The sequence below is a fragment of the Legionella micdadei genome (genome assembly GCF_000953635.1).
Lineage (GTDB): Bacteria > Pseudomonadota > Gammaproteobacteria > Legionellales > Legionellaceae > Tatlockia > Tatlockia micdadei.
This window is the reverse complement of record NZ_LN614830.1, coordinates 1,232,400-1,290,070: the sequence shown is the minus strand read 5'-3', so window position 1 is coordinate 1,290,070 and position 57,671 is coordinate 1,232,400. Positions and strand designations below refer to the sequence as shown.

Here is a 57,671-nt window from a genome sequence, read left to right as displayed (position 1 = left end):
TACCGCATCCGAACACTGTTTCGAATCATTAAATTCATATCTAAAAAAACAAATTTCTGTCCATGAATGGCATGAATTTACTAATTTTGTTTCTGATGAATGCAAATTACTGAATAAGGAATTTACAAATAATTACCCCATTACGTCTATCATGATGCCTTTAGTAGCAAAACCTTGTGAAACTGCTGGCTATGCACTAGGATGGGTTTTTGGTAACTGGCTTGGCAAATCAGCAGCACTCCTTTCTACTCACACGGCTATAACCGTTACCCTCGGCAGTGGGCTAATTTTGCTTTTGGGCCCCTCAGCGACCCTTGGGGCCCTGCTTATCACACCAACCCTAGCTGGACAAATTCTTGAGACTTATTGTGGCATTTCACTGGCCTTTATTATGGGTAAATCCATGAACTTAGTCGGGAATAGCGTTGGTTTCACTGTGGGTATGTCTTTGGATCTCAGTATGCAACTGTTATGGAAAATCTGCTCTGTCATTGCTAATCATTTTCAAGATCAATCGCCTTATTCGAAATTAACCGGAATCGACTTAACGGATGGGATTGCTGTTATAAGTGGTATCCCCCTTGAATTTGGTCATGTAGAACTGTCAGAAAAACAAAAGGAACTCCAATCCATTCCCGTTGTTGTTGCTCTAGACAATAATGAATTATTAGTTCGTTTTGCAGGGACCACTAAGCGCATTCCACTTTCATCTGATATTTGCGAGACATTAAATGATCTAAAAAAATTAGAAATGCAGAAATTACCTTATGAATTGACAAGAAAAACTGAGACAGAAACATATTCACTGGGTTAATTTTGGGGTTTTCCTAATATATCTTAACCTCGATGTGGGCGTTAAACATCTGGAACGATTTTTTTGTTGATAGGATGGTGAATCAAAAATCAGCATAAATAGATATGGGTGGGTTATCCGATAATTGACTAGATAGGATTGGAGCTGTCGATAAATAAATGATCAATCCCAAATTTGTAAGCTAGATGATTACCTAATGCTTGAATGCCATATCGTTCAGTCGCATGATGGCCACAGGCAAAATAATGAACGCCTAATTCTTTTGCCTGATAATAAGTTCGTTCGGATACTTCACCACTCAGATATGCATCGACTCCAAGTGCGTGGGCGTCTTCTATAAAATCCTGGGCCGCACCGCTACACCAAGCCAAATGCCGAATTGTTTTTTTACCACCTGGAATGTAAAGGGGTTTTCTTTGTAACTTATCTTGAATTAGATTTTGAAATTCATCTGCAGTCAAAGGATTTTCTAATGCCCCTGACCACAACAAATTAGCTGTTTTACCGACCTTGTGCATTTTAATCGATTTAATATTGAATAATGTGGCGAGGCAAGCGTTATTGCCAAACTCGGGGTGACAATCAAGGGGTAGGTGATATGCAAATAATGTCATGCCGTGGTTAATTAGTTTGCCTATGCGTTCTCGTTTCATCCCCCTTATGACAGGCGTTTCTCCTCGCCAAAAATAACCATGATGAACCAGCAAAGCTTCAGCCCGGAACGAGATGGCTTTCTCAATAGCGTCTAGTGAAGCAGTTACAGCTGTACAAATTCGGTGAATTTGGCCTGTACCTTCAACTTGTATACCATTAGGCGCATAATCATCAAAGGCAGCGCAGGCCAATAACTCGTGTAAATATGAGGTTAATTCATCGCGTGTGATCACCGTGCCGAAGCCCTCTTAATGTCAGCCCCTAACATTGAGAGTTTTTCTTCAATCCGCTCATAACCACGATCAACATGATACACACGCTCAACTACTGTCTCTCCTTCAGCTGCAAGACCAGCTAAAATTAAACTTGCTGAAGCGCGTAAATCAGTTGCCATAACCGGAGCCCCAGTTAATTTCTCAACACCAGTGACCATGGCTGTATTACCATTTAAATGAATTTGAGCCCCCATGCGCTGCAACTCTTGAACATGCATGAAACGATTCTCAAAGATATTTTCAATCACAGAAGAAGTACCGTCAGCAATTGCATTGAGTGCCATGAACTGCGCCTGCATGTCTGTTGGAAATGCTGGATAAGGTGCTGTGGATATATTGACAGCTTGCGGACGCATCCCATGCATATTTAAAGTAACCCAATCTTCACCTATCGCCAACTCAGCACCCGCTTCTTCAAATTTGCAGAGCATAGACAATAAATTGTCAGGTTTTACGCGCCGTACGGTCACTTTACCACGGGTTATAGCCCCTGCTGTGAGATAAGTGCCTGCCTCTATGCGATCCGGCATCACCGAATAACTTCCACCCGCTAATGCTTCAACACCAGTTACCTCAATGGTAGGTGTCCCCGCACCCGAAATTTTAGCACCCATTTGGATTAAAAAATTTGCCAGATCGACGACCTCAGGCTCACGAGCCGCATTCTTAATAATTGTCTTTCCCTCTGCAAGTACTGCAGCCATCAACACGTTTTCAGTCCCTGTTACTGTGACCGTATCGAAAACTAAAGGTTTGCCTTGCAACCGCCCTTTTTTGCAACGCGCTTTAATGTAGCCGTTTTTTACAGTAATCTCCGCACCCATGTTTTTCAAAGCCTTAAGATGCAAATCGACAGGGCGTGTACCTATTGCGCAGCCGCCAGGCAAAGAAACATCAGCTTGACCAAATCGAGTGAGTAAAGGACCAAGAACCAAAATGGATGCACGCATGGTTTTAACCAATTCATACGGAGCCAAATACTCATTAATGTGGGAGGCGTCCACTTGAACATTCATTTTTTCATCAACAGTCAGTTGTGCACCTAATTGCCCAAGAAGCTCCATCATCGTGGTAACATCTCGAAGATGTGGGACATTAGCGATAGTCACATTATCTGTAGCAAGAATTGTGGCTGCCATAATTGGTAAAGCTGAATTTTTCGCACCTGAGATGGTAACCTCTCCGCTCAGCATCTTGCCACCGCTTATAATTAACTTATCCATGATTTTTCTCCCACTCTTCTTTTGTCAAAGTTTGCATACTTACTGCATGCAAACTTCCGCTTGTAATATAATCCCTTAACTTTGCATAAACCCATTGTTGTCTTGCAACTTTAGATTTCCCTTGAAACGCGTTTGAAACGACAGTGAGCTGATAGTGATAGCCATCCCCATCAACCTTAACAAAATCGATTTCTCCTGTTTCAACAAGACAACGTTCTAACTCTTCATTACTAATCATATTACTGCCTTAGCATATTTGCATACTCTAACATCTTCGCTTGTAATAGATCAGCCCAGATACTGCCATTTTGCCATGATTTCTTGCAATCCACACCAAAACCTGACCGCTTGTACAAAATCCAACATGGGGAATCTGAACTATTACCATGGCTTTCGACATCTTGTTTCAAAAATGAGCTGCTTAATCAGCTGAAATTTCTAACATTGCGTCTACGCCACAAAATTCCGCTAAAGCTTGAACGGCTTTAGGCATTCCATCAATTTTGCAAGTTTTATTTTGCGCTTTGCAGAGTCGTCTTGCTTCGATTAACAAAGCAAGACCTGCGCTATCGCAATGGAGAACTTCGCTTAAATCGAGATGCAACACAGCTTCTTTACTCTCATGACAAAACTTAAACAAACGCCGGCAGTCGTCTTGTACTGTTGCAAAAGTCATTTCAGGAGAAGGTTTGAAAGATTGTGGTTGCACGTTAAGCTGCCTTTTTACTTTGTTGCTGCATTTGTTTGACTAGGTCTTGCATGCTTGAATTTTGCAAGGCTTCAGCAAACTGTGAACGGAAACTTTGTAGAAGGCTCACCCCTTCAACACTTAAATCATAAATCTTCCATTTGCCATTTTTGGAGATGAGACTATAGCTTAAAGGAATATTCTTACCGTTAGACCGAACAATAATACTATTCACACGGATGAATCGGCTTTCCAGAGAACCTCTGATGGGAAGGAACTTGATCGTTTCATCTGTGTATTCGGCTAAAGGTGTTGCGTAAGTCCGAATCACTAACTGGGTAAATGCCTTAGAAAATTGTTCTTTATCTCCGGTAGAAGCTTGCATCCAAGCCTTACGGCCAAGCACTGAGCGCGACATGCCGCTTACATCAACATTGGGTAGTAAATACCGTTCGACAGCCTGATAGATAACATGCGTATTATTTTTTAAATTTGTTTTATTTTGCTTCAAAGCAGCAATAATTTGGTTTGCCGTGCTTTCAAGCATTGGAATCGGAGATGAAGCCGCCCATACTAACGATGTAAATGACAATGTAACTAACAACAAAATTGATCTTATTCCCTTCATAACTCACCTATTTTTTAATATTAAACAAAAGCTGACCAATCAAGTTCTCAAGAATAATAGCTTCTTGTGTTTTAGGAATCACATCACCCTCCCGCAAATAAGGATGATCCTTGCTCTCTTCATCCTCAAACCCAGGAACAATGCTGATATAATTTGAACCAATCAAGCCTTCAGTCAGAATACGTGCAGAGGCATCTTCATAAGGAATTGGCTTGTCTTTACGCAACAACATTGTCACTTTAGCGTTTAATTCACCAGGTTGTAACTCGATTCGGGTCACTTCCCCGATTTTTACACCAGCAACAGTAACAGGTGCCCTTACCCTAAGACCGCCAATATCAGTAAACTCAGCGGTTACATGGTAGCCTTTAGGTGAAACCAGATTAGAAACTCCACTGACTTTCATCACCATAACTAGCAAGGCAAGCAAGCCTAACAACATAAATAGACCTACGCTTATATCGACACTTCGCTGCCTATGATTCATCTACCAACCTCCAATCATCACTGCTGTCAAGAGAAAATCGAGTCCAAGGACTGCCAGCGATGAATATACTACTGTTCGCGTTGTCGCTTGGCTGATGCCTTCAGCTGTAGCAATACAATTAAACCCCTGAAAAACTGCTATCCATACTACTACGAAAGCAAACACAATACTTTTAATGATGCCGCTTAAAACATCGACACGAAAGTTAACAGCGGCCTGCATATTTGACCAAAAGCTACCTGCATCGACACCTAACCATTGCACCCCCACAAAATAGCCCCCGTAAACAGCGACAGCAGAGAATATAAGCGCGAGTATCGGCAAAGAAATAAGACCGGCTAGAAAGCGCGGATAAATGACGCGTCCTAAGGGATCCACACCCATCATATCCATGCTTGCCAATTGCTCGGTCGCTTTCATCAAACCAATTTCAGCAGTTAATGCAGAACCGGCACGCCCTGCAAAGAGTAATGCACTGATTACTGGACCTAATTCTCTAGCCACACTTAAGGCTAAAAGTTGACCTAACTGACTGGTTGCCCCAAATTTTTGTAAGGTGTTATAACCTTGCAATCCAATAACCATGCCAATAAACATGGCTGAAACAACAATAATCAAACAAGACAATACACCGATAAAATACAATTGAGTACGCAAAGCAGGCCATAGGCGAGGTAAATCGGGATTTCTGGAAAAAATACCCAATAAGAAAACACCGGAACTCCCCATAACCTGCAAAGAATTCAGGCCACGTTGGCCTAAGCGCGCAAGCATCTCAAGCATTTAGCAACTCCTCTGTGTAAGGGCGTGCCGGATAATGGAAAGGCACAGCGCCATCCGCTTCACCATGCATAAATTGTTTTACTTGAGGATGGGTTGATTCTTTTAGCTCATTAGGAGTTCCTTCTCCAATTAAACGGCCACCTGCAATCAAATAGATATAATCTGCAATTGAACAAGTTTCTTCAACATCATGTGAGACAATGATTGTAGTCGTTTCCAATAATTGGTTTAACCGCTTAATTAGCCGAACTAAAACTCCCATAGAGATAGGATCTTGTCCTGTAAAAGGCTCATCATACATCATGAGCTCCGGGTCAAGCGCAATAGTTCTTGCTAAAGCAACACGTCTTGCCATACCCCCCGAAAGTTCTTCAGGCATTAATTGGGCTGCCCCTCTTAAGCCTACAGCTTCCAGTTTCATTAAGACGATATCGCGCAGCATCGCTTCGTTTAAGCTAGTATGCTCCCGCAGCGGAAAGGCAACATTATCAAAAACCGATAAATGGGTGAATAAGGCCGAACTTTGGAAAAGTAGCCCCATTTTACGTCTGGCTAAATATAAATCTTTTCGCGATAGCTGGTGAATATTAACACCATTCACCAAAATTTCACCCGCTTCTGGTTCCAGTTGGGCACCAATTAAGCGCAAAAGTGTTGTTTTACCACTTCCACTTGGCCCCATGATCGCTGTAATTTTTCCTCGCTTCACCACCATATTGATGCCGTCAAAAATATGGCGCCCATTTCTTGAGAAGGTGAGGTTGGTGATTTGCACCAAATTTGCCCACATTTAGTTTGTTCCGACGCTCGCTTTAATAAATGATTATACCTGAATATAAATTTTCGCCTACAAAAATTTAGCTGGTTAACAACCGTGCTTGGACGCACATTTACGGAGCATCTGCGTTACCCCTTGAGGGCTTTTCATACCTTTTCAAGCATGTGCCGGGCGAGCACGTTTCAAGCTTTAGGAGAAATTTAGATGCGGTTACCCATTGGAACCTGTATAGTGCCTACAAAGTAAAATATTACTATGCTAGAATTCCAAACCTGCTTAAATAAGAAAAGATAAGGCTTACGGGTACAGCATATGAATTTTTGCAAATTAGGCCTTGCGGTGATTGAAACCGAAGCACAAGCAGTATTTGAGCTAACGCAACGTATTGATGAGAATTTTGAAAAAGCCTGCAAACTTTTACTCGACTGTAAAGGCCGCGTGGTTGTCACAGGAATGGGCAAATCAGGCCATATTGGGCATAAAATTGCGGCCACATTTTCAAGCACAGGGACTCCCGCTTTTTTCATGCACCCTGGCGAAGCAAGCCATGGTGATTTAGGCATGATTACTCGACAAGACACAGTACTTGCCATTTCCAACTCAGGGTTTACCAATGAAATTGTGACATTATTGCCCCTTTTAAAACGATTGGAAGTCCCACTGATCACCCTAACAGGCAATAGTGAATCTACTTTGGCAAAGGCAGCGAATGTTAACCTTGACATTTCTATTCGACAAGAAGCATGCCCATTAGGACTAGCGCCAACAACCAGTACTACAGTATCATTGGTTATGGGAGATGCTTTGGCGATCGCCTTATTGCAAGCAAGAGGCTTCAGTGCGGAAGATTTTGCCTTATCCCATCCAGGAGGCACTCTTGGCAGGCGTCTTTTGCTTCGTATTGACGAGCTATGCCATCATGGTGATGAATTACCTTTAATTCAGGAAAACGCAACAATTCGGGAGGCTTTGATCGAAGTCACTGCAAAAAAATTAGGCATGACTTGTGTTGTAAATGCTCATGGTTATCTCGCCGGGGTATACACCGATGGAGATGTTAGAAGAACACTTAATCAAAATCTTGATATCAATACCACACCCATTAGCACCGTGATGAGCAGAAACTGTAAAACAATTAAAAAAGGTTTACTCGCAGCAGAAGCTTTGGCCATTATGCAAAAATACAGCATAACTTCCCTGGTTGTGATTGACGAAGAAAATAGACCAGTTGCCGTTGTCCACTTACATGATCTACTGCGTGCGGGTGTTTTCTAAATTAATGAGAAATTGAAAGAATGAACGAATTATTAGAAAAAGCAAAAAATATAAAATGTCTTATCTGTGATGTGGATGGTGTTTTAACGGATGGCCAACTTTACATCGATAATTATGGAAATGAATTAAAGACATTTTGTGTTCAAGATGGAATGGGATTAAAGTTATTAATGGCAGCAGGTATCCACGTTGCAGTTATCACCACTTCACAAAACGCTGTGATTGATCACCGCATGAAACAACTTGGCATTCAGCACTATTTTAAAGGCCAAGTTGATAAAAATAACGCGTTTAACCAACTTAAGCTTCGTTTAGGTTTTAGCAATGAGGATTTTGCATACATAGGCGATGATCTCCCTGATTTAGCGATTATTCGGCAAGTTGGCTTTGGTGTCGCTGTAGCAAATGCTGTCGACCAAGTAAAAGAATTTGCCGCCTGGCAAACAGAACAATCGGGGGGACGCGGGGCTGTCCGAGAGGTTTGTGATCTTATTCTTAATGCTAAGCAGATGCAGGATATAGCTCTAGCGAGGTATTTAGCATCATGAACGCAGCTAAGCAAGCGGCCTGGCTCTTCTGCCTCCTCGTCGCATTAGCAGGTTCTGGTTGGTATTATGCCAGCTCCAAATCAGTTACTCGGCTGGACGAACAAACACTTTCTAATTCAGCAGATATGATGATTACCCATCTCTCTGTGAAACAATTCGACTATGCCGGAAAAATTATAAATTATTTAATAGCCCCCGAAGTACGACATGTTCCAAACAATAATATGCATTTTTTCACTTCGCCACGCTTAGCCCTTTCTGAAGCCAACCAACCAGCCTGGGAAATTAAGTCAAAAAATGCGCAAGCTATTAATGGCGGGGAAAAAATCATTTTTACTAACGATGTAGTGATTCATCAGAATAAAGGTGAACACAATCAGGAAAGCACGCTTAAAACGCAAGAAATCACCTATCTTCCCAAAGATAAAATAGCCACATCCCAGGCCACTGTTCATTTTGAACAGCCAGGTCGAATTGTGCGTTCGGAAGGGATAAAGATTCATCTTGCTGATAAACGGGTGCAATTACTGAGTCAAGCACGAGCAACCTTTGAACCGAAGAGAGATGATGCTTAAAACCATACCGCTAAAATTGGCAGTGATACTCCTATTGATCTTAACAAAAGAGATATGTTTTGCGCTACCCGATGATCGCGAAAAACCGCTTGAGTTGTCAGCTGATTCAGCTGATTTGAATCAACAAACCCATCGCGGGGAGTTTATTGGGCACGTACAACTGGATCAAGGCTCCTCTCATCTGCGGGCAGCAAATGCAATCACTGAAGGGAGCGCCCAAAATAAGCTCGTTCTAGCTGTAGCAAATGGTGATCAAAAAGAGCAAGCCCATTTTTGGACAGTTACTGAACATGGCAAACCACCCTTACATGCTTATGCTGATATGATCCGTTATCATCCTGACCAGCATCTTATTGAATTGATCGGGAATGCCCGTGTAGTGCAAGGTGAAAATTCTTTCTCCGCACCTAAGATCAGTTATGATACACTTAAACAACATGTGGTCTCTAAAAGTGATGGAAAAACGCGGACAACCATTATCTTCCATCCTGGAAAATAACTATGAGTGAGCTGTTAGCACGCCATCTTAAAAAATCATTTAAAACACGCACTGTGGTCAATGATATTAGCATCCACATTCGCAGCGGTGAATGTGTGGGTTTGCTTGGACCCAATGGCGCAGGCAAAACAACCTGTTTCTATATGATTGTCGGGTTGCAATCTTGTGACGAAGGCCAAATTATTCTTGACAACAAAGACCTTACTAAGGCCCCAATGCATCAACGCGCCCGCATGGGTATTGGGTACTTACCTCAAGAAGCTTCTGTTTTTCGCAAGTTATCAGTAGCCGATAATATCTTGTCTATTCTGCAATTACGCGAAGATTTAGACAATAAAGCGCGCAAAGACAAATTAGAACAGCTGCTCAATGAATTCCATATTTCTCACTTGTACAATAATTTAGGAATGAGCCTATCAGGTGGAGAACGGCGGCGAGTGGAAATTGCACGTGCATTAGCCATTGAGCCTACTTTTATTTTATTAGATGAGCCCTTCGCTGGGGTCGACCCGATTTCAGTTCTGGATATCAAACGAATCATTTCGCATTTATGTGATAAGAATATTGGTGTACTAATCACCGATCATAATGTGAGGGAGACTCTGGATATCTGTGAAAGAGCATACATCGTCAGCCAGGGTAAGATACTTTGTGAAGGAACACCTAAGGCGATTCTTGATAATCAGCAAGTTCGGGCGGTTTATTTGGGCGAAGAGTTTTCTTTATAATTCCTTCTGAAGAAAGCGTGTCATCCGGAGCAGAGTAAGGATCCCGACTGTTGGCCATAACTTTATTCAAAGATACTCATTTATGCTAATTCTTATCGATAATTATGACTCCTTTACTTATAACCTTGTACAGTACTTTCAATCCCTGGGGCAAACGGTTCGTGTTTTTGCAAATGATCAAGTTTCCATTGAAGAAATCGAACACTTAGCACCCGAATACCTGGTTATTTCGCCTGGCCCCAAAGGCCCGGAGAACGCTGGTATTTCATTGGCTGCAATTAAGCATTTTTATCAACGTATCCCTATCCTGGGCGTTTGCCTAGGCCACCAATGCATCGCCTACTCTTTCGGTGCTTCAATTATCCAGGCTCCGGAAATCATTCACGGGAAAACCTCGCTAATCAGCCATCATAAACAAGGACTTTTTCGCAATCTTCCCAATCCTTTTAAAGCAACACGTTATCATTCGCTCGCTGTGGATATAAGCACCCTGCCCCCATGCTTCGCTATTGACGCTTGGGCTCAACAAACAATTATGGCAATATCTCATCGTCAATATCCGCTTTATGGTCTACAATTTCATCCTGAATCGATTTTAACCGAATATGGCATGACGCTCTTAGGTCAGTTTTTACACCATGAAGATAAATAATCTCTTAGAACAACTTATTGCTAGTGAACATTTAACCGTTTCACAAATGCATGAATTGATGCGCGCTTGTATGAATGGGGAGTTAACTGATGCACAACTCGCTGCTTTCTTGGTTTTAATGCGTAGGAAAGGCGAAACTGTCGAAGAACTCACGGCAGCAGCTCAAGTGATGATGGAATTTGCCCACTGTATCGATTTAGGCGGGGATCTCATTGATATCGTCGGGACAGGCGGGGATGGGAAAAACACGTTTAATATTTCAACCATCAGCAGCTTTGTTGCAGCAGCAGCTGGAGCGCGTGTTGCAAAACATGGCGGTCGTTCTGTATCAGGACGCAGCGGCAGCGCCGATTTGTTATTGCAAGCAGGATTTGAGCTTCATCTAACCGACGAACAATTAACTCAATGCATGCAGCAATGTGGGATTAGCTTTTTATTCGCCCCTCATTTTCATCAAGCAATGCAATATGCAAGAAATGTCAGACAACAGCTTGGAATACGGACTCTGTTTAATATCCTGGGCCCTTTAGTCAATCCTGCACGGGTTAAAAAACAAGTGATGGGTGTTTTTGCGCAACATTGGCTAGAACCACTCGCTAAGGTGCTTGCTAACCTAGGTAGAGAACGAGTTTTTGTAATCCATTCTCGTGACGGTATGGATGAAGTGAGTATTGCTAGCATTACCGATGTTGTTGAATATCACCAAGGCCAATTCAAAAATTGGTCTATCGATCCCAAAGAATACGGCTGCTTTCATGCTACTCTGGATGAAATTATTGTTAAATCACCTAATGAAAGCCTTGCCCTTGTAGAGGAAGTACTTAGTGGTCAACAAGGTCCGGCGCGTGATATTGTTTTGCTGAACGCAGCGGCCGCGCTCCATTGTGCTGAGCTTGCTGAAAGTTACGCTCAAGCTGTAGAAAAAGCGAGAATAGCAATCGACAGTGGTGAAGCAGCACGGCGGTTTACTGGATTAAAAGAATTAACTCGAACGCTAACAGGCAAATCATGAATAGTATTTTAAATCGCATTGCTGAGCACAAAAAACAGGAAGTGGAATTTGCAAAGCAAAAAACCCCTTTAAACAGTTTAATTGATCGTGAATCGCTACCTATTCGGGATTTTATTGGCGGTTTACAGCGAAGAATTCCTGCCATCATTGCTGAAATTAAAAAAGCATCACCGAGTAAGGGATTAATTAGGGCAGATTTTGATGTCGCATCCATTGCAGAAATTTACGAGGAAAACGGGGCAAGCTGTCTTTCAGTCCTCACTGATATTCACTTTTTTCAAGGCTCTCCTGCGTATTTAGCCGAGGCTAAAACACACTCTTCATTGCCCATTCTACGTAAAGATTTTATTATTGACCCTTACCAGATTTACGAAAGTCGTGTATTGGGTGCTGATTGTATTTTATTGATTGTGGCCATGCTTGATGACAAGCAGCTTCACGATTATTGTCAATTGGCACAAGAGCTTAAAATGGCAGTCTTAGTGGAAAGCCATACTCTCGGTGAGTTTGAACGCGCACTTAAATTGCCAACACCTTTGATGGGTGTTAATAACCGCAGTTTACACAGTTTTGTTACTGACATTAAGACAAGTATTGAATTAGTTCAGTATCTTCCCTCCGATAAAATTTTAATTACTGAAAGCGGTATTAATAGTCGCGACGATATCAAACTCATGCAAGAACATGGGATAAATGCCTTTCTAATTGGAGAGAGCCTAATGCGGGAACCCGATATTGGCGCAAAACTTACGGAATTAATGAGTTAGGCCTAGCCAACCCTTTTAACGTGAACATTTGCAATGAAATTCAGGCAGATAACCTGCACCTCCGTCCATTAAAAGTATGACGTCTTTCGAGCGTAGCCAGGAATCTCCTGCAAGATAACGCGTCACACCTTTAATAGAACAGCCGTGAGATAACCTGCCTATATATTTGTTTTAGTGTGCTAAATTTAGCATAATTACGTCCTTCTTGTTACATTGCTGAGAATTTATGGCACAACACAAAGTAAACCTTGATCTTCTTAAACATTTAGTGAAAAAAGCGGAAGAGAGCCAAGCGGGGGACACAGCTAATTATATTCCGGAGTTGGCGAATGTTAATAAAAATTTAACTGCCGTAGCGATTAACCCCCTTAATGAAGAGATAGTTTCATATAGCAATATGCCTCCGCCACCCATCACGCTCCAAAGCACAGGAAAACTTATTCCCCTCATCGGCCTTTTAGAAGAACACGGTGCTGAACAGCTTTTCGAATGGGTTAAGGTTGAGCCCTCAGGAGACGATTTTGCCTCCATTACCCGTCTTGAGCAATTTGGTCCTAAGCCTTCTAACCCTATGTTAAACGCAGGAGCAATTACGCTTTGCTCCCATATTCCAGGAGTTGGTGAAGAGAAATTTGCCTGGCTGGAGTTCTGGGTACAAAAATTATTCAATCAGCGCCTCAGCATTAATCCTCTGGTATTTGCTTCTGAAAAAAGAACGGGAGATCGCAACCGCTCCCTTGCTTATCTACTTAAAAGCCGAAAAAATTTAAATGCTCCTGTCAACGAAACCTTGGATTTGTATTTTACCTTGTGCTCTTATGAGGCAGTGCTGGAGCAAATGCTTTACTTACCTACCCTTCTTGCTAATCTCGGTAAAGATCCTGTCAGTGGTGAGCAAATTATTTCCCCAGAAACCTGCAAAATCACGCTCGCGATTATGGCTACTTGCGGCTTATACGACGAGACGGGTACACACATGGTCAAAACGGGTATGCCAGCAAAAAGTGGGGTTTCGGGCTATACCATTGCAGTAGTTCCGCGCAAAGCCGGGATTGTCGTGTTAAGTCCAAGGGTTAATCCAAAAGGAAATAGTATTCGTGGTGAGATAATGTTGGAAGAATTGTCAAAAATAATGAATTGGCATTTCGCTGTACCTTAACTGCTCGCTTTTGGAACAAGTGAAAGCTACAAAGTGTTGTTATCAGGTATATAATTTAGTTGAAGGTAGCCAACTGGGAGCAACATAACAATGACCGAGCATAAAGACATGATCTCTAGTGAAGAAGCAAGACTTATGCTTTTAGACCAGAAGAATGCTGATTTTCATCAAACCTTATTGAGAATTGAGAAAAGGTTAGATAATCTAGAGTCCCATATGGACAATCGTTTTTCTGAGATTGGTTCACGATTTGATAAACTGGATTCCCGAATCGATTCCAATTTTAAGTGGATTCTCGCTTTTATTCTTCCAGGCATTTTAGGTATTATTGGTTTTATTATATACCGATGGTTTTAGGTTGATATCAGGCTCGGGTGTTTTTGCTGGTTCAGGCTCAGGGTTTTCACTAGGCTCAGGCTCAGGGTTTTCACTGGGATTGGGCTCTAATGGTTCAGGCAGTGGCGGATCATTCATGGGGGGTATAGGTATTTCTTCGGACATTTCTGCAGAAAATAATCCCTTAATCATATCAACCTCCGAAAATTAACCCTACTTTTAAAACTATAGACCCTTTTATGCAACCAGATCAAAACGCACTCACAGTCACCCAACTTAATCGCCAAATTCGCTCATGGCTAGAAATGGAATTAGGCCAAGTTGCCGTGATTGGTGAAATATCCAATTTATCTAAACCGACTTCGGGTCATCTCTATTTTACTTTAAAGGATCCAACCGCCCAATTGCGCTGCGTTTACTTTCGTAATTACCATATTTCAACGAGCAACGGTTTCAAAGACGGCCAACAAGTTATCGCGACAGGCAAATTAAGTTTATACGAAGCAAGAGGGGATTATCAGCTTATTGTCCACTCATTAAGTGAGGCAGGCTTAGGAGAACTGTATCGTCAGTTTGAGCAATTAAAGTTAAAGCTGCAAACACAAGGTTTATTTGATCAAGCTCACAAAAAGAGCTTACCTTTCTTCCCTTCTGTCATTGGTGTAATAACTTCTCCCTCAGGGGCTGCCTTACGGGACATTTTAACAACATTAAATCGACGCTTCCCACTCGCTCAAGTTAAGGTTTATGGCAGCGAAGTACAAGGGAAAGAAGCGCCTGCGCAATTAATTAGAGCCGTACAAAAAGCTAATCAGGAGAAATTGGCCGAAGTATTAATCCTTGCACGCGGAGGGGGTAGCATTGAAGATTTATGGGCTTTTAATGATGAACAGCTTGCTTTGGCAATCAGTAATAGTGCTATTCCCATTGTCACCGGGGTAGGCCATGAGACCGATTTTACCATCGCTGATTTCGTTGCTGATCTGCGAGCGCCAACCCCTACTGCTGCTGCAGAAGCGGTAACCCCTAACCAGATTGATTTAATAAACACCCTTTTTTCGTTTGAAAAACGCATGCTAAGAGCAATAAAACAATTCACTAAACATAAACATCTTGTATTAGCTCACCAAGTTGCCAAATTTTTATCACCAGCGCAATTGATTGCAAAGCACTGGCAAACAATTGATTCACTGGAACAGCAACTTAATCACAGTATGCAAGGTATTCTGCATCAACAAGATAAAAAACTACACTTTATGCAAAGCCGCCTTCATACTAAAAATCCAATGGCAATACTGCAACAATCAAAAACCGAGATACAATTTTTTGAACAACAACTCATTCAAAGCATGCATAGCAAGTTCAATCGGATGAAGCAAGAATTGACGAAGCAAATGGCAACCTTGCATGCTGTCAGTCCCTTGGCTACACTGGACAGAGGATATGCTCTTGCAACTTACAAAAATTCGGTTCTTTTTGATAGTAAACAAGTCAATCTTGGTGATGCTATCAACGTGCGTTTAGCCAAAGGTAGCCTGCTGTGTCAAGTTGTAGAGAAAGATGAAGCTTTACTTGAAACCGAATATTCTTTCTTGCGACCAGAAATCATAGATGTTTAAATACTGTTTTATGGATACTTAAAGAATGATGCTCGACCAATTAACTTCCAGCCTAGATCAGATAATTAATCAGACTCAGGCTAATTGGCACACTCTATTCATTATCTTACTTATACCCTGGCTTGTTTTTATTTTGAATGCCCTGCTAGGTAAACGTTTGCTTATTTTAGGAATTATCCCTCGCCATATCCTTGGCCTTCCTGGCATCCTATTCGCTCCTTTACTCCATGCGAACTTCAATCATCTTTTTTTTAACTCCATTCCTTTGCTGGTTTTGAGTAATTTTATTTTGGTCAATGGGCTAACGTATTTTTTATGGGTGACGGCGATAATTACCCTGATCAGTGGCGTTTTAATATGGCTTTTTGCAAAACCGGGGATCCATGTTGGCGCCAGCTCTGTCATTACTGGCTATTGGGGGTTGCTGGTCAGTGATATTGTGCAACAGGGCACACTCACAGCAATTATTCTTGGTATCATTAGTTTGTATTATTTCGCGGGTATTTTCTTTGGTATTTTTCCCAGTAAAAAAGGGGTTTCCTGGGAGGGCCATTTATTTGGATTGCTAGCAGGTTTAGCGACGAGCTATCTCATGGGTTATTTGGTGCCATAATTTTATAAGGGCGCTCATTTTACATAAGCGCCCCTAGTTAGAAATTAGACGATTTTATAGTATACTTTTGCGCCCTAATTAACGGCGACAGACAAGCATTGTATGGCAACATTGATACTCAAACATCCTCCTATTGATCATCGACAAACCTGGGGACAACTGTACGGCTGTAGTCTTCCTTTAGCCATTGCGGAGTTTTGCCAAGAAAAAGCCGGAATAAAATTACTTATCACTCCCGATAACTTGACGGCTGGCCAACTCTTAGAAGAATTGCGATTTTTCCTAGGCGAAAACGACAAACATGAATTATTACTTTTTCCTGATTGGGAAACGCTTCCTTATGATCAATTTTCGCCCCATCAAGACATTATTTCCGAACGCCTGTCGACCTTAAGCCGTCTGCAACAAAGTACAAATGCCATCGTGATCAGTTCGGTCAGTACGTTAATGCACAGACTGTGCCCCCCTCAGTTTTTACACCATCATGCATTAGCATTGAAAGAAGGCCAGACTTTAAACTTGGACCATTTTCGTCATCAACTCACACAAGCAGGCTATCACAGTGTCAACAAGGTGCTTGAACACGGGGAATTTGCAATCCGAGGCGCGATCATTGATGTTTATCCCATGGGAAGTTCAATGCCATTTCGCATTGAACTGTTCGATGAGGAAATAGAAAGTTTGCGCCAATTTGATACAGAAACACAGCGAACAGTCAGCAAAATTTCTGAAATTCAAGTGCTTCCTGCCCGTGAATTTCCTTTAAATGAGCAGAGCATTACCTTATTTCGCCGTGCCTTTAGGGAACGTTTTTCAGGTAACCCAAGCCAGTGCCCGATATATGAAGCCGTCAGTGACGCCCAGTTCCCATCTGGCATTGAATACTATCTACCTTTATTTTTTGAAACTACCGCCACTTTTTTTGATTATTTACCTGCTGATGCCTCAGTCTGTTTAATTGACGAAATTTCTGAACAAGCAGAAGAATTTTGGCATGAATTGTCAGCTCGTTATGAACAGCGAAATTATGATGTTTCTCGCCCCATACTGCCGCCAAACACTTGCTTTTTAACTCCCACAGAACTATTAACAGTGGCGAAACAATATCAACAAGTACGCCTTTATCACCAACCAAAAGAGAAAAAAGGCGCTCTATTTAATTTTAATATCGGTAAGTCGCCCTCTCTTCCTATAGAGCGTCAAAGCACTCAACCCCTTAATAAACTATGCGCTTATATGGCAGATACGAAAAAGCGCTCTTTGCTTGTGGTGGAAAGTGCTGGCCGGCGAGAAGTCCTGTTGGATCTGCTTAAGCAAAGTGAGATAACCCCGAAAATCCAAAACACTTGGAAAGATTTTCTCAGCGATTCTTCGCCGATTAATATCATCACCGGCCCCCTCATTGATGGCGCAGAGCTTATCGAACAAGGCATAGCCATTATTGTTGAAGCTCAATTATTTGGCGAGCAAGCAATCCCCCAACGAAGGAGTATCCAAAAAACTGTTGATCCTGACTTGATTATTCGTGATCTTGCAGAACTAAGAATCGGTGCGCCTGTTGTTCATTTACAATTTGGTGTAGGCCGCTATCAAGGGCTTAAAACCATTGAAAGTAATAATACAGCTAATGAATTTTTAGTATTAGCCTATGCAGGTGACGATAAAATTTATGTGCCAGTCACTTCGCTCCATTTTATCAGCCGCTATACCGGTATGGATAGTGAACACGCCCCCTTGCATAAGCTGGGGAGCGATCAATGGCAAAAAGAAAAGAGAAAAGCAGCAGAAAAAATTCATGATGTAGCCATTGAATTGCTAGAAATTTACGCCAAACGGGAAGCCAAACCAGGATTTATTTACGAGTTCAATGCGGCTGAATACCAGCGCTTTGCTAGCGACTTCCCTTTTTCCGAAACCCCTGACCAGGTGCGCGCAGTCGAGCAAATTGTTGTTGATCTGCAATCACCTCGTCCTATGGATCGGCTAATCTGCGGTGATGTCGGTTTTGGCAAGACGGAAGTTGCCATGCGCGCCGCTTTTTTAGCGGTACAAAATGGCAAACAAGTCTGTGTTTTAGTCCCCACTACTCTCTTGGCAGCCCAACATTTTGAAACTTTTCGCGATCGTTTTGCCCAATTCCCAATCAATATTGAACTATTATCACGATTCCGCAGCGGGAAAGAGTCAGAAAAAGTGATTGAATCCTTAAAGAACGGACGCGTTGATATTGTCATCGGGACTCATAAACTCTTCTCCAAAGATATCGAGTTTAAAAATTTAGGACTGCTCATTATCGATGAAGAGCATCGTTTTGGCGTTAAACAAAAAGAACACATCAAAGCCTTGCGTACTCATGTGGATATCTTATCCATGACAGCAACGCCTATTCCACGCACCCTTAATATGGCAATGGCAGGGATTCGTGATATTTCCTTAATCGCCACTCCACCAGCAAAGCGATTAGCCATTAAAACCTTCTGGCAAGAAAAAAATGATTCCATGTTACGGGAAGCGATTTTGCGGGAAATTTTACGCGGCGGACAAGTTTATTTCCTTCACAACAATGTACAAACAATTGAACGAGTATGCCAAGACTTACAGTTTCTTGTTCCTGAAGCCAAAGTCCGTAGTGCCCATGGACAAATGCGTGAGAGGGAACTAGAACGAATTATGTCTGATTTTTATCATCATCGTTTTAATGTTTTAGTATGCACGACCATCATTGAAACAGGTATCGATATTCCAACAGCAAATACCATTATTATTGACCGCGCAGACAAGTTTGGCCTGGCGCAGCTTCATCAATTACGAGGCCGAGTTGGTCGCTCCCACCATCAGGCTTATGCTTATTTGCTCACGCCTAATAAGAAATTACTCACTGCCGACGCGGTCAAACGCTTGGAAGCAATCGTCTCTTTAGAAGATTTAGGTGCCGGTTTTACTTTGGCAACACATGATTTGGAAATACGTGGCGCTGGCGAACTATTGGGTGAAGATCAAAGCGGTAATATGCAAGCGATAGGCTTTAATTTATTCATGGAAATGCTGGATAAGGCAGTGAATGATTTAAAATCGGGTAAAACCCCTGAACTAGCAACGCCAATCCATCAGGGGCCTGAAATTGATCTTCGTCTTAGCGCTATCCTCCCTGAAGATTATATAGCCGATGTGCACACGCGCCTTATTATGTATAAGCGTATCGCAAACGCCAAAAACAAAGAGGAACTGCGCGATCTACAAATTGAAATGATCGACCGCTTTGGGTTATTGCCTCAACCGGCTAAAAACTTACTTCTAGTCACTGAGCTTAAGTTACTCGCTGCAAAATTAGGGGTTAACAAAATAAACGCAGCCCAGCAAAATGGAAAAATTGAATTTAGTGAAAAACCTGAGATTGATCCAGGTATTTTAATCAATCTTATACAGCTCCAACCCAAACGTTATCAGTTGGAAGGCCCTACTCGCTTGCGCTTTAATTTAGATAGCACCACCCACGAAGAACGTATTCATGAAATTAAGATGCTGTTAGTCAAGCTGGCGAATAAGGAAATGGTAGATTAGTAATTTTGCCAACCAGGTTGGCTTGAAGCACACCAACCTGGACATCATTCGGTTAAGTAAGACTCGGCAATCTAAACCACACGCGTGGGCAAACCGGATACAAGTGCGCCTGTTCTTATTCAACTCCCACAAAGTTGCGGCTCGGATGTTCTCGGCTACATTCCAAGGTTACTTGCTAGACGTTCCACCAATGGTCAACGCATCGATTTTTAAAGTAGGCTGGCCCACGCCAACGGGAACCGATTGACCGTCTTTGCCACACACGCCTATCCCTTTATCAAGGGACAAATCATTCCCTATCATGGAAATTTTTTTCATAACTTCAGGCCCATTACCGATCAAAGTAGCTCCTTTTACCGGTTTAGTGATCTTACCGTCTTCAATGAGATAAGCTTCACTAGCAGAGAACACAAATTGGCCGGAGGTTATGTCCACTTGGCCACCACCAAAATTGGCTGCATATAAACCGCGCTTCACAGAACGAATAATTTCTTCGGGTGAATGAGGGCCTGCTAGCATGTAGGTGTTGGTCATACGGGGCATCGGTAAATGGGCGTAGGATTCACGCCGACAATTGCCAGTTGGTTTCATATTCATTAACTTAGCATTAAGTTTATCCTGCATGTAATTCACTAGTACCCCGTCGTCAATCAAGGTTGTGCACTGGGAAGGTGTGCCCTCGTCATCGATTGTGAGGGATCCCCGTCTATCTTTTAAGGTGCCATCATCAACAACGGTCACACCTTTTGCAGCAACCTGCTGACCCAATCGGCCAGAAAATGCGGATAAACCCTTGCGATTAAAATCTCCTTCTAAGCCATGTCCCACTGCCTCATGCAACAATACGCCGGGCCAACCTGGTCCTAAGATTACAGGCATTGTTCCAGCAGGAGCCTCTTCTGCCTCTAAATTGACCAATGCTTCTCGCACCGCTTCGCGCGCATATTCAAGCGCAATTTCTTTTTCCGTGAAGTAGGAATAAGCTACGCGTCCACCCCCACCACAACGACCTGATTCTCGACGGCCGTTTTTATCTTCAACAATCACGCTTACGTTGATACTGACTAGCGGCCTAATATCAGCAATCATTTCTCCTTGCATGCCTGCTACAATAACCACCTCATAACAACCACTTAACGAGGCATTCACTTGAATCACACGGGGATCAATGCGCCTGGCCTCTCGATCAATCGCTTCAAGCAAGGCAATTTTTTCAGGTTTAGTCATCCCTTCAAGAGGATTTAAGGCCTCATAGCGAGTGATCGGTGCACTGGCAATTTGAATGGATTGAGCGGGTTTGTTGCTTGTAAAAGCAATCGATTTTGCAGCATCCGCTGCGCGCTGCATTGCAGGGAGTAAAATATCATCGCAATAAGCGTAACCAGTCTTATCACCGCTAACCGCACGAATTCCTACGCCGCGATCCAGCGAATAGCTGCCACTTTTAACTTCAGAATCCTCCAAATACCAAGATTCATAACTACTGCTTTGAAAATAGAGATCGGCATCATCGATATGCCGGGTTATCATCGAACGAATCAGTTTTTCTAGAGTCGATTCATCTAATGAAGCAGGTTTTAATAATAAATCTTTCGCTAAAGCCAGTGCTTGAGTCATAACTATTACCTTTAAAAAACGTCATTTGTCCAAGAGCACATGATGCTCATTACTAGGGAACTGCCGGCGAAGTTGCTGTAAGCGTTGCAAATCGATATCAACAATTATCATACCTTCACCTGTTTGTTGCTGAGTCAGGACTTTACCCCAAGGTTCAACAACCATAGTGTGACCATAAGTTTGTCTTCCGTTATCATGTTGTCCACCTTGATTGGCGGCAATCACATAAGACAAGTTCTCGATGGCACGCGCTCTTAATAAAACTTCCCAATGGGCGCTACCTGTTACTGCGGTGAACGCAGATGGGACAGTAAATAGTTCTGCCCCCCTTTGTAATAATTGTTGATACAATTCAGGAAAACGCAAATCATAACAAACCGTTAACCCAATACGCCCTACTGGCGTATCGACAACCACCAATTCATCACCTCTTTCGACAGTTAGGGATTCTTGATGGGCTTCTTGTTCCGAAACACGAACATCAAACAGATGAATCTTGTCGTAGCGGGCGACGCAAAATCCGCTATTATCGAAGACTAAACAACTTGCCCTCACTTTCTGATTCAAGCCTTTTAAGGGAATAGTCCCTGCAATCACCCAAAGATCATATTGCTTGGCTAATTGACTGATATTATTTTGAATTTCCCCTTCACCGTATTTTTCAGCAATTTTCAGCTTATCGGTTTCTTTCATACCCATAAACGCGAAATTTTCTGGCAATACCAGTAAATCAGCTTGTTCTTTTCTTGCTTGATTGAAAAATTGTTCGACCTGCTTGAGATTTTGTTTTACCGAGGCAGACGAAATCATTTGTACTGCAGCAACTTTGGGCATAAATTAATCCGTAAAAATTCTTCAACCTTTCAATTATTAGTGATTAGCTTGCAATCTTTCAACATGTATAGAAACAATTATAGATCCCTTGCGAGTATTAAAGCATCATTATAAACTTGAAAAACCAACAAATCGCCCTCAGATATGCTAAACTGAACATAACCAATCTGGAGTTATCGCATGAACAGAAATGACATCACCCTCTTAAATCAACGAAGTGAGTCAGTACTTGCCACCAACAAAGTGCTGAGAAATACCTATTTACTTCTCAGTATGACCTTCATCTTTAGTGCGCTCACTGCTTACGCATCTTTTGCTTTTGCAGTTAAGCCCTTAAACCCATTGATAATGATTGTCGGTGTTTATGGTTTAATGTTCATGACACAGGCGCTTAGAAATAGCCCACTCGGCCTTTTAGCTGTTTTCGCCTTTACCGGATTTCTAGGCTATTCGCTAGGTCCGATCCTTAATTTATACGTTGCCAATTTCTCTAATGGGCCTCAGCTTATCGGCGCAGCTTTCGGAGGTACTGGTATCATTTTCTTCGGTCTTTCCGGTTATGCATTAACCACACGTAAGGATTTCAGCTACTTAGGCGGATTTCTCTTTGTGGGTGTCATGGTTGCAATGCTAGCGATGATTGCTGGAATTTTCTTCCACATGCCCGCTTTACAACTTGCAATCTCTGGCGCATTCGTCTTGATTTCTTCCGGACTTATCCTGTTCCAAACCAGTGAAATTATTCATGGCGGAGAAACCAATTACATTTCAGCAACTGTGGCCTTATTTGTTTCTATTTATAATTTATTCGTCAGCCTGCTTAATTTGCTCAGTGCTTTTTCAGGCCGTGATTAAAACTCTCCTCAACCTAAATCCCGGTGAACGTTGCCGGGATTTTTTTATCTTCAATTAGCCTTAATTTTCGACAACGGATTTGGTATCATCCCCCCAATCTAAAAATTGGGGGTATTTTATGCATTTTTCTCTTAGTGAAATTATTAGATACAGTGACAGTGTAGAGCGTCAATGTGGCCGACAAGGTGTTCCAGCAATATTATTTTTTAACGAAAAATGGGAAGATAATGAAAAACGGATAACAATATGCTATAGCAACCTCATGAGGGAAAAAAACCAGAAAAATCTGGAGTGCTATGCTCAAGCTATTCATACTGCTGGTAAATTTTTGCGCGCAAAGGAACTAATTTCAGTCAAGAAATTAGAATTCCTCAGTGAGCATTTATGTACATTAGATCAAGAGGCAAGATCGCTTTTACCGCAGGCAACTCTTACTTTTCCTAAACCCGTTAATTCGAGCAACGAATCTCAGATTGCCCAACAGTTTGAAAAACTGAAAGAACATTTCCTTTCAAAGTTAAAGGGCTTAACTGAGCAAACCGAAGAAGAATTAGCCCCAACTCCGTCAACCCAGGCTTTTTTGAGAAGCGAAGAATTTCTGGCATTAAAAAATTATCGCGACAATGTGCTTAAAAATGATAGGCGTGATCACACCTTTTTCGGAATTGATTTTACGGTACAAAAGAAATACGATGCATTGAATCTGGTGATTGAGGCTTTTGAACAGCAAAAAACGATGGCAGGAATTGAAAATGTGATGCGTAGCTTTTATAACACAAAGAATATGAGTACCGCATCAGCAAAGTCCATCTATGATTACCTAAATACTGGACAAAATCTATTCACCTGGTTTTTTGGTTTTCTTGGCCTCAAACAAACAACAACAGTAAACTTAATTGATGCTTTAAACGTACGTATGGAACTTATTCAAAATCAGAATGAACATGAATTGAGTGGTCTAGTTGTTTGATGATACTGCATTGAACCAATAAGTTAATCACTATTCTTCACTATGAAGAAATTTGTTGCTGATGAGGAGCCTATAAATGCCGCGAACAAGCCGCGGCATTTAGGCGGTTAAGAGGAATTGCCAATACTACCCTAGAATAACTAGAGTAATCATACTAAGTGCTGTTAGAATAATAAAATCAGTATTTACCTCAAGAAATTTTTATAGTTAAAAAAATAACGGGAATTTTGGAAGCCTGGAATCTACTTTGCAAGATGTTGCCTCAATGAAGCACAGAGCCTATTAACTAAGTTCTCATCGAGTTTGTAGCATAGCGGAAAAACCACCACGAGCTAGTGTAAGGAAATAGAATGAATCAAAACGTTTTCGTTAATCGCATACTAAACATGAAAAAAATTAAATTCATTGGTTTAGATATGGATCATACCCTGATTCGTTACAATTCAAAAAACTTTGAAGCCTTAGTCTACAAACTTGTTGTTGAGCAACTTATAGACAAAAAGCATTATCCGCAAGAAATCAAACAATTTAGGTTTAATTTTAACGATGCTATTCGCGGACTCATTATTGATAGCAAAAATGGAAATATTTTAAAGCTCAGCCGATATGGCGCGATTCGCCACAGTTATCATGGAACTCGATTAATCAATTTTTCTGAACAAAAAAGAATCTATCGTAGTACCTACGTCGATCTAAACGATCCGAATTATTTCGCTATTGACACCGCCTTTTCCATTGCATTTTGTGTTCTTTATAGTCAATTAGTGGATTTAAAAGACGAATCCCCAAACGATCTGCCAAGCTATTCAGCCATTGCGTTGGATGTCTTAAACACTGTCGACAAAATTCATTCTGACGGGAGTTTAAAAGCCTGTATTTGCCAGAATTTAAGCGATTATGTTTTAAAAGAAAAAGAAGTAGTCGAAGGGTTACAGCGATACATTAGACTAGGCAAGAAAATTTTTATTCTCACTAACTCTGAATTTTTTTATACCAAACTTCTTTTGGAATATGCCATTGATCCCTTTTTAGAAGAGGGTAAAACATGGAAAGACTTATTTGAATACGTTATCACTTTAGCGAATAAACCCCGCTTTTTCTATGACAATCTCCGGTTCTTATCCATTAATCCCGAAAACGGGACAATGACCAATACACAAGGCAAAATTCTTCCAGGAGTATATCAAGGGGGCTGTGCCCGCAAATTAGCTGAGGATTTAGGTGTCAATGGGGATGAAATTTTGTACATTGGCGATCACATCTATGGTGACATCGTTAGATTGAAAAAAGATTGCAACTGGCGAACTGCGCTTGTGGTTGAGGAACTAGGGCAAGAAATTCATTCACAAAAAAATGCTTTGCCTGTGGAAAGGAAAATTGTCGCTTCGATGGAAATCAAAAAGCATTTGGAAGAAAAGTACATCGAACTCCATACCCAAGATATTGAAGAACACTCACAAGCCCATGCCCATGAAGTCAGTGAATTACAGAAACAAATCACTGCCATCGATATGGAAATATCCAAACTTTTACAAGAAGAGCAGACTTTCTATAATCCAAAATGGGGCCGGGTCTTTCGAGCTGGCGCAGAAGAAAGTTATTTTGCTTATCAAGTGGAGCGCTTTGCTTGTGTGTATATGGAAAAACTTGCCGACCTGCTTGAACAGTCACCTTTGACTTATTTTCGCGCTCATAGACGATTATTAGCTCACGACATTGTGATTCAGTCTTGAGTACTTACGGTAATGTTTGACCGTTTTCCGATAATGGCTTGTTTATTACAATAATCCGAGCCGTAACTCGGATTATCGTCAGTGCGGCTTTTTTTGCCTCCCCCGGACTTCTCTTTAAAAAGTTTTTGGGGGATTAAGATCATTATTATCTTTCTGCTCTAATTTCTCAAAAGGTTTATAAGTACGCATATCAATAGAAAACATGCCATATGAGGAAGCATTGTATCCATACCAGCTCGGCTTTATAACCCGAGCTATCCCTACTTCACGATCTGCCGCCCGACATAGCTTTAAATAATCCGCTGCACTTAGCGCTTTCCCCTCTTTGGTAAAAGTGACCAACAAGTCGGTATATATCATTCCTGGAGATAATTCTGATCGGATCGAATTAAATTCGAAATTAATATCAATCCCTAAGTAGGATTTAAAAAAGCATTTAATTTTTTCACGACTTGCTGCATTACCAAAAACGGTCATTTCTGTGTTATTTTCAGTCGAAGTCATTGCCGAAAATTTACCACCTGGCTTAAGTAAAATGGCAGCATAAATTAAGCAGTGCAAAGGATTATTGGCATAAGTTGCAGGACCATAAGTATCAAATACTTTATCTACGGTACCCTGTCTTTTTTCTAACAACTCGATTACTGAAGAATCATGAGGTAACTTACCCTTAACAATATGAATACCAGCATAAGAGTAAACACATTTTTTGACTTCATTGGGCGATGCACTTACACCAATCAAAACACATTTTTTTTTCAGCTCAGCCGCCAGATCAATTAAAAATTGGCCATTACCCATACCTAAATCAACAATGACAGGTTGGGGAGGCAATTCAGAGAGAATATCGAGCTTATTGGTTTTTGCTTCGTCTCTTAAAGTTTCTCCCGAATTTAACGCATGCAATGTAGCCACTTTTAATTTACTGCGACTATTTGGCCATAATTTGCGTATTGACCAATCATCCGTTTTTGCTTGTGCCGCAATTCTAAATTTTGCGGTAGCATCATCAAGCATTGCCTGACCGTCATTGAGCAATTTTTTTCTATATTGTTCTAATGCTTCTACGTAAGCAGCATCTTTTTTGAAAAAATCTATTTCAATCTTCGAAAAAACATTCTTTCCAGATTTCTCACATTTACCTTTCATACTTGTTCCCATTTTATCTAAAGTCTGGGCGTATCTTACTGTTCAAAAATCAAAAGTGGCTACGGCGTAATTCGGACACAATTTTAAATATCACCTCTACAAATAAAATAAACTTAAATCTATATGTATTTATTTTGCACTTATTGTATGTTATTATTGCACGGTGTGAGAATTAAATGGTTGTAAAGAGTTATGAATAAGCAACATAGAATCAATGAAAATCCAAGTTTGACACATCATCAACTCTTAAATGCAGTTTGCACCCCATTAAAAACGCTTGGTATCAATTTCTTCGGGTATACAGCAGTCGATTTGGAGGGGAATGCATTCTGTTTAGGATCTAAACCCGATTATGCCGCGGAATACCTTCGACGCGATCATGCACGTAATGATGTCCATTGCCATTCTGAAAAGGCTAATAAGCAATTTCGTTACGATTTTTGGGATTATCTGGAGATGACTAAAAACAACAAAGCGCTTTATCAAATGGCTGCCGCCTTTAATCAAGGGCATACTTTAACCATTACTAAACATGATGACGATATGACCCACTGCTACCATTTTAGCGGCAAGCTAACTGATTCTGAAATTAATCAACGCTATCTTGAGAAAATGGACTCTCTTCATGCCTTTATTCATTATTTCAATGACTGCATGAAAAATATACCGGAACTCGCTGCTGTGTACCAACTTCCGGTTAATATTGATGAAACGGCGAAGCAACAGAAAAAAATCAACATTGTTTCTGACGATCCTCGAGAAATTGATCTTGATACAGAAGCCAAGAGCAGATTATATTTTAAACATGAAACTCGCTATTACTTAACTCAAAAGGAACGCGAGTGCCTTCAATGGCTTCGTTTAGGGAAGTCTGCTGCACTCATCGCGGAAATTAACAAAGTTTCGCGCAAAACCATTGAGCGCTATGTCGAATCAATCAAAGCAAAGTACAACTGCTATACCATGTTTCAATTGGGCGAAAGAATAGCAACGAGTGGGCTAAGTACTTTTTTAAATCTTCAAGACTCAAGAACCGCTTAATTCAATAAGTTAAGGGGTTCCGAGCCATGACACCAACGAGGGAGCGGGTAAGAAGTAAATGCTCCTATGTCCGCTTGCCCAAGTGTACGACTCCGATCTTAGTTTAATTCTTTTTGAGTTTAAGGTTTTTCACTTTGCTGCCAGCTTGCTCTAGTACGAAAGAGTGAAGGTAAATCCTCAATTGTTTTCTTGACTGGTCTATTCAAAGTAAATATTTCACGCTGTTTTTGAAAATAAATCCCTAATGGGACGGGAAACTCCGGAAAATTGAGGCGGGCTAAGCGCATCGCGGCGATAAAGTTATTCGGATCATGGCGATAATCGATATCCCCTTGGCTGCGCACTTGCTGGAATGTTTCCCCTTGCAAAGTCAAAACCCACTCTTTTTCTGCACCAAACAGCAATGGTTCGCCCTCTTCCAACACAATTGTCTTATCTGCACGGTTTGTTTTCACTGCAAAGGCATCGAAAGCACCGTGGTTAAAGATATTGCAATCTTGATAAATTTCTACAAAAGAGCAGCCTTGATGTTCGTATGCCTTCCTAAGAATTGATCCTAAATGTGTAGGATCTTTATCCACAGCTCGAGCAACAAAACTAGCTCCAGAGGCAAGTGCAATCATTAAAGGATTAATTGGTTCATTCGTTACCCCTTGCGGTGAAGTTTTGGTGACTTGCCCTTTTTGCGATGTCGGTGAAAACTGTCCTTTTGTTAATCCGTAAACTTGATTGTTGAAAAGCAAAATATTGATATTCACATTCCGTCGTAAACAGTGAATAAGATGATTACCACCGATACTTAAAGCATCCCCATCACCCGTAATTAGCCAGACAGTAAGATCATCCCGCATCGCCTTAAGACCCGTCGCTACAGCTGGAGCCCTACCGTGAATAGTATGGAAGCCATAGGTGTTCATGTAATAAGGTAATCTTCCAGCACAACCAATTCCCGACACGAAAACATGTTTTTCCGGTGGTAAACCTAATTCAGGCAATAAACGTTGCAAAGCCGATAAAATAGCATAATCCCCGCAACCGGGGCACCATTTTACCTCTGTTGCATTAGCAAAATCTTCGCGCTTATAGCTGTTCTTGTTCATAGTTAATTTCCATTTTTATGGCTTTAACAAGTTGACTTACTGCAAACGGCTGGCCATTACATTGACTGATTGATTTCGCATCGACCAAATATTTAGCGCGCAATAATTGACATAACTGGCCAGAATTTAATTCAGCAACCAAAATTTTACTAAACCCTGCAAATACCTTATCCAATCCTTCAGGAAAAGGATTTAAGTGGCGTAAATGAAGTAAAGCAATGGGTAACCCTTCAGCATGGCATTCATTAACAGCAGATTTTAAACTGCCGTAAGTGGAGCCCCACCCGACCAATAAAATGTTCGAGTTAGTGTCTCCTTCAATGACCAAATCAGCATATTCACGGGAAACTCCAGCAATCTTTGCCGCGCGTAAATTAACCATATTCTGATGATTTTCGGCATCATAACTCACTCGGCCTGCATCCCCTTGTTTTTCCAACCCGCCAATTTGGTGAATGAAGCCAGGAGTGCCAGGAATATTCCAGCTGCGCGCCAAAACGTCATCACGCTGATAGGGTTTGGGGAAACGGTTAAAATCAATTTTAGGAATTTTGATGGATTCAACCGCCGGGATCTTCCAAGGCTCAGCAGCATTAGCTAGATAAGCATCAAGCAGAACAATAACAGGCGTCATATATTTGGTGGCTATCGAGAACGCCTCAATAATTGTCTCAAAGCAATCGGATGAGGATTTAGCTGCTAAAACAGGTACAGGCGCTTCTCCATGGCGACCATAGAGTGCTTGACGCAAATCACTTTGTCCCGTTTTTGTCGGCAATCCTGTGGATGCGCCTGCCCGTTGAACATCGACAAGGACGAGAGGAAGTTCTGCCATAGCGGCCAGCCCTAAACTTTCACTTTTTAGGTCAAGTCCAGGTCCTGATGTACAACTTAACGCTAAACAGCCTCCATAAGCTGCACCAATACAAGAACAGAGGGCGGCAATTTCATCTTCAGCCTGCAATAATTGGACACCGTAGTCGGATAATTTGACACATTCATGCAAAATAGCAGAAGCGGGAGTAATAGGATAACCTGATACAAAAACAGGGATTTTGGTGGTCGCTGCCAGGGTCGCTAGCGCAAGGCCAACCGCCTCAACGCCGGTTATCTGTCTGTACTCTCCACTATCGCGGTTCACTTGACCTAACATGAATTGCCGACGGCTCAATTCCAAAGTCAACGCGTAATTATAACCTGCTAAAAGGGTCAATTCGTTCGCTTTAGCGATTTGCGATTGATTTTTAAATTTTTTAGCGATGAACGCCAAACAATTTTCAGTTGGCAAATCGAAAAGCCAAAGTACTAAACCAAGTACATAAAAGTTTTTCGATTTTTTAGCCTGGGCATGATTAATCCCAAGAGACTCAACAGCTTGTAACGTTTGGGTAATTAAAGGTAAAGACACTAACTGATAATGTTCAGCAGCTTTGTCTAGAAGATCACTTGTTAGCCCTGCTTTTTGCCAATCCTTATCGGTAAAGCTATCTTCGTTGATAATTAATAGTCCGCCTGGGCTTAAATATTCAAGGGAAGTCTTTAAAGCTGCGGGATTTAATGCAACCAAAACATCCAAAGTTTCCCCTGCTGTAAAAATGGCTTGTTCAGCCATTGCTAACTGAAAGCCAGAGACACCAGCGACAGTACCGGCAGGTGCTCTAATTTCAGCAGGAAAATCAGGTAGAGTACGCACATCTCGCCCGCTTAGTGCGGCTGTGATGGTTAATTGCTCCCCTACCAGCTGTACTCCATCCCCGGAATCACCGGTCAAACGGATAACAATCGAGTCAGTGTTTGCCATAATGTCTTGCTTCCAGCATAAGTTGGCGCATATCCCTCACTGCATTTTTTAAACCACAAAATAAAGCACGTGCAATGATTGCATGGCCAATGTTTAGTTCATGAAATTCTTTTATCGCTGCAATGGCTTGTACATTGTGATAATGTAACCCGTGTCCTGCATTGACGATTAAGTTACGGCTTGCCGCATATTCGGCTGCTTCTTTAATCCGCAGCAATTCACGCTCTTGCTCAAACGCATTCGGTGCATCTGCATAACAACCCGTGTGAATTTCAATGACGGGTGCACCAACCTCAACCGCGGCGTCGATTTGCTTTTTATCGGGATCAATGAACAAAGACACTTCACTGCCCATTTGCGTTAAACGTTTAACCGCATTTGCTACTGCATCATAATGACTGATAACGTCTAAACCGCCTTCCGTGGTTAATTCTTCGCGTTTTTCAGGTACCAAACAGGCATGTTCGGGTTTAATCTCCTCAGCAAAATCCAGCATTGATTCCGTGACAGCCATTTCCAGGTTCATGCGAGTTTGCAATACCGCCTTAATAAGCCTGACATCCCGCGCTTGAATATGGCGCAAATCTTCGCGCATATGCAGCGTGATCCCATCTGCTCCAGCCTCTTCTGCATCGATTGCTGCTTGCACAGGATCAGGGTAACGTGTACCTCGAGCTTGGCGAATTGTTGCAATATGATCGATGTTAACACCAAGTAGAATTTCTTTAGACATCATTTTCACCATTTGTTAAAACAATTGCTGCAAATTATGACGCTAAATGGGGCTGTTTATCTATACTTGTTTGAATTTCGTAAGCGATTTATGTGCCAAGTTCTTTTCTTGGGTATAACTTTCGTGATTTTAATTCCCTACCCCCTAAAAGATGGTCTACTGCTTGGCGCATAATAAATTTAGCTGCTTTTAAAACATCCAGTTGATTTAATTGGCCTTGCGCCAAAGCAAGGATATATTCACCCAAAATCCCTGTACCTGCCAGCACGAATCCCTCGCCAGGAACAAACTGATAAAATTGATGTGCATTAATTGGGGTAACTGAATGAGCTTCCTGGGTAAACGATACGCCATACCCACAAGCAAATAATAAGGCCCATTCGAAACGCCTTAATAAAACTTCTATTGCGACTCTGTCATGGAGAACCGCTAAACCTTGAAGGGTATCCTGGTACACCTTGAAAAGCTCCGGACAAGACTCCATGGGTCTAAGCGCGTAGAACACTAATTCATTGACGTAGAGACCAGCAAAAAGTGAGTTACCTGCCAGTGCGATTATTTCTCGTTGGATCTCAACCTTATGAACAAAATGATAGTCTTTTTTGTAATCAACAGATAACCATAAGGGTATAAAAGGCTGCAAAAACGCTTGTTTCTTAGGCGTCCGGCCTCCTTTATACAGGCAATTTATAATCCCTTTTTCGCGAGTAAAAAAGCTGACTCGCGCGCTGCTATCTCCAGAAGGGGTTTTATGTAAAAGCCAAGCATCAAGTGCTTCAATCATAGCCTAATTGCTTTAGTAAACGTTCGTCATCAGCCCAGCCTGACTTGACCTTGCACCAGCACTGTAAAAAGACTTTTTTGCCAAGTAATTGCTCCATATCCAGTCGTGCGCTTGTGGCCATTTCTTTTAATTTTTTCCCCTTGTCGCCAATGATGATCCGTTTGTGATTTTCTTTCTCCACTAAGATTAATGCATGAATACGAACTAGATTTCCTTCATCTTTATAAGATTCAATATCAACCGTTGTTGAGTACGGCAATTCCTGCCCACATAAGCGAAAAATCTTTTCACGTAACAATTCTGCACACAAAAACCGCACGGGGCGATCAGTAAATTGATCTTCAGCAAATAAATGGGGACCTTCCGGTAAAAAAACTTTTAATTGCTGCTCTAAATGATCTACCTGTAACCCTGTTTTAGCCGATACTGGAATAATCGCGGCAAAATCATGACGGTGACTCATTTCTTCTAACCAAGGTAATAACTGACCTTTATCAGCAATCTTATCAACCTTATTCACTGCCAAAATACAAGGAACCTTCGCTTCTTTAATTAAGCGTAAGATATATTCATCTTCATCATTCCAATGAGTTCCATCCACAATAAAAACAATCACATCAACATCGCGCAATACAGCAATAGCTGTCTTGTTCATTAGACGATTCATAGCTTTTTTAGAACCTTGGTGAATACCTGGTGTATCAACATACACGTATTGATACTCATCAATCGTTTGTATACCCAGAATGCTATGTCGTGTCGTTTGGGGTTTACGAGAGGTAATGCTCAATTTTTGCTGTAAAATGCAATTTAAAAGCGTCGATTTACCAACGTTGGGTCGCCCGATTAAAGCAATATAGCCACAATAACTTGTCATTAACTTGATGTCCTGTCTATTTTCAGCACATCTTACCAGCCCCTCTTAAGGATTGCCAGCAGATGAAAAAGGTTATTTTGATGATTTTATAATCAAATTTAACACATTTTGCTTGCCTTAAAAACATAAAAAATTATACTGTCGAGGTAATTCCAACTCTTTTATTTTTGCCCATGGTCGCTACCAAGTTTATTGAAGGTCGCTTACATACTGTTATTCCTTTATCAGTGAGGCCAAACCGTTTTTATTCAAGCTTCACTGTGACTGCAACGACAACAAGCAGACATGCAGGAACTGTAATCTATGGCTCTTTCAAAGCACAATTCTTACTTCCTAACGGCGATTGTTTGCTTCTGTTCGCCAATCATAATAATAACACCACGCAACTACTGCTGATCACTCATGATGCCGAAAAATTACGTTACCTGCCCGGGAAGCGCAACACTTCAATCGTGGCTGATGCAATCAGCCAGCTCAATCGATACCGTATTCGTTCGGACAACTATAGCAAGCCACGCACTGATGCGCAGGTTGCAAAATACCAGCTCACAAACTTAGCAATCAATCAGCTTGAAGAGTTATTAGATAAAGAAAGGGAACTAACTCCTGGGGATTGGGAAGGGCAGGAAGAATTACGTCGAGAAGTACTGGCAATCCTAGGGAAATGCAATGAAGGAAATCTCCTGTTAGCAACCAATCCTGTGGTCTCAAGCGGAGAGTTAGGTCGCATTTTATATGAGGCTTATCAATCAGCCCAACATTACCAATTTAATCGAGTCCACCCAGTTTGTCGTATTGATCAGCTCGATTTCACAGAAGAGCATGGTCGATTCACTGATAAACCTGCCTCTTATGTTTGGGACAGTGAATTACATATCGGTAATGATGAAGCCGCTCTACAAGATACACTTAGGGTTATTTGCCAATTATATGGATTAAGATTGGGTTCCAAATTAACCAATATACCTGCAAACCGTTTTGCTCGCTTAGGATTGTTTTTACGCAACCTTTGGACAAATAGTCGCGAATTGATTAACTACTTAGCATCCCCGCTCAAGCCGACCCAACCTAGCGAAACGACAGGTTGGTATGACGGAATGATAGTGACCAAAATTAAACCCCATTATTACTTAGAAGGACTTCCACAAATTGGCTATACTGCTGAAGAAATAGCAGAAGATCCGCCTCCAATCGATATTCGTTTCTTTGAACATGAAGGATTACACTACCCATTACCCAGTGGGGATGATTTAGTTGCCATCAGCGAATTAAGCGGGCAGCATCTTTATTTACATCAGCGCATTAGCTTGCAACTTAAAGCATTTTTTTCAAAACTTCCTGCCTTTTTTGTCTATGTCTATCGCAGCATAGCCCACTTTATTTCCCATAATCTCTATAAGGATTTCCTCTACCATATTCACGGTGATCACCCCGAATTTCAAGATAAAAAATCAAAGACCAAGCCTAAAAGAACTTCTTTGGAAAAGTATCTCATCTCATTGCAAGAAATTCTTCAAAACGAAGGCTTACTCGCTAATGGCCAAACTCTTGAACAATTCATCGAAACACAAATCGAAAATTGCAACTATGTGATGGTACGAGAGAAGCATCCACCGAGTCCCCCGATGTACGATAATCCCTTGCATCGTTCGTTGGATGTTTTTCGCCATATCAGCTCCTTCTTTGTTGATATCAGCGAGAAAAATCCAATTATCGGTACCCTTGCCTTAGCAGCTTATGTATACGGCGCGGGAGCAATCATCGCACCGCAAGCCTTAACTGCACTGTTAACCAAGTTGCAACTGAAAGGATTAATTGCTGGGATACAGCCTACTCAAGCGCTTGGACAATGGATGAGTCACGGCACAATATCTGAAGCCATCTCAGCTGCAGTGACTTATTGGCAAGGTGTGGTTATTGGCGGTGATCTCGATAAGTTTTTTGTTGAAGCAATTAAGGTATTGAAAGATCACCCAGCAGAAGTTGCTATCATTTCTGCCCTAGCAGTGATGCTTGGCTTCGGTTTGTGTAAGGCAATTCCCGCCTTAGAAGAAGAGATGGGTGAGTTCCCTTACATTAATTATGCATTTTTGGGTCTTAAAGGCGGCATAGCAATCAATGACACCGTTATGCACCCGGGCGATGATTGGCTCCTTGGAACAATTAAATGGCTACTCAGGGGCGGATTTATTCTACTTAAGTTTTTATTAGGCCCTTTTATTGAAGGCTATTACTATGGAGAAGATGGATTTGCCTCCGGTTTAACAAAAAGTTGGCATCTATTAATCCGCACCATTAAACAAAGCATTGCAGCACTTGCTGATTTATTATTGGTTATTTTGACCATACCCTTATTGGAAATCAGCAGTATGTTTATCCACGTTCCTTTTAGAGGGATAACCAATTTTCTTAGTAAGACATTAAGTACATTAGGAAATTGGCAAGCCTTAGGAAATAGTCTTTTAGAGTTTTCTCCCAACTCTTTTGTACGAAATTATTTCTCAGGCTTTCGCCTATCCCCTCTCTACGGATTTCATAGCCCATTCGGTACTTATGTGAACAATAGGTTGATCAATGTTCTTATCAATGGCGCCATGATATTCATTTACCCACCATTGCAATTAGTTAAAAATTTCATAATTTTGCCTGCTATTGATCTAACCTCTTTAGTAGTTCGCTCGTTATTAACCTGTTTACATCCCTTGGTAAAAATTTTAACCTTTAGCACTGGAAGTTTGTTAAAAACCTGCGGCTTTCTTTGGGACAATAGCTGTGGTTTGATTTTTCAGTTAGGAGCCAAAGGGATTAGTTTAAGCGCAAATTGGGCTGTTCGGATTGTCGGTAAAGGTAAACAACGTATTCTTGGGGAAATACAAATTCTTCGTCTTAACATCTACGACTGGGCTTTTAATGAGGAAGATATCGCCTTACATACCGTTAATGATGATAAAGAATATTTTATGTCTCATCCAGAATCGGTAGAAAGATTTCCTCATGAGCATGAAGACAGTACTAACTGCCTTCTTAAGGCGCTAACAGGTGATAAATTAGCCGCCGTAACCAAAGCGGGAATAGCCGATATGAGAAACTATAACCCCCTCTTTACCACAAGGACAACAAAGGATTCAGCAGGAGGTGAGCAATTGAGCTCAGTAATGGGAATTGTTTTATAGTAGTCTAATTATGGCAAATAAAGGATTTTCTTTCATCGAATTGATGGCTGTGATTCTTATCATCAGTATTATTGCTGTTTTTGTGTACCCTAGTTATCGTCATTTAATCACCAAAGCAAGACGAATTGATGGGCAAACTGCCTTACTTGAGCTGGCCAATCGAATGGAAGAATACTACTCGCGAGCACATACTTATCGAGGTGCAACAATCGCTTCCAGTGGATTTAATGATATCTTAAGCACAAGCTCCTCAGATCAAAATTGGTATCATTTGAAGATCATTGAACAAACCGACACTTATTTTAATTTGCATGCTATCCCAGCTGGAGCGCAAGCCACAGCAGATACCCTTTGCCAAACTTTCACATTCAACAGCCTTGGAATTAAAGGAATTACCTCAGGACCCGGCGGTCTTCCCCTGGGTAATTCCTCCCAGTGCTGGTAGAATATAGATAAGTCCACTGTTAGTTCTTTGGAAAGCCATTTTGACTACTGTATAGACAATTTAATTCGGTATACCTTATAATTATTGTTATATCTTTACTTAGAGTTTTTTATTATGGCCGATCAAACTAAACATGTCCCTGTGCCATCGTCGCTTAAGAGTATGGCTTCTGACTCAAAGTTGGCTCAGCAAAAAGATCGCTCCCTCCCCTCTACTCAACTTGAACCCAAGCTTGGTAAAGATCACGCTGCAAAAAGCGCTCAAAAAACGCTTCCTGCTCAATCAGAATCCAGCATAACTAAAAAACCAAAACTCTCACTGGACTCTAAAATTGAAAAATTCCATCATCAAATGGTTGGCCAATTGGGCTTAAAGGATGCGACAACGGTCGCCGCCTTTTTAAAATCACCTGCTGGCCTAAAAACCAAAGCACTGATCCATGAGCAGCAAGTTTTGCTTGCTGAACTAAAGAAAATCCGCCAGCACGCTATGCTAGATAACCTTTTGCGAAAGATGCGTATTAAGGCTTTTTTATACTTAATTGCAGTTTATAAAAGGAAAGCGCGCGCGAAAGAATTGAACGCAGCCATCCAAAGACAAATTGATGAGAGACTCGCATCATCACAAAAACCCACTGAAGTGGAAGCTGTTCAATCATTTAATCCTTTTGATGGAACCCAGTTTGTTTTAAAACAGACTTATGCCTCTTATAAGTTAGCTGCCCAAGTCATCGAAAGCACCCTGGAAGAAAAACTTAAAGAAGCACAAGCACTGGAAGAAGAGTTAGCCTTACTTGAGATTGAGGGTGAAAAAATCGTGGAACGCTATCAAGCCTTTCATGAAAGGCTTATTGATTTAGATGCTCAATATGAGCAATTTGTGGAAAGAAACAAAGAAAAAACAACTGCAGAAAAAATTGCTGACATAAAAAACATGATTGCAACTCTTAATGAAACGATTGAGACTAAACGGGCAGAGATAGACAGATTAGTGGTAGCTAATCAAGACGCAGAAGCGATGGCATTACTTCCCGAGCTGAATAGCCTCAACGGACAATCAGCTGGTATGGAAGATATTTTGTCCGTATTAGAAGGGCGGAAATTATTCTATAATGCGGCAGGCCAGAGTGTGGACTCGTATAAACAGGCTGACTTTATTCTTGCTAAAACACAAAGATTGTATGTGGATAAACAATCTGGGGTAACCTACTTACTAACAGCAAGTTCCGATCTTGATTCCGAGGGACTTGCAAAATTATTCAACTCCTTATCCCCTAAAGATAAATTGACCGCACAACATCATTACGAGCGCGCTAAACCAGAAATTTCGAATCTCAAAGCACTTGTCGCCAGCAATAAAGAGCTGGAATTAGCCTTACACACCGAGAAAAAAGTAAGGCCTTAGCCCATAGCGAACAACTGCAACAAGAAATTTTAGACCTCACTAATCAAGCGGCAACGATTGCCTCGATGATGGAACAGCTCGATCAAACTTTGAATCAGGTCAATAAACAATTAGGCGCAGATATCCAATTGACGACACCCAAACCTAAACCGACTCCGGGTGGCACTGCTTCCGTGAAAAAAGAAGCTGTCTCCAGGACTTTAGTCTGCAAACACCTACTGGAATTAATTAAATCAAATCCAACTGAGGCTGCGATCAATCGCTTTGCCAGCAGCTTCGTATTACCCGATGGCTCACCTAACAAAGAAGCTCAAGATTTGGTCCGCAATAGTATTAAACCCGGGATGCCAATACCCCAAACGACTATGAATCGCTTATTGCAGGATCTACCCCGTTTTGGCGTGACAGCGAATAGCCCAAGAGTGACTCCAATTCCTGATAAAACACCAAGTAAAATCCCTGCCCCTACGCCTTTTAAAACCACACCTTGGTGATAAATTTAGCTAGAAAGAAGATCAATAAGCTTGCTGAAAACAAGAGTGTGGGTATTCCTTTCGCTGTGAAGCTTAAGGGTCCCTTCGTCAAGAGGCAACAAGGATCTATTATTATTTCTCAAATACAACGCACTTAATACTTGATAAGCGCTCGCAACTCTTCTAACATGATCGAATTAATTGCTTGCAAAGCGAATGAACTATGATGAGTGATAAACTGTTTGGAAATCAATCTATTATTGTAACTTTAGATGTTGATGCCTTACTATTCGACAGGCTTAAGCAAATTACCCAAGCAGGCTTTTCTATTGTTGAAATTAATTGCAGCGAGCAAAGCCTTTTAAAGAAAATAATTCAAGATTTTCCTGGCTTACGCGTAGGAGCTGGCAATATCACCAATACGCAACAATTAGAAGAATGTTACCATGCCGGTGTTCATTTCGTTTCAAGTCCTGGCTTCTTACCCGCTATAGCGCAAACTGCTGCGATCTATTCGATCAATCATCTTCCAGGTATCGCGACAATTTCTGAAGCAATGCAAGTGATGGCGCTGGGGTACCATCAAGCAAGACCATACCCAGCTAATTTGGCCTTCTGCGCTTCTCTTAACAAGTGTTTACCCACACTACGCTTATTCCCCGCAGAAGTTGAGTGGGAAGAGGCAGAACATTACCTGAGCTTGCCAGCCGTAGCAGCGGTAAGCATCGTGAATCCCGAAAGCAAACATCTACATGCATTATCAACTGGGATTTTTGCATAGGGCTGTTTAATATAGGAACCTTATTGAAGAACTAGGTTTAAATAATCTTAGGTAACGGCGCTAAGTTTTGTTAAACAATAAATCAGCGATCTATTAAGGAACGGCTACTCGAGTAACCATTAACACGGCTAACTCAAGATCTGTTATGATTAGCTACCCTTCTCGAGAACCATTACGGCATAAGTCAACCAACAGAAAAAATGCACCAATGCAAATAGCGCTGTCAGCTAAATTAAAGACAGGCCAGTGATGGTTTTCATAATAGAGATCGATAAAATCGACAACATGTCCTAGGACAGCTCTATCGTATAAATTTCCTACGGCCCCACCAAGTATCAAACTCACTGCTAAGGATTGCAATCTTGCCTTTGGCGATAATTTAGCTAGCCATCCTATTAATACTAAACTCATGACAACACTGAATCCAGCAAAAAACCAGCGATGCCAACTGCCTGTGCCACTAAGAAAACTAAAAGCGGCTCCCGTATTATAGGCTAAGGTGAAGTTAAACATTGAGAAGAGCGGTTCCGGTTGATAAGGCACCAGATTTGAAGCCGCCCAGTATTTACTGAGCTGGTCAACTAATACCACAATAAGACTTAAAAGAAACCAGGGCCATTTTTTCATGCGAAATGCCTCACCTCATCACGACCACTAATATTGCCGATACAACGGTGGCACAATTCGGGATATTCAGGATCGGAGCCGACCTCCTCGCGTCGGTGCCAACAACGGCTGCATTTTTCATGATCGCTTGCACGGACAGAAACTGCCAAATCTAATTCACCATTTCTCAATGCCTCAGCATTACATTGGCTTATTGGTTTTACAATAGCAGAGGAAGTGATAAAAACAAAACGCAATTCCTCACCCAACTTGCTTAAAAGTGTAAAAAGCGACTCACCTGCGTAAACGGTGACTTCTGCTGCCAAGGCAGAGCCTATCGTACCTTCTTTACGTTTGCTTTCAAGGGCTTTATTGACCTCATCTCGGACAGTTTGCAGTTGTTGCCAAAACGGCATATCTACATCTTGAATTTGTGGCCATTTCTCATACCATTGCTCAAGAAATACTGACTCACTTTTTAGTCCAGGAATAAACTGCCAGATCTCATCCGCTGTAAAAGACAGAATGGGGGCTAACCAGCGGGTAAGAGCATGGACAATATAGTACATCGCTGTTTGGCAGGAGCGTCTTGCTAAACTGTCCTTTGGGGTAGTGTATTGGCGATCCTTGATCACATCAAGGTAAAAACTACCCATATCAACAGCACAGAAATTATGAATCTTCTGATAAATGACATGAAAAGAATAATTCTTATATGCCTCTTTAATTTCCTCTTGCAAATCTTGACAACGTTTTATCGCCCAGCGATCTAGCTCAACCAATTTGGATTCATCAAGAGTATGCTTTTCAGGAATGAAATCAAATAAATTAGCCAGTAAAAAACGGGCGGTGTTACGTATACGACGGTAAGCATCCGCATTGCGTTTAATAATTTCCTCAGAGATACTTACTTCATGGCGATAATCAGTAGAAGCAACCCACAAGCGCAAAATGTCCGCACCGTGTTGAGCGACTAATTTATCTAGAGCAATATAGTTACCCTTTGATTTAGATAATTTCTTCCCTTCAGCATCGACAGTATAACCGTGCGTGAGAACAGTTTTAAAAGGGGCATAACCATAAATGGCAACTGCTGTGGTCAATGAGGAATTAAACCAGCCACGATGCTGATCTGACCCTTCAAAATACACATCAGCGGGTAAGCCCAGTGCTTCATTTTGTTTCAGTACACAATAATGGGATACACCTGAATCAAACCAAACATCGAGTGTGTCATTAATTTTTTCATATTCGTCCGCGTCTACCCCTAAAAATTGAGCAATATCCAAATCAAACCAAGCGTCAATACCTCTTTGCTCCACTTTAAAAGCAATTTTTTCGATCAATTCCACGGTTTTAGGATGAAGTTCTCTAGTTGCCTTGTGTACAAACAACGGCATCGGAGTACCCCAAGCGCGCTGCCTAGAAATACACCAATCTGGTCTGGTGTCAACCATGGTCGCGATGCGGGCCTTTCCCCAGTCAGGAACCCAATTCACTTTTTCAATTTCTGCTTTGATAGCCTGGCGTAAACCATTTTGATCCATGGCTATAAACCATTGGGGCGTGGCAAGAAAAATCATTGGTGTTTTATGACGCCAACAGTGGGGATAGCTATGGCGAATTGACTCGAGATGTAAAAGAACATGACGTTCCCGCAATAATTCGATAATTTTGTCATTCCCCTTTAAAACCGAAAGACCTGCCAATAGAGGAACATCATTCGCATAGCAACCATTGATCATCACTGGATTAATCAGCGGCAAATTATATACTTGCCCTACTTGGTAGTCCTCTGGTCCATGCGCAGGTGCCGTATGAACGCAACCAGTACCTGAATCGGTAGTGATATGCTCACCAAGAATAATGGGCACTTCACGCTCGTTAAAAGGATGTTTTAAAGCGATTTTCTCAAACGATTGTCCTTTTGCTTTACCTACGATGTCGTAGTCTTTGATTCCATAACGAGCCATTACTGGTGCAAGTAGGTCATTACTGAGTAAAAAATAATTGTCCCCTGCATCTATCAAAACATACTCATATTCCGGATGTAAGCAAACCGCTTCATTCGCTGGCAGCGTCCAAGGAGTCGTTGTCCAGATAGGGACGATGACTGATTTTACTGGTAAACCGCCTGCAATGAGTGTCAAAATTTCCTGTGGCTTAACCGCATAAAATGCAACGTCAATTGAGGGTGAAGTTTTATCCTCATATTCAACCTCTGCCTCGGCCAATGCGGAACCACATTCGATACACCAATGAACAGGTTTGAATCCTTGCTGCAAATGTCCATTTTCAATGACTTTACCAAGCGCACGGATAATATTCGCTTCGTAGGAATAATCCATAGTGACATAAGGGTGTTGCCAATCACCAAAAACCCCTAAGCGTTTAAATTCCTCGCGTTGGATATCAATCTGGCTCGCTGCGTATTCACGACACTTAGTGCGAAACTCACTCGCGCTGATTTTCATTCCGGCCTTGCCCACTTTTTTTTCAACATTTAACTCGATCGGCAACCCATGGCAATCCCAGCCAGGCACAAACGGAGCATCAAAACCGCTAAGTGCCCTTGATTTGGTAATAATATCTTTCAGGATTTTGTTAAGGGCATGCCCACAATGTAAATGACCATTGGCATAAGGAGGACCATCATGCAGCACAAAGCGCTTTAAGTCCTTACTTGCCTGCCTTATTTTTTCATAGATACTTTTAGATTCCCAATAAGCTAGCATTTGCGGCTCTCGTTGAGCGAGATTAGCCTTCATCGGGAATGAGGTGTCAGGTAAATTTAAAGTATCTTTGTATTCTGCCATTATGCCTACTCTGTTAACGCGTTAAGTTCGAAACGGCGCTTGCAAAATTGCGCCTTAGCCACAGCAATATCTTCATGGATTTGCTTAATCAAAGCTTCTATTGATGAGAATCTAACTTCATCTCGTAATTTGTGCAAGAAAAATACTTGTAACATCTCGCCGTACAAATCGCCATCAAAATCAAATAAATGAATTTCAAGTATATTCTTCGTTCCATCCACTGTTGGTCTACTGCCTATATTTGCCACTCCTTCTAACCATTCGCCGCTTGCTCTTCGTACTTTGACACAAAATACACCCTTAAGAGGCAGAGCCAAGCGGTGCATCGTTAAATTGGCGGTAGGAATCCCCCATTGCCTTCCCCGCTCGTTTCCCTTAACAACTCGACCGCAAAGATTAAATGTTCTACCAAGCAAAGCAGAGGCATACTCAAGCTGCCCTTGAGCTAGTGCTTCCCTAATTTTAGTTGAACTGACACGATGATGATTTACAGAAAAATCAGGAAAGGTCTCAACAGAGCAACCTTCCTTTTCCCCAAGCAGTTTCAGTAACTGGATATCCCCTAACCGCTTGTATCCAAAACGGAAATCCTCTCCGATCAACAAATATTTTGCGTGCAACCAGGAAAAAAAATAGCGCTCCGCGAAATCTTCGGCCGAAAGCAAAGCAAAAGCTTCATTAAATTTAAGACAGCATAAGTAGTCGACTCCACAAGACTGAAGCACCTGCGATTTTTCTCGTAAAGTTGTAAGTCGGGCAGGCGCCTGAAGGCCGCGAAAATATTCTGCGGGTTGTGGCTCAAAAACTAGGGCCACCATGGGTAACTGGAGTGCATCTGCTTGTGCGCGTAAAGCAGCGAGTAAAGCTTGATGTCCTAGATGGACTCCATCAAAATTTCCAATAGCTGCTACACTCCCATCCGCAAAATAAGGAACCTCAGCTAGACCACGCAACAGCTTCATAGGCATTAAAATATAAAAAGAAAAGATTATACCGAGTTTACGCCAGATTGAAAAATTTAATAGACCTAAAAATTAAGCCATTCCGTTAGTGAGTATAGCCCAATCAAAAATTGAAGAGTGGTCCATCTTGATTAGGTGCTGTCATCCAAGTTGCCTAACCTAATTTAGGAGAAAAAAATTCTGGATTAACAGAACTACCGGTGATTGTTAGTATTTTTTGCCTTGCTTTATTTCCGCGCACTAACTTAACTTGGCGGGTAGGCACATCAAACAACTGCGCGATATAGCTTAAGAGCGCTTCATTTGCCCTGCCTTCTATTGGCGGGGTATTTAAACGGATTTTCAGGGCGTCACCATGCAGCCCTACTATACCCGTTGTTTTCGCTCCTGGTTGCACATATACACACAGTGTTATGACATCAGCCTCACGTTTATACCACATCACCCACTTTCCTCTCCTAGTATCTCATTGTGTATTGCTTTTGCCCGTTACATGCCATTCTCAATTATTGAAGAAACCTATAGCCCTTATCCAAATTTATGCTGGGTTAAGTGACGCTAAATGCCCTAAACCTGAATTCATTCAATATGAATCTGTTCATATATTAATCAGTATTGATTCGATAGCAACCATTTTTACCAAAAAATTTTAAATTTTAGTTTTTTTTGATTAATATGAAGTAATCTAATTTTGACATTCATTCCCCTGAAAGTAGATTTCTGGAGCAATCACAATCATGGAAAGTGCCTTAGTTTGCCTTATTCTTTTGCTTTTAATGGTTGCGTCCGGAATCATTTGCCGATTCATACCCTCACTGCCTAGTCCGATCATTCAGATTAGCTTAGGGGCTCTTATTGCCCTTCTTTTCCCTGTTTTTCATATTGGATTTAACCCTGAACTATTCATGCTATTGTTCATACCACCTTTGCTTTTTAATGATAGCTGGCGATTCCCCAAACGGGAATTCCTGTCGAATAAACGGGTTATAATTACACTCTCAATTGGCCTTGTTTTTTTTACTGTTGCAGGAGTTGGTTATCTAGTTCACTGGCTGATTCCGGGAATTCCATTACCCGCCTCGTTTGCTTTAGCCGCAGCCTTATCACCCACCGATGCTGTCGCCCTCAGGTCAATGACGGCTAAAGCAAGGATACCCGAGCGAATTATGCATATTTTACAAGGGGAGGCTCTTTTAAATGATGCTTCTGGGCTAGTTTCATTTAAATTTGCCGTCGCTGCAATGCTCACAGGTATATTTTCACTGAGCAAAGCAATCATTAGCCTTTTTCTAGTTGGCTTGGGCGGGATGATCGTCGGGGCCGTCTTGACCTATCTTTTTATCGCGCTGCTTGGCCAATTGACACGTAAAAACGAGCATGAAACCACAACTGAGAATTTGCTCTTATTGCTTTTACCCTTCACTGCCTACCTCACCGCTGAAAAATTAGGTTTTTCAGGGATCCTCGCTGCTGTTTCAGCTGGCTTTACTATTGATAAAGCAGGCTTCTTAGATAGAACCTTGGCAAGGATGCGTATTGAGGGACATTTTGTTTGGGGTATGCTTGATTTTACTTTAAACGGGCTGATCTTTATTCTCTTAGGGCTATACCTACCTCATTCAATCGAATTAGTAGCCAATACTGGCTACAGCTTATTTGATTGCACAAAAATTGTTGCCATAATCACGATTACCTTAGCTTTCCTTCGCATGCTTTGGATTTACTTGACCATTCCTTTTGAAGTCTTAATCGCCCGACATCATCATAGAACCTGGCGTTGGCCTAACTTAAGAATAGTTGCAGCCATTTCACTTGGCGGTATACGTGGAGCAATTGCTTTGGCGGCAATTTTATCTTTGCCCACTATAATGGCTGACGGCACCCCTTTTCCAGGGCGCGATCTTCTCGTTATTTTGGTTGTAGGAGTAGTTCTTTGCTCCCTACTCATCAGTACAGTAGCACTCCCTTTGATCTTGCCTGGATTGAATATTCTTATTAATAAACCCTCTAGTAATGAAGAAAATGAAGCCCGTATTGCCGCAGCCCAAGCAGGGGTTAAAGCAATTGAAGAACACATGAAAATTTTATGTTCCAACGCAAGTGAACAAGACGCGGCCCTCTGTATGGAAGTAGGTAATTCGCTTATGGCAGGTCTGAACCATTATATTGTTGCTAACATTGGGACAGAAACCGAAAAATTAACGAGTATGAAGGCAATGGAATTTGAGAGACAACTGAGGATAGCCGCCTTAGAAGGAGCACGTCAAGAATTACGTTTACTTAGAAAACAACGTAAAATCAACAATACAACGATGATGACAATCATTGAGAGGCTCGATTTAAGGCAGCTTTCTACGATTAGCCCCCCGCAACAAAATTTCAGTCTAGAAACATAAAATTTAGTGCGATTGCAAAGAGGGAAAAGAATGTTAGGATGGCTTGTTAGGGTACTTTTCGTCATAGCTGGTTCAATAACAAGTTTGTTTGTTTCTCGCGACGCCCTTAATTTCAGCATTTTTCAAATGGTCATTGCCGTTTTACTTTTCACTATCCTCGTGATCATTATTGCCTTTTGGCCTATGTTTACCCACTGGTACAAGCAGAGAATACGAAGGAAAAAATAAGGTATTTTGGCACAAACCAAAATAAGCCTATAAAATAAGCAAGTTGCCAATTATTAAGTTATAATTAGCTGGCTTCAACAATTACCTTACAGAGAAACTGCCATGGCTCAGCCGCTTATCAATATCACACGCCAACAAGCCTTGGTCTTCGCGTGCTTTTTAGTTCTTTATGAATTCTTAACCTACGTGGCGAATGACATGATCATGCCCGGTATGCTTAAAGTCGTCGAATCGTTCAAAGGACCTGAAAGTGCAGTTGCTACCTCTCTCACTGCTTATATTTTAGGCGGAGCAAGCTTACAATTATTTCTTGGCCCTATTTCTGACCGATACGGCCGCAGACCAGTCATGCTTTCAGGCGCTTTCCTTTTTTTACTTTGCACAGTCGCAATTGCATGCTCTAATTCCATTGATCAATTTTTAGCCGCCCGTTTCTTCCAAGGTATGGGCCTATGTTTTATTGGTGTTATTGGCTATGCCACCTTACAGGAAATTTTTGCTGAGATGGATGCAATTCGCCTCATTGCCATTATGGCTAATGTGTCTACCATCGCCCCCCTGTTAGGTCCATTGCTTGGGGCAGCTTTTATTCATTATTTCAGTTGGCGGCTTATTTTTGTACTCATTGGTCTATTCGCTCTATTGGCATTGTGGGGTTTATGGCGATTTATGCCTGAGCCAATTGGTCAAACTAAACGGGATGGAGAAGAAATTCAGCGTATTTCACTATCACCTCGAACTGTTTTGAATAATTATAAAAATTTGCTCACGAATGCCCCCTTTATTTTGGGGTCAATAGCTCTTGGTTTAGTGGGATTGCCCTGTGTAGCTTGGATAGCCCTCGCTCCAGTAATTTTAATTGCCGAAGCAAAATTATCTGTTATCCAATATGGCTTATGGCAAATTCCTTTATTTGGAGCAACTATCCTAGGTAATTGGGTTCTCCAGCGCCTAACTCATCGGGGTACTGTAAAAAAAATTCTCCGTCTGGGATCTGTTGTAGTAGGTGTTGGTTTACTTACGAGTTTTTTGTTGACATTAGCCGTGAGCAATTATTTTTTCTGGCTGTTACCCGGTTTAATTATTTATTTTTTTGGATTAGGGATAGCAGCAGCACCGTTAAACCGGTTTATTTTGTTTTGCACCCCGATCAGTAAAGGAACAACTTCTGCATTGATGAGTATGATTGGGATGTGTGTGCAAGCTATAGGCATAGAAATAGCCAATCATTTTTATCAATCGCATAGTAATACTTTTTTTGGTTTTTATTGTGCATTAACTGGATTCGGGTATTTTCTCTTCTTAGCTGGCGCCCTTTTTCTTACTAAGTCGAGTGAAGCCGTCGAAAATTAATTTTTTTACTTGTAGTTACCCATAAAAGCACGTTACAAATGTATACCTACAACAAAAAAAGGATTAGGCAATGAAACTCTACTATTCTAAAGGTGCTTGTTCACTGGCTGTTCGCATAATTATTAATGAGATTGGCTTAGATTGTGAGTATGAATCCGTTAATCTGAAAACTAAAAAGACCGAAAAAAATGAAGATTACCTAGCAATTAATCCAAAGGGCGCAGTCCCTTCTCTTGAATTGGATAAAAAGGAAATTCTTACTGAAAATGTTGTGATTCAGCAGTACCTAGTTGACAAATTTAAAGCCACAAATTTATGCCCAGAAATAGGTGATTTTCATCGTTATCATGTGCTCGCATGGTCAAATTACATTTCTACTGAATTGCATAAAACCTTTGGTAATCTATTCAACCCAGCTATTACATCAGAAATGAGAGAAAACATTTTTATTCCTGCCATTAGGAAAAAGTTAGGTTATGTTGATAAACAACTTAGTAAAACAAATTTTATTGCAGGCGATCACTTTACAATGGCTGATGCTTATTTATTTGTAATGCTTTTATGGGCTTCACAAATGAACATTGATATAAAAGAATTCACTCATTTATCACGGTATTTTGCAGAACTTAATAAAAGATCAGCTGTAATCAAATCACTCAAAGAAGAAAGCTTAGACATGGCTGCTTAGCTAATACTTAACGAGTCCGTATCAACTTCTGAGTACGGACTACCTCTGGTTATTTCTCATCAAGTCGATTTCCTTATGGCCAAAATATACGGTAATGACAGTTCCAATAATAACCAATAATGCACCCAATAAAGTGAATAAGTTAGGGACATAACTCCAAATTAGCCAATCAAAAAAACCGCCAAAAACCACGATCAGAAAAACAAGGGGAGACATTAAGCGCACTGGCGCAGTAACATAAGATAATGTGGCAAAGATCTGATAAAGAGTGCCAAACACACCAACTGCCAACAAGAATACCCAAATCTCAACCGTTCCTGGCGATTTCCATTGAATAGCTGCCACAAGGCCCGACACAAAGGTGCTGACAATAAAGTAATAAAATAGCATTTGTTTTGTTGAGCTGCTTTTGCTTATGACACGCATTTGCACAATCGCTAAAGCGGTAAGAAAGCCTGAGGCAAGCGCAATTGTGGAAGCAAGGCATAAAATTTCTTGCCCTGGACTAAGGATAAGCCCTACTCCTATGAATCCTATTACAATCCCTAAAATAGCCTTTTTAGGCGTTTTAGCTCCTATCATAAGCCAGGCAATTAAAGGAACAAATAAAGGCGCTGTATTATTCAACAGAAGAGCATCAACAAGCGGGATAAATTTTATACCATAAAACACACAAAATAATGCTGATAACCCTGCTAAAATTCTCCCGCCATACTGCACAGGTTGCTGTATTTTTAAGCTGAATGTTTTATCTGTAACGATCCAGGGAAGAAGGATGATTAAACTAATGCTAAATCGAAAAAATATTAATTGCGAAGTAGGTAACAATGCGCCAATTTTTTTAACAAAAACAGACATCGCTGCAAAAGAAAAAGCTGAAATCACACCATAAAATAACCCCAGTTTTATACTCTGTAATCTTTCATAAGGATGTTCCAAATTTGTAACTTTTTTAGGCAATATCTGACTCCTCTACACACCCTCTCTTGCTACCCCATAAGCAGGGTTAACTCATTATGCATTAAGCATTGCAATCTATTACAATTAAACTATGGATTACTTTTCAAAAAAGAGCAATAAACACCACACCCAACAATCACACCTATTATCCGAGTGATTTTCCTTGATAGACAGGATTGGTTGTGCGTAAAAAGATTTGTGTGAAATAAAGTTTCCCCTTTTTATCACGCGCTAAACCAATGCCCGTTAAATTATAATTCCCTACAATATTCCTACGATGGCCTGGGCTAGTTAGCCAATTGCGTACAACATCTTTCCCATCTTTGTAATTGTAAGCAACATTTTCAGCCCCTCCTTGGCACTGTTTAATTTTGGCAAATATCCGATGAATGCGTTTATCAAAATTTTTATGCCCAAAGGGGATGGCATGTCTAGCCATATCTCGACTGTGTTTTGCAGCTTCTTTTGACATAAGGCTATCGAGTTTAAGAGGTTTTAAACCGTGTTTAGCCCGATATTCATTCACATAAAACAGAATGGCTTTTTGATTGGCTTTATCAATCGTTTCTAGACGGCTATTTGTTTGTGCGGCATTGGTTAATTGGCACAAACTCATTAAAAAGAAGGCAACTACTGCTATTTTTATTTTTTCCATTAGTGATCCCCATTTCCACTCTATGTTTTTGAATTGGCAATGATGGTAAAAATTAGCTCTCTTGTCCAGAGATAAGGAAAAAAATTAATCTGATCAATCAAAAAATAGACTCATCGTCTTCGGATGGAAGACGATGAGTTGAGCTCTCACAATAAATTATTTTTTTAATGATTGAGGCTTATGCAATGGAAATGGCGCTCGCTGATTCAATAATCCTTTAAGCTGTTTCGCTGCGAGGGAATTCGTATCGATTTGGGCACCCACAGCCAAGCACCGTTCGCCGGTATTGTTACAAAAGATGTCATTTAGCTTAGCAGAAGTAGGGAACGGCCTTTCGTTATCCTTTTCCCAAATCTTTCCAGCGTTGTTCGTAGAATAGATAAGGGGCTTTAGAAACGGGATAGTGGCGATATGTTTAATTTCCGATCCCACTGCAACACAATGTTTCCCTGAGTCATCACAATGCATTGAGTTTAGAACGTACTCACCTTCTTTAGGGGTAATTGGATTCATATTGTCCCAATCTACACCACCGTTACGAGTAGTGAATGAAAAAGGCTGGTATGCAGTTTTGTAGAAATCGTAGATATAACCAATTGTCGTGCACTGCATACCTGCACCATCACACGCTACATCCACTAAGGTACCCGCATTGCTATCAGTTTCTTCCATTGATAACACAACCGGCTTACTCCAGTGGTCTCCGCCATCCTGAGTGTAATAGGCCACTGGATGACTTGAATAATGTTCACTAAAGAAAGAGGTAGAGATGACTGAATTACCAACAGCAACACAATTTCGGCCTGAAAAATTACAACTCACACCAGACAAAGAAGTACCGTGGTAAATTGAACTTGGTGCTTGATAAGAAGGTTGTCTTAATGAACTAAATAATTTCCAAACTTCCCCTGCATTCTTGGTTGTGTAAATTAAAGGAACCGCTTCACGATCCCCTGCTAATCCACCAGCTATCGTACATACTACCCCTGCTTGATCACACGATATAGCGGTAAAAAGCGAATTATTTCCATAAACTTGTGTCTTATTAACTCCCTTTGGCAAAGGCAAAGTCTTAGGTGCACTCCAAGTTAAACCGCCATCTTTGGTTATATAAACGACCGGAGTCGGTACCCTTTCAATAATAGCAGAACTGGTCACGATGCATTGTTGGCCAGATTCATCACAATTAATATTGGCTGGATTTGGACTGTCATTTAAAACGGGGGTAATTTCCTCTTTCGGCGAAGCTAAGGCAATCGGATCGCTCCAAGTTAAGCCACCATCTTGGCTCGTATACGCTAAGCGCTCATGCAAATGGTATTCACCTCCAAAACCAACAGCAACACATTGCGTGGCTGTTTTGTCACATGATACAGCATCTAATCGGTTTAAAGCCGTGTTTATATATAAGCGAGCATTTTGGTAAATGGAAGGATCCGCAAAACAAGATGCCGAGACACAAGCCATGGAAATTACCGTTAAACACATAGATTTTTTCATAATTAGTCCTTGAAGCATAAAAATCGCTCGTATTATGTAAAGAACTATCTTTAAAGAGAAGAGATTTTTAGTAACAAAAGTTATCAATGGAACAAACACGATAAACCGGCCGATTGGATTAAGCTCAAATCGTTATTACTGCTGCGCCAGTAAATCGGCCGTACCGCAGATCATCAAGAGCTCGATTTACCTCGCGTAAAGGATAGGTGTGGACTTCTGTTTTGACTGGAATTGTAGGGGCTAAAGATAAAAATTCTTCACCGTCTTTTCTTGTCAAATTGGCAACAGAACATAACGTACGCTCTCCCCAAAGAATTTCATAAGGGAAACGGGGAATATCGCTCATATGTATGCCCGCGCAGACCACAATACCCCCTTTTGCCGTGTTGCGAAGCGCTAAAGGGACAAGACTGCCTACGGGAGCAAAAATTATCGCTGCTTCAAGGAGGTGCGGCGTTTTTTGATCTGACCCACCTGCCCAACTTGCTCCCAATTGATAGGCAAAATCTTGTGCAGCACGATCACCAGGACTAGTAAATGCATACACCTCTCGACCTTGTTGGCGGGCAACTTGTATGAGAATATGCGCTGCTGCACCAAAACCATATAAGCCTAAATGTTTTGCATCACCTGTTTTCAAAAGCGCGCGGTAGCCAATTAAGCCTGCGCAAAATAACGGAGCGGCTTGGTAATCAGGATAGCCTATGGGTATCGGGAAGCAAAACTGGGAATCGGCTACGCAATACTCTGCAAAGCCACCATCAATTTGATATCCTGTAAAACGCGCTTCATCGCAGAGATTCTCACGTCCAGATAAACAAAAATTGCACTTTCCACAGCTCCCTCCTAACCATGGCACACCAACCCGTTGGCCAAGCTCAAACCCTTTTACCTTCTCACCGAGTTTTTCAATATGCCCCACAATTTGATGACCCGGAATTAGCGGGAGCTTAGGATTCTCTAGCTCGCCATCGACAACATGCAAATCAGTCCGACAAATTCCACAAGCCCTCACCTTGATGAGAATTTCGTGAGGTGCTGGTTTAGGTTTCCCAACTTCAACCCACACTAATTCTTGCTTTGGTTGTTGCATTTGCATGGCGTGCATAAAAACGTCCTTATTTTATCCAAGCTATACTTTATAAGAATAATACAATTTATGCATCTTTCTTTTAGCACTTAGGACTGGAAGATATGGAAAAATTCATTGACCGTTACGAAGCAGGGACAATGCTTGCAGGGCTACTAGAAGACTACGCACACAAGCCAAATACCATTGTCTTGGCGCTACCACGCGGTGGCGTTCCTGTTGCCTACGAAGTTGCAGCTACACTTTCAATCCCACTTGAGGTTTTTATTGTCCGGAAGTTAGGAGTTCCTGGGCATGAAGAACTTGCAATGGGTGCTATTGCAACTGGGGGGACGGTTTTTTTTAATCAAGAAATCCTTGATTCTTTAAATTTACCTGAGGCGGCTATCCAACGAGTTATCAAAGCTGAAGAAGCCGAACTTGAGCGGCGCGAATCTGTGTATCGGAAAGGCCGTCCCCCTCTAAAAATTACCGGCAAGACAATTATTCTTGTCGATGACGGCGTAGCAACTGGTGCAACAATGTTTGCCGCTCTTAAAGCGTTACGTCAATTAAAACCGGCTTCGATCATCGTCGCAGTACCTGTTGCTGCCCAATCAACCTGCGAGGAGTTAACAAAACTGGCTGATAAGCTTGTTTGCCCGCTTAGACCTGTTAATTTTTATGCAGTAGGTTTGTGGTATGAAGATTTTTCGCAAACAACGGATGAGGAGGTTTTTACACTACTTACTAAAGCACATCAAAAATCCTCCTCTCATCTATCGACTAAAGGATGACAATATGGTGAACTTTGCTAAGGATATTGAACATTCGATTATCATTCCTCTTGCTGAGGCAGAACTTAATGGTATTTTACACATACCTCAAGAGTGCAGAGGAATGGTATTATTTGCGCATGGAAGCGGCAGCAGTCGGTTGAGCATACGCAACCAGCATGTTGCTCGGATTTTAAACAAAGCAAAATTAGCGACTTTACTTTTTGATTTATTAACACCAGAAGAAGATGCAATTGACAATTTCACTCGTGAATTTCGTTTTGATATTCCTTTCCTTGCTTCTCGTTTGCTTGATACCACGTATTGGTGCTCGGATGAGCTAGGGAATTACCATTTGAATTTTGGGTATTTTGGTGCCAGTACCGGAGGGGGCGCCGCAATTGTAGCTGCCGCAAAAGCCCCCGAATTAATTAAAGCAGTCGTCTCTCGTGGCGGAAGACCTGATTTGGCGACTGAGAGTTTACCTAGGCTAAAAGCACCCACTTTATTAATTGTTGGTGGCAACGATGAGGTGGTTATAGGAATGAATGAAGAGGCAATGGCTCAAATGAACTGTGAGAAAAAACTGGAAATAGTCCCTGGTGCAACTCACCTGTTTGAGGAACCGGGAGCTTTGGATATCGTCGCTAATCTAGCAAAACTGTGGTTTATGCAGTATTTAATCTAAATCCGGTATACAGGAAGGTAGCTTACTGATCCCGAATGAGCAAGACAGGTGTTGTTGCAATTCTGATAATTTGTTCTGCCACGCTTCCTAAAAGTAAATGATTTAAACCTCGTCGACCATGTGTTCCCAAAACCAACAAATCGGCAGGCCATACTTTTGCTTCTTCTCCAATTTTTTCAGCAATCTTCCCAGCAAAAGGCTTCAATTCAACTAATTTACAGTCGAATGGAACTTGCTCATTACGAACTTCCTCACTAATTTGATCTAAAAATTTTAACCCTTCCTCGCGATGAACTTGCCAAAGCGAAGCATAATCCACGTGGCTTTCAGTAGGGTAAACAGCACTTTCATCAATCACATGGATGATGCGCAGTTCGGCTTTTTGATCTTTGGCCAACCGAATAGCTTCTTTTAAAGCTAAATGGGATATTTCGCTTCCATCCACAGCGACCATAATGCGTTGATATATCATCATAGCCCCGTTTAGACATTTAGTTAATCCTAATGAAAATTATAGTATAGGATCTTTTTATGAAACCGGATGATCGAAGCCAGTGATTGTGTTGCCTCCGATTCACCTGAATCTTGCGTGACAAGCATTGCCTCACTGCTGTCAAGTTAAAGCCAGGATACCGACGCCCCGCAGAACCCTCGGGACGTCAAGATAAGTGAAATAAGGTTTTGATTTTTCCTGTTTAGAGTCAGTACACGCGATTGTTTATTTTGAATGAGAGGGCAAAGGACGCACTATTAACACATCGCATTCCGCCCCATGAAGAATGGCATTGGCAGTGGAGCCAAGGAGCAGAGCAAGACCGTGCTTTCCGTGACTGCCAGTCACAATCAAATCAATTTTCTTTTCTTGAGCAACACGCAGGATTTCGTTCTTTGTTGAACCAAATTCAATCATACAATGTTTTTCATCAACTCCAAGTTGCTTAGCTAGAGTAGCCAATTCTTTCTCAGCTTGCTCACGAATTGAAACTTCAACTTCAGCAAATCCGGCAAAACCTGGATATGCGTAGGCAGGAATCGGCTCAACAACGTGAACAAGATATAATTCTGCTTGATTTTCATCAGCTATTTTCTTTGCTTTATGCGCGGCTCTAATTCCCACTTCATCAAAATCAGTCGCGAATAATACCCTTTTGTACATAATTCTCTCCTTGCAACCCTCGAATTTACCTTAGGCGTGTTGACACCTTAAAGGTAATAGAAAATTTTTTATTTCCACCTTCGTCAGTTTACTATAAAATTTGCCCCGAGCGTAAGGTGGATTATGCTAAATCAAGTTTATTATTTGTGTTACTTCTCATAGAATTTAGCTGAATGAATCATGCAAAAATACGGCCAATTTTTATAAGTGTTAACACACCTAAGGGGTGTCTCTTAAAAAACCAGAACGATTAGATGGATAGCTAGAATCGCTAAATCCGACCGTTTCCTGGCAGGTAGATCTTTTACTAGTTATTGAGAGGCTGAGATTATACCCATTGAACCTGTCGGATCATGCCGTCGTAGGGAATAGTTATGATGTTAGATTTATTTGGTGCAATTTGCTCACTTTTGTCGACCTATTATTTTATTCGTCTTGATTGCAAAGCTTGGCTAACGACGCTATTCGCTACATGCTTCAATGGTTTCCTCTATTGGCAAAAGGGAATCTATGCCGATATGTTGCTTGAATCATTTTATTTTTTTAGTACTTGCTATGGTTGGTATGTATGGCAAAAACCAACTCCGCAACTCGAGGGGATTCGCAACCTTTCAAAAAAACAATGGCATTTATTACTAACGCTGCTTTTGGGCTGCTTCATACTTATAAGCACTTTACTTTTAATGTTTACTCGTTCTGACGTAGTACTACTTGATGCACTAACTACCTCATTAAGCCTCACAGCTCAATGGTTAATGTGCTATAAAGCAATAGCCACCTGGATTTTTTGGCTTTTTACCGATGCCATTTATGCCTACATGTATTTACATAAGCAATTACCTTTTCACTGCTTACTGATGCTTGTCTATACGGGAATGGCTGGTGTTGGCTATTTAACATGGACAAGACAAAAAGCTATCCCTAAGCCATTGCAAATCTAGATTAGAGCCGAGGCATGATCAAGACGGATTGAAGTATATTGACAGAGGCATGTCGAATTTAAAAAACCTATAAATGCACTAACTCATATTCGGAACGTTAATAATGCATGATCTTATTAAAAAAGCCGGTGATCGTTTCTTCTAAGAAACTGTCCATAGCTTCAATGCAATTTCAGTAATGCAAACGCTCGTGTGATACTTTTCTTAGCCGACTGCCTTTAACTGACCAACAGGACGAATCCACGGATTAAATTGGGCAAGTTCAGCGGGCAACGTTTTAATTGCGGCCTGAGCCTGTTCTACTTGACCAAACTCCCCGATAGTCAATACGTACCAATCCAAACCATCCCGTTTCGTTAAGCGTATTTTTGCATTTGCAGTCATTTTATGGCTATTCACAAAACGCATGACATCATCCCGCTTGCGGCTTGCTAAGACCTGTATAGTGTATTGGCCTTTTGTGGTATTTACTTTTGCAATTTTGCTCATGTTATCTTGAGATTGGTTTGAAGAAGCAACTTTTGACGTTGAGTTAGCGGCAGGCAAAGTTTTAGGAATAACAACAACCCTATCCCTAACCACGAGAGAATCATTGGTTTCCTCCTCCTCAAGCGCGAAATCTAAAACGCGTTTTGGTGAGGGTTGGACTTGTTGTTTCACCGAAGCTGTTAGCCAGCCAGGTATTTGGCTCGGTCGGCTAATAAGAGCTTGATTTATATCAGGCAATTGACTAACCAAAACTGGCTCTTTATCGACTGTTGAGATAGTGGGTACTAACGAAGGCAAAGGTTGGCTAACCTCTGCCACAAGATCGGGAGAGGTATCATACTCCACCTCTTCTTGAAAACTCGCGGAAGAAGGTAAAAACTGGTTTTGCCATATATAAGATGAAGCCAGCAAAGCAATCGCTGCAGTGGCTAAGAAACCCATATTTCGAATAAATGATTTGTGGCGCTCGAGTAATTGATTGGATTCGGAACCAAAAAAGTCCTTCATATGGCTATTGATGCGTGCAATATTGCCGCCTGTTAACTGATAAAACTGCTCTAACCGCTTCTCATCCAATGCCTTATCTAATACTTTAGGAAAGGGGAAAGCATTAAACAGATAAGTTTTTGTTTCTGACTCTGTTAGAACACCTGGCTCTAACGTATGGATTAAATGGGGTTCCAGTTTATTTAAGCTTGCCACTAATGAAAAATCAGACACAAAGCATAGATGAAAGAAGCCACTATCTCCTTGATGTTTTAGTTCAAACAGCGCTTCTTGCAAAAATGAATCCGGTAAATTCTGTGCATCATCAATAATGATTAATACATGTGCTTTCCGCTCGTTAATTTGACTAACTAGTTTTGCAAGACTGATTTCTGAATCAATACGAAAATGGAATACCGCATCCAGCTGATTTAGAAAATCCGCTTGCGAAAAAGGCG

The 57,671-nt window shown here is 41.3% G+C and carries 56 protein-coding genes (2 of these 56 cut by a window edge); 28 read left to right on the top strand and 28 right to left on the bottom strand.

Annotated features, from left to right (window positions below):
- Positions 1–814: the 3' portion of a hypothetical protein gene (locus LMI_RS05790; protein ID WP_045098951.1), read on the top strand. 425 nt of this gene lie to the left of the window's left edge; only the last 814 of its 1,239 coding nucleotides appear in the window; its start codon lies off the left edge, out of view; the stop codon is at positions 812–814.
- A 128-nt stretch (positions 815–942) separates the two neighbouring features.
- Here LMI_RS05790 and LMI_RS05785 read toward each other — a convergent pair whose 3' ends face one another.
- The 8 genes from LMI_RS05785 to LMI_RS05750 form a co-directional block, all read right to left on the bottom strand.
- Positions 943–1,701 carry a Nif3-like dinuclear metal center hexameric protein gene (locus tag LMI_RS05785; protein WP_045098950.1) on the bottom strand — a complete coding sequence of 253 codons (759 nt, stop codon included), beginning with the start codon at positions 1,699–1,701 and terminating at the stop codon, positions 943–945.
- Positions 1,698–2,966, bottom strand: a complete 1,269-nt coding sequence (gene murA / locus LMI_RS05780) for a UDP-N-acetylglucosamine 1-carboxyvinyltransferase (RefSeq protein WP_045098949.1) — start codon at positions 2,964–2,966, stop codon at positions 1,698–1,700. The genes LMI_RS05785 and murA overlap by 4 nt, the downstream gene beginning before the upstream one ends.
- Entirely contained in the window at positions 2,959–3,204 is a 246-nt protein-coding gene (locus tag LMI_RS05775) for a BolA family protein (RefSeq protein ID WP_045098948.1), read from the bottom strand. Before LMI_RS05775 ends, murA begins: the two co-directional genes overlap by 8 nt.
- A gap of 183 nt (positions 3,205–3,387) precedes the next feature.
- Positions 3,388–3,675 (bottom strand): STAS domain-containing protein, encoded by a 288-nt coding sequence (locus tag LMI_RS05770; RefSeq protein ID WP_074454205.1) that lies wholly within the window; start codon positions 3,673–3,675, stop codon positions 3,388–3,390.
- 1 nt (position 3,676) lies between these two features.
- Entirely contained in the window at positions 3,677–4,282 is a 606-nt protein-coding gene (locus LMI_RS05765) for an MlaC/ttg2D family ABC transporter substrate-binding protein (RefSeq protein ID WP_045098947.1), read from the bottom strand.
- Positions 4,283–4,289: 7 nt separating this feature from the next.
- Complete coding sequence (mlaD, locus tag LMI_RS05760; RefSeq protein ID WP_045098946.1) at positions 4,290–4,769, bottom strand: outer membrane lipid asymmetry maintenance protein MlaD; 480 nt, start codon at positions 4,767–4,769, stop codon at positions 4,290–4,292.
- Positions 4,770–5,552: a lipid asymmetry maintenance ABC transporter permease subunit MlaE gene (gene mlaE / locus LMI_RS05755; RefSeq protein WP_045098945.1), complete on the bottom strand. Its 783-nt coding sequence runs from the start codon at positions 5,550–5,552 to the stop codon at positions 4,770–4,772.
- Positions 5,545–6,342, bottom strand: coding sequence for an ATP-binding cassette domain-containing protein (locus LMI_RS05750; protein WP_045098944.1), 798 nt, complete (start codon positions 6,340–6,342; stop codon positions 5,545–5,547). The genes mlaE and LMI_RS05750 overlap by 8 nt, the downstream gene beginning before the upstream one ends.
- A gap of 300 nt (positions 6,343–6,642) precedes the next feature.
- Here LMI_RS05750 and LMI_RS05745 point away from each other — a divergent pair, with 300 nt between their 5' ends.
- The 9 genes from LMI_RS05745 (at position 6,643) to glsA (ending at position 13,545) form a co-directional block, all read left to right on the top strand.
- Entirely contained in the window at positions 6,643–7,605 is a 963-nt protein-coding gene (locus tag LMI_RS05745) for a KpsF/GutQ family sugar-phosphate isomerase (protein WP_045098943.1), read from the top strand.
- Between the two features lie 20 nt (positions 7,606–7,625).
- Positions 7,626–8,153 carry a KdsC family phosphatase gene (locus LMI_RS05740; protein WP_045098942.1) on the top strand — a complete coding sequence of 176 codons (528 nt, stop codon included), beginning with the start codon at positions 7,626–7,628 and terminating at the stop codon, positions 8,151–8,153.
- Positions 8,150–8,728, top strand: coding sequence for an LPS export ABC transporter periplasmic protein LptC (gene lptC, locus LMI_RS05735; RefSeq protein ID WP_045098941.1), 579 nt, complete (start codon positions 8,150–8,152; stop codon positions 8,726–8,728). The genes LMI_RS05740 and lptC overlap by 4 nt, the downstream gene beginning before the upstream one ends.
- Positions 8,721–9,227 (top strand): lipopolysaccharide transport periplasmic protein LptA, encoded by a 507-nt coding sequence (gene lptA, locus LMI_RS05730; protein WP_052679467.1) that lies wholly within the window; start codon positions 8,721–8,723, stop codon positions 9,225–9,227. Before lptC ends, lptA begins: the two co-directional genes overlap by 8 nt.
- A 2-nt stretch (positions 9,228–9,229) precedes the next feature.
- Positions 9,230–9,955 carry an LPS export ABC transporter ATP-binding protein gene (lptB, locus tag LMI_RS05725; RefSeq protein WP_045098940.1) on the top strand — a complete coding sequence of 242 codons (726 nt, stop codon included), beginning with the start codon at positions 9,230–9,232 and terminating at the stop codon, positions 9,953–9,955.
- A gap of 82 nt (positions 9,956–10,037) precedes the next feature.
- Positions 10,038–10,607, top strand: coding sequence for an anthranilate synthase component II (locus LMI_RS05720; RefSeq protein WP_045098939.1), 570 nt, complete (start codon positions 10,038–10,040; stop codon positions 10,605–10,607).
- The gene (gene trpD / locus LMI_RS05715) at positions 10,594–11,619 is read left to right on the top strand and encodes an anthranilate phosphoribosyltransferase (protein WP_045098938.1); all 1,026 of its coding nucleotides are present in this window, start codon (positions 10,594–10,596) and stop codon (positions 11,617–11,619) included. The genes LMI_RS05720 and trpD overlap by 14 nt, the downstream gene beginning before the upstream one ends.
- Entirely contained in the window at positions 11,616–12,386 is a 771-nt protein-coding gene (gene trpC, locus LMI_RS05710) for an indole-3-glycerol phosphate synthase TrpC (protein WP_045098937.1), read from the top strand. Before trpD ends, trpC begins: the two co-directional genes overlap by 4 nt.
- Positions 12,387–12,612: 226 nt before the next feature.
- Entirely contained in the window at positions 12,613–13,545 is a 933-nt protein-coding gene (gene glsA / locus LMI_RS05705) for a glutaminase A (RefSeq protein ID WP_045098936.1), read from the top strand.
- Positions 13,546–13,863: 318 nt separating this feature from the next.
- Here the strand turns inward: glsA and LMI_RS15310 are convergent, their stop codons facing one another.
- A complete protein-coding gene (locus tag LMI_RS15310) occupies positions 13,864–14,073 on the bottom strand; it encodes a hypothetical protein (RefSeq protein WP_052679466.1) in 210 nt (69 codons plus the stop codon).
- Positions 14,074–14,120: 47 nt separating this feature from the next.
- Between LMI_RS15310 and xseA the strand changes: the two genes are divergently transcribed.
- The 3 genes from xseA to mfd all read left to right on the top strand — a co-directional run bounded on the left by xseA (position 14,121) and on the right by mfd (position 19,674).
- Positions 14,121–15,500 (top strand): exodeoxyribonuclease VII large subunit, encoded by a 1,380-nt coding sequence (xseA, locus tag LMI_RS05690; RefSeq protein ID WP_045098934.1) that lies wholly within the window; start codon positions 14,121–14,123, stop codon positions 15,498–15,500.
- A gap of 28 nt (positions 15,501–15,528) precedes the next feature.
- Positions 15,529–16,113, top strand: a complete 585-nt coding sequence (locus LMI_RS05685) for a rhomboid family intramembrane serine protease (protein ID WP_045100593.1) — start codon at positions 15,529–15,531, stop codon at positions 16,111–16,113.
- A gap of 102 nt (positions 16,114–16,215) precedes the next feature.
- On the top strand, positions 16,216–19,674 hold the full coding sequence (gene mfd / locus LMI_RS05680) for a transcription-repair coupling factor (RefSeq protein WP_045098933.1): 3,459 nt from the start codon (positions 16,216–16,218) through the stop codon (positions 19,672–19,674).
- 168 nt (positions 19,675–19,842) lie between these two features.
- Here the strand turns inward: mfd and tldD are convergent, their stop codons facing one another.
- Both tldD and LMI_RS05670 read right to left on the bottom strand, forming a co-directional pair.
- A complete protein-coding gene (gene tldD, locus LMI_RS05675; protein WP_045098932.1) occupies positions 19,843–21,291 on the bottom strand; it encodes a metalloprotease TldD in 1,449 nt (482 codons plus the stop codon).
- A gap of 21 nt (positions 21,292–21,312) precedes the next feature.
- A complete protein-coding gene (locus LMI_RS05670; protein ID WP_045098931.1) occupies positions 21,313–22,125 on the bottom strand; it encodes a carbon-nitrogen hydrolase family protein in 813 nt (270 codons plus the stop codon).
- A 180-nt stretch (positions 22,126–22,305) separates the two neighbouring features.
- On the opposite strand from LMI_RS05670, the gene LMI_RS05665 reads away from it, so the two are divergent.
- The 3 genes from LMI_RS05665 to LMI_RS05655 all read left to right on the top strand — a co-directional run bounded on the left by LMI_RS05665 (position 22,306) and on the right by LMI_RS05655 (position 25,683).
- Positions 22,306–22,980, top strand: coding sequence for a Bax inhibitor-1/YccA family protein (locus tag LMI_RS05665; protein WP_045098930.1), 675 nt, complete (start codon positions 22,306–22,308; stop codon positions 22,978–22,980).
- 118 nt (positions 22,981–23,098) lie between these two features.
- Positions 23,099–23,950 (top strand): hypothetical protein, encoded by an 852-nt coding sequence (locus LMI_RS05660; protein WP_045098929.1) that lies wholly within the window; start codon positions 23,099–23,101, stop codon positions 23,948–23,950.
- 350 nt (positions 23,951–24,300) lie between these two features.
- Positions 24,301–25,683, top strand: a complete 1,383-nt coding sequence (locus tag LMI_RS05655) for an HAD-IG family 5'-nucleotidase (protein WP_045098928.1) — start codon at positions 24,301–24,303, stop codon at positions 25,681–25,683.
- A 114-nt stretch (positions 25,684–25,797) separates the two neighbouring features.
- Here the strand turns inward: LMI_RS05655 and LMI_RS05650 are convergent, their stop codons facing one another.
- Positions 25,798–26,832: a class I SAM-dependent methyltransferase gene (locus tag LMI_RS05650; protein WP_045098927.1), complete on the bottom strand. Its 1,035-nt coding sequence runs from the start codon at positions 26,830–26,832 to the stop codon at positions 25,798–25,800.
- A gap of 192 nt (positions 26,833–27,024) precedes the next feature.
- Between LMI_RS05650 and LMI_RS05645 the strand changes: the two genes are divergently transcribed.
- Entirely contained in the window at positions 27,025–27,873 is an 849-nt protein-coding gene (locus LMI_RS05645) for a helix-turn-helix transcriptional regulator (RefSeq protein ID WP_045098926.1), read from the top strand.
- A gap of 119 nt (positions 27,874–27,992) precedes the next feature.
- Here LMI_RS05645 and LMI_RS05640 read toward each other — a convergent pair whose 3' ends face one another.
- The 5 genes from LMI_RS05640 to era all read right to left on the bottom strand — a co-directional run bounded on the left by LMI_RS05640 (position 27,993) and on the right by era (position 33,168).
- Entirely contained in the window at positions 27,993–28,973 is a 981-nt protein-coding gene (locus LMI_RS05640; RefSeq protein WP_045098925.1) for a 2-oxoacid:ferredoxin oxidoreductase subunit beta, read from the bottom strand.
- Positions 28,954–30,774: a 2-oxoacid:acceptor oxidoreductase subunit alpha gene (locus LMI_RS05635; RefSeq protein WP_045098924.1), complete on the bottom strand. Its 1,821-nt coding sequence runs from the start codon at positions 30,772–30,774 to the stop codon at positions 28,954–28,956. The genes LMI_RS05640 and LMI_RS05635 overlap by 20 nt, the downstream gene beginning before the upstream one ends.
- Positions 30,761–31,507: a pyridoxine 5'-phosphate synthase gene (pdxJ, locus tag LMI_RS05630; protein WP_045098923.1), complete on the bottom strand. Its 747-nt coding sequence runs from the start codon at positions 31,505–31,507 to the stop codon at positions 30,761–30,763. Before pdxJ ends, LMI_RS05635 begins: the two co-directional genes overlap by 14 nt.
- 88 nt (positions 31,508–31,595) lie before the next feature.
- Positions 31,596–32,291: a DNA repair protein RecO gene (gene recO, locus LMI_RS05625; RefSeq protein WP_045098922.1), complete on the bottom strand. Its 696-nt coding sequence runs from the start codon at positions 32,289–32,291 to the stop codon at positions 31,596–31,598.
- Positions 32,284–33,168 carry a GTPase Era gene (gene era, locus LMI_RS05620; protein ID WP_045098921.1) on the bottom strand — a complete coding sequence of 295 codons (885 nt, stop codon included), beginning with the start codon at positions 33,166–33,168 and terminating at the stop codon, positions 32,284–32,286. Before era ends, recO begins: the two co-directional genes overlap by 8 nt.
- A gap of 173 nt (positions 33,169–33,341) precedes the next feature.
- Between era and LMI_RS05615 the strand changes: the two genes are divergently transcribed.
- From LMI_RS05615 to LMI_RS05595, 5 genes are all read left to right on the top strand, one after another.
- On the top strand, positions 33,342–36,341 hold the full coding sequence (locus LMI_RS05615) for a hypothetical protein (RefSeq protein ID WP_045098920.1): 3,000 nt from the start codon (positions 33,342–33,344) through the stop codon (positions 36,339–36,341).
- A gap of 10 nt (positions 36,342–36,351) precedes the next feature.
- Positions 36,352–36,786: a type IV pilin protein gene (locus LMI_RS05610; protein ID WP_045100592.1), complete on the top strand. Its 435-nt coding sequence runs from the start codon at positions 36,352–36,354 to the stop codon at positions 36,784–36,786.
- Between the two features lie 114 nt (positions 36,787–36,900).
- Positions 36,901–38,190 carry a hypothetical protein gene (locus LMI_RS05605; protein ID WP_045098919.1) on the top strand — a complete coding sequence of 430 codons (1,290 nt, stop codon included), beginning with the start codon at positions 36,901–36,903 and terminating at the stop codon, positions 38,188–38,190.
- A 65-nt stretch (positions 38,191–38,255) separates the two neighbouring features.
- Complete coding sequence (locus LMI_RS05600; RefSeq protein WP_045098918.1) at positions 38,256–38,684, top strand: hypothetical protein; 429 nt, start codon at positions 38,256–38,258, stop codon at positions 38,682–38,684.
- A gap of 202 nt (positions 38,685–38,886) precedes the next feature.
- Positions 38,887–39,444, top strand: a complete 558-nt coding sequence (locus LMI_RS05595; RefSeq protein ID WP_045098917.1) for a beta/alpha barrel domain-containing protein — start codon at positions 38,887–38,889, stop codon at positions 39,442–39,444.
- A gap of 153 nt (positions 39,445–39,597) precedes the next feature.
- On the opposite strand, the gene lspA is transcribed toward LMI_RS05595, so the two are convergent.
- From lspA to LMI_RS05575, 4 genes are all read right to left on the bottom strand, one after another.
- Positions 39,598–40,071, bottom strand: a complete 474-nt coding sequence (lspA, locus tag LMI_RS05590; RefSeq protein WP_045098916.1) for a signal peptidase II — start codon at positions 40,069–40,071, stop codon at positions 39,598–39,600.
- The gene (gene ileS, locus LMI_RS05585; protein ID WP_045098915.1) at positions 40,068–42,866 is read right to left on the bottom strand and encodes an isoleucine--tRNA ligase; all 2,799 of its coding nucleotides are present in this window, start codon (positions 42,864–42,866) and stop codon (positions 40,068–40,070) included. Before ileS ends, lspA begins: the two co-directional genes overlap by 4 nt.
- 5 nt (positions 42,867–42,871) lie before the next feature.
- Positions 42,872–43,834 (bottom strand): bifunctional riboflavin kinase/FAD synthetase, encoded by a 963-nt coding sequence (gene ribF / locus LMI_RS05580; RefSeq protein WP_231852243.1) that lies wholly within the window; start codon positions 43,832–43,834, stop codon positions 42,872–42,874.
- Between the two features lie 148 nt (positions 43,835–43,982).
- Positions 43,983–44,270 (bottom strand): DUF167 domain-containing protein, encoded by a 288-nt coding sequence (locus LMI_RS05575; RefSeq protein WP_045098914.1) that lies wholly within the window; start codon positions 44,268–44,270, stop codon positions 43,983–43,985.
- Between the two features lie 295 nt (positions 44,271–44,565).
- Between LMI_RS05575 and LMI_RS05570 the strand changes: the two genes are divergently transcribed.
- The 3 genes from LMI_RS05570 (at position 44,566) to gstA (ending at position 48,493) form a co-directional block, all read left to right on the top strand.
- Positions 44,566–46,224, top strand: coding sequence for a Na+/H+ antiporter (locus tag LMI_RS05570; protein WP_045098913.1), 1,659 nt, complete (start codon positions 44,566–44,568; stop codon positions 46,222–46,224).
- A gap of 330 nt (positions 46,225–46,554) precedes the next feature.
- Complete coding sequence (locus LMI_RS05560; RefSeq protein WP_045098911.1) at positions 46,555–47,805, top strand: MFS transporter; 1,251 nt, start codon at positions 46,555–46,557, stop codon at positions 47,803–47,805.
- 70 nt (positions 47,806–47,875) lie between these two features.
- Positions 47,876–48,493 carry a glutathione transferase GstA gene (gene gstA, locus LMI_RS05555; protein ID WP_045098910.1) on the top strand — a complete coding sequence of 206 codons (618 nt, stop codon included), beginning with the start codon at positions 47,876–47,878 and terminating at the stop codon, positions 48,491–48,493.
- 39 nt (positions 48,494–48,532) lie between these two features.
- On the opposite strand, the gene LMI_RS05550 is transcribed toward gstA, so the two are convergent.
- The 4 genes from LMI_RS05550 to LMI_RS05535 all read right to left on the bottom strand — a co-directional run bounded on the left by LMI_RS05550 (position 48,533) and on the right by LMI_RS05535 (position 52,716).
- Entirely contained in the window at positions 48,533–49,453 is a 921-nt protein-coding gene (locus tag LMI_RS05550) for a DMT family transporter (protein WP_045098909.1), read from the bottom strand.
- A gap of 145 nt (positions 49,454–49,598) precedes the next feature.
- Positions 49,599–50,108, bottom strand: coding sequence for a CAP domain-containing protein (locus tag LMI_RS05545; protein ID WP_045098908.1), 510 nt, complete (start codon positions 50,106–50,108; stop codon positions 49,599–49,601).
- A 156-nt stretch (positions 50,109–50,264) separates the two neighbouring features.
- Complete coding sequence (locus LMI_RS05540) at positions 50,265–51,608, bottom strand: hypothetical protein (protein WP_045098907.1); 1,344 nt, start codon at positions 51,606–51,608, stop codon at positions 50,265–50,267.
- A 124-nt stretch (positions 51,609–51,732) separates the two neighbouring features.
- Complete coding sequence (locus LMI_RS05535; RefSeq protein ID WP_045098906.1) at positions 51,733–52,716, bottom strand: zinc-dependent alcohol dehydrogenase family protein; 984 nt, start codon at positions 52,714–52,716, stop codon at positions 51,733–51,735.
- Positions 52,717–52,802: 86 nt separating this feature from the next.
- Here LMI_RS05535 and LMI_RS05530 point away from each other — a divergent pair, with 86 nt between their 5' ends.
- Positions 52,803–53,474, top strand: coding sequence for a phosphoribosyltransferase (locus LMI_RS05530; protein WP_045098905.1), 672 nt, complete (start codon positions 52,803–52,805; stop codon positions 53,472–53,474).
- Between the two features lie 4 nt (positions 53,475–53,478).
- Positions 53,479–54,141, top strand: a complete 663-nt coding sequence (locus LMI_RS05525) for a dienelactone hydrolase family protein (RefSeq protein ID WP_045098904.1) — start codon at positions 53,479–53,481, stop codon at positions 54,139–54,141.
- A 22-nt stretch (positions 54,142–54,163) separates the two neighbouring features.
- Here LMI_RS05525 and LMI_RS05520 read toward each other — a convergent pair whose 3' ends face one another.
- Together LMI_RS05520 and LMI_RS05515 are read right to left on the bottom strand one after the other, a co-directional pair.
- Positions 54,164–54,616 carry a universal stress protein gene (locus LMI_RS05520; protein WP_349267102.1) on the bottom strand — a complete coding sequence of 151 codons (453 nt, stop codon included), beginning with the start codon at positions 54,614–54,616 and terminating at the stop codon, positions 54,164–54,166.
- A gap of 243 nt (positions 54,617–54,859) precedes the next feature.
- Positions 54,860–55,297: a universal stress protein gene (locus tag LMI_RS05515; protein WP_045098903.1), complete on the bottom strand. Its 438-nt coding sequence runs from the start codon at positions 55,295–55,297 to the stop codon at positions 54,860–54,862.
- Between the two features lie 374 nt (positions 55,298–55,671).
- On the opposite strand from LMI_RS05515, the gene pnuC reads away from it, so the two are divergent.
- Entirely contained in the window at positions 55,672–56,238 is a 567-nt protein-coding gene (gene pnuC, locus LMI_RS05510; RefSeq protein ID WP_045098902.1) for a nicotinamide riboside transporter PnuC, read from the top strand.
- Between the two features lie 204 nt (positions 56,239–56,442).
- Here the strand turns inward: pnuC and LMI_RS05505 are convergent, their stop codons facing one another.
- Positions 56,443–57,671, bottom strand: the 3' portion of a protein-coding gene (locus LMI_RS05505; RefSeq protein ID WP_045098901.1) for an AAA family ATPase. Its footprint extends 235 nt past the window's final position; the window shows 1,229 of its 1,464 coding nt (coding positions 236–1,464); its start codon lies beyond the right edge, outside the window — the gene reads right to left on this strand; it ends in the stop codon at positions 56,443–56,445.

Bases quoted from the DNA above. Each gene is read 5' to 3' on its own strand.
- murA (WP_045098949.1), bottom strand. From the start codon at position 2,966: ATGGATAAGTTAATTATAAGCGGTGGCAAGATGCTGAGCGGAGAGGTT.
- LMI_RS05775 (WP_045098948.1), bottom strand. From the start codon at position 3,204: ATGATTAGTAATGAAGAGTTAGAACGTTGTCTTGTTGAAACAGGAGAA.
- LMI_RS05765 (WP_045098947.1), bottom strand. From the start codon at position 4,282: ATGAAGGGAATAAGATCAATTTTGTTGTTAGTTACATTGTCATTTACA.
- mlaD (WP_045098946.1), bottom strand. From the start codon at position 4,769: ATGAATCATAGGCAGCGAAGTGTCGATATAAGCGTAGGTCTATTTATG.
- mlaE (WP_045098945.1), bottom strand. From the start codon at position 5,552: ATGCTTGAGATGCTTGCGCGCTTAGGCCAACGTGGCCTGAATTCTTTG.
- LMI_RS05750 (WP_045098944.1), bottom strand. From the start codon at position 6,342: ATGTGGGCAAATTTGGTGCAAATCACCAACCTCACCTTCTCAAGAAAT.
- LMI_RS05745 (WP_045098943.1), top strand. From the start codon at position 6,643: ATGAATTTTTGCAAATTAGGCCTTGCGGTGATTGAAACCGAAGCACAA.
- LMI_RS05740 (WP_045098942.1), top strand. From the start codon at position 7,626: ATGAACGAATTATTAGAAAAAGCAAAAAATATAAAATGTCTTATCTGT.
- lptC (WP_045098941.1), top strand. From the start codon at position 8,150: ATGAACGCAGCTAAGCAAGCGGCCTGGCTCTTCTGCCTCCTCGTCGCA.
- lptA (WP_052679467.1), top strand. From the start codon at position 8,721: ATGCTTAAAACCATACCGCTAAAATTGGCAGTGATACTCCTATTGATC.
- lptB (WP_045098940.1), top strand. From the start codon at position 9,230: ATGAGTGAGCTGTTAGCACGCCATCTTAAAAAATCATTTAAAACACGC.
- LMI_RS05720 (WP_045098939.1), top strand. From the start codon at position 10,038: ATGCTAATTCTTATCGATAATTATGACTCCTTTACTTATAACCTTGTA.
- trpD (WP_045098938.1), top strand. From the start codon at position 10,594: ATGAAGATAAATAATCTCTTAGAACAACTTATTGCTAGTGAACATTTA.
- trpC (WP_045098937.1), top strand. From the start codon at position 11,616: ATGAATAGTATTTTAAATCGCATTGCTGAGCACAAAAAACAGGAAGTG.
- glsA (WP_045098936.1), top strand. From the start codon at position 12,613: ATGGCACAACACAAAGTAAACCTTGATCTTCTTAAACATTTAGTGAAA.
- LMI_RS15310 (WP_052679466.1), bottom strand. From the start codon at position 14,073: ATGATTAAGGGATTATTTTCTGCAGAAATGTCCGAAGAAATACCTATA.
- xseA (WP_045098934.1), top strand. From the start codon at position 14,121: ATGCAACCAGATCAAAACGCACTCACAGTCACCCAACTTAATCGCCAA.
- LMI_RS05685 (WP_045100593.1), top strand. From the start codon at position 15,529: ATGCTCGACCAATTAACTTCCAGCCTAGATCAGATAATTAATCAGACT.
- mfd (WP_045098933.1), top strand. From the start codon at position 16,216: ATGGCAACATTGATACTCAAACATCCTCCTATTGATCATCGACAAACC.
- tldD (WP_045098932.1), bottom strand. From the start codon at position 21,291: ATGACTCAAGCACTGGCTTTAGCGAAAGATTTATTATTAAAACCTGCT.
- LMI_RS05670 (WP_045098931.1), bottom strand. From the start codon at position 22,125: ATGCCCAAAGTTGCTGCAGTACAAATGATTTCGTCTGCCTCGGTAAAA.
- LMI_RS05665 (WP_045098930.1), top strand. From the start codon at position 22,306: ATGAACAGAAATGACATCACCCTCTTAAATCAACGAAGTGAGTCAGTA.
- LMI_RS05660 (WP_045098929.1), top strand. From the start codon at position 23,099: ATGCATTTTTCTCTTAGTGAAATTATTAGATACAGTGACAGTGTAGAG.
- LMI_RS05655 (WP_045098928.1), top strand. From the start codon at position 24,301: ATGAATCAAAACGTTTTCGTTAATCGCATACTAAACATGAAAAAAATT.
- LMI_RS05650 (WP_045098927.1), bottom strand. From the start codon at position 26,832: ATGAAAGGTAAATGTGAGAAATCTGGAAAGAATGTTTTTTCGAAGATT.
- LMI_RS05645 (WP_045098926.1), top strand. From the start codon at position 27,025: ATGAATAAGCAACATAGAATCAATGAAAATCCAAGTTTGACACATCAT.
- LMI_RS05640 (WP_045098925.1), bottom strand. From the start codon at position 28,973: ATGAACAAGAACAGCTATAAGCGCGAAGATTTTGCTAATGCAACAGAG.
- LMI_RS05635 (WP_045098924.1), bottom strand. From the start codon at position 30,774: ATGGCAAACACTGACTCGATTGTTATCCGTTTGACCGGTGATTCCGGG.
- pdxJ (WP_045098923.1), bottom strand. From the start codon at position 31,507: ATGTCTAAAGAAATTCTACTTGGTGTTAACATCGATCATATTGCAACA.
- recO (WP_045098922.1), bottom strand. From the start codon at position 32,291: ATGATTGAAGCACTTGATGCTTGGCTTTTACATAAAACCCCTTCTGGA.
- era (WP_045098921.1), bottom strand. From the start codon at position 33,168: ATGACAAGTTATTGTGGCTATATTGCTTTAATCGGGCGACCCAACGTT.
- LMI_RS05615 (WP_045098920.1), top strand. From the start codon at position 33,342: ATGGTCGCTACCAAGTTTATTGAAGGTCGCTTACATACTGTTATTCCT.
- LMI_RS05610 (WP_045100592.1), top strand. From the start codon at position 36,352: ATGGCAAATAAAGGATTTTCTTTCATCGAATTGATGGCTGTGATTCTT.
- LMI_RS05605 (WP_045098919.1), top strand. From the start codon at position 36,901: ATGGCCGATCAAACTAAACATGTCCCTGTGCCATCGTCGCTTAAGAGT.
- LMI_RS05600 (WP_045098918.1), top strand. From the start codon at position 38,256: ATGATGGAACAGCTCGATCAAACTTTGAATCAGGTCAATAAACAATTA.
- LMI_RS05595 (WP_045098917.1), top strand. From the start codon at position 38,887: ATGATGAGTGATAAACTGTTTGGAAATCAATCTATTATTGTAACTTTA.
- lspA (WP_045098916.1), bottom strand. From the start codon at position 40,071: ATGAAAAAATGGCCCTGGTTTCTTTTAAGTCTTATTGTGGTATTAGTT.
- ileS (WP_045098915.1), bottom strand. From the start codon at position 42,866: ATGGCAGAATACAAAGATACTTTAAATTTACCTGACACCTCATTCCCG.
- ribF (WP_231852243.1), bottom strand. From the start codon at position 43,834: ATGCCTATGAAGCTGTTGCGTGGTCTAGCTGAGGTTCCTTATTTTGCG.
- LMI_RS05575 (WP_045098914.1), bottom strand. From the start codon at position 44,270: ATGTGGTATAAACGTGAGGCTGATGTCATAACACTGTGTGTATATGTG.
- LMI_RS05570 (WP_045098913.1), top strand. From the start codon at position 44,566: ATGGAAAGTGCCTTAGTTTGCCTTATTCTTTTGCTTTTAATGGTTGCG.
- LMI_RS05560 (WP_045098911.1), top strand. From the start codon at position 46,555: ATGGCTCAGCCGCTTATCAATATCACACGCCAACAAGCCTTGGTCTTC.
- gstA (WP_045098910.1), top strand. From the start codon at position 47,876: ATGAAACTCTACTATTCTAAAGGTGCTTGTTCACTGGCTGTTCGCATA.
- LMI_RS05545 (WP_045098908.1), bottom strand. From the start codon at position 50,108: ATGGAAAAAATAAAAATAGCAGTAGTTGCCTTCTTTTTAATGAGTTTG.
- LMI_RS05540 (WP_045098907.1), bottom strand. From the start codon at position 51,608: ATGAAAAAATCTATGTGTTTAACGGTAATTTCCATGGCTTGTGTCTCG.
- LMI_RS05535 (WP_045098906.1), bottom strand. From the start codon at position 52,716: ATGCACGCCATGCAAATGCAACAACCAAAGCAAGAATTAGTGTGGGTT.
- LMI_RS05530 (WP_045098905.1), top strand. From the start codon at position 52,803: ATGGAAAAATTCATTGACCGTTACGAAGCAGGGACAATGCTTGCAGGG.
- LMI_RS05525 (WP_045098904.1), top strand. From the start codon at position 53,479: ATGGTGAACTTTGCTAAGGATATTGAACATTCGATTATCATTCCTCTT.
- LMI_RS05520 (WP_349267102.1), bottom strand. From the start codon at position 54,616: ATGATGATATATCAACGCATTATGGTCGCTGTGGATGGAAGCGAAATA.
- LMI_RS05515 (WP_045098903.1), bottom strand. From the start codon at position 55,297: ATGTACAAAAGGGTATTATTCGCGACTGATTTTGATGAAGTGGGAATT.
- pnuC (WP_045098902.1), top strand. From the start codon at position 55,672: ATGATGTTAGATTTATTTGGTGCAATTTGCTCACTTTTGTCGACCTAT.